General features: G+C 60.0%; 55 protein-coding genes and 1 pseudogene (1 of these 56 cut by a window edge). 31 read left to right on the top strand and 25 right to left on the bottom strand.

Going from position 1 to position 56374, the window contains the following annotated elements; all coding sequences use genetic code 11:
* A protein-coding gene (locus tag K6T12_RS00280) for a sigma-54-dependent Fis family transcriptional regulator (RefSeq protein WP_222218295.1) crosses the window boundary here: on the bottom strand, positions 1-1769 show its 5' portion. The gene continues 199 nt to the left of window position 1, outside the view; the window shows 1769 of its 1968 coding nt (coding positions 1-1769); it begins with the start codon at positions 1767-1769; its stop codon lies beyond the left edge, outside the window.
* Positions 1770-2209: 440 nt separating this feature from the next.
* Here K6T12_RS00280 and K6T12_RS00275 point away from each other — a divergent pair, with 440 nt between their 5' ends.
* The 8 genes from K6T12_RS00275 (at position 2210) to K6T12_RS00240 (ending at position 9453) form a co-directional block, all read left to right on the top strand.
* The gene (locus K6T12_RS00275) at positions 2210-3196 is read left to right on the top strand and encodes a thiamine pyrophosphate-dependent dehydrogenase E1 component subunit alpha (RefSeq protein WP_222218293.1); all 987 of its coding nucleotides are present in this window, start codon (positions 2210-2212) and stop codon (positions 3194-3196) included.
* Positions 3197-3254: 58 nt separating this feature from the next.
* Positions 3255-4334, top strand: coding sequence for a 2,3-butanediol dehydrogenase (locus K6T12_RS00270; RefSeq protein WP_255611446.1), 1080 nt, complete (start codon positions 3255-3257; stop codon positions 4332-4334).
* A 37-nt stretch (positions 4335-4371) separates the two neighbouring features.
* Positions 4372-5391: an alpha-ketoacid dehydrogenase subunit beta gene (locus K6T12_RS00265; RefSeq protein ID WP_222218291.1), complete on the top strand. Its 1020-nt coding sequence runs from the start codon at positions 4372-4374 to the stop codon at positions 5389-5391.
* Position 5392: 1 nt separating this feature from the next.
* Entirely contained in the window at positions 5393-5626 is a 234-nt protein-coding gene (locus tag K6T12_RS00260; protein WP_222218289.1) for a biotin/lipoyl-containing protein, read from the top strand.
* A 61-nt stretch (positions 5627-5687) separates the two neighbouring features.
* Positions 5688-6383, top strand: a complete 696-nt coding sequence (locus tag K6T12_RS00255) for a dihydrolipoamide acetyltransferase family protein (protein ID WP_222218287.1) — start codon at positions 5688-5690, stop codon at positions 6381-6383.
* 3 nt (positions 6384-6386) lie between these two features.
* Positions 6387-7160, top strand: a complete 774-nt coding sequence (locus K6T12_RS00250) for a lipoate--protein ligase family protein (protein ID WP_222218285.1) — start codon at positions 6387-6389, stop codon at positions 7158-7160.
* Positions 7161-7204: 44 nt separating this feature from the next.
* A complete protein-coding gene (locus K6T12_RS00245; RefSeq protein ID WP_222218283.1) occupies positions 7205-7744 on the top strand; it encodes a gluconate 2-dehydrogenase subunit 3 family protein in 540 nt (179 codons plus the stop codon).
* Between the two features lie 128 nt (positions 7745-7872).
* Positions 7873-9453 (top strand): GMC family oxidoreductase, encoded by a 1581-nt coding sequence (locus K6T12_RS00240; protein WP_222218282.1) that lies wholly within the window; start codon positions 7873-7875, stop codon positions 9451-9453.
* Positions 9454-9582: 129 nt separating this feature from the next.
* On the opposite strand, the gene K6T12_RS00235 is transcribed toward K6T12_RS00240, so the two are convergent.
* From K6T12_RS00235 to K6T12_RS00215, 5 genes are all read right to left on the bottom strand, one after another.
* Entirely contained in the window at positions 9583-11367 is a 1785-nt protein-coding gene (locus K6T12_RS00235; protein WP_222218280.1) for a SulP family inorganic anion transporter, read from the bottom strand.
* A 766-nt stretch (positions 11368-12133) separates the two neighbouring features.
* On the bottom strand, positions 12134-13483 hold the full coding sequence (gene nhaA, locus K6T12_RS00230; protein WP_222218278.1) for a Na+/H+ antiporter NhaA: 1350 nt from the start codon (positions 13481-13483) through the stop codon (positions 12134-12136).
* 98 nt (positions 13484-13581) lie between these two features.
* Complete coding sequence (locus K6T12_RS00225) at positions 13582-14319, bottom strand: Crp/Fnr family transcriptional regulator (RefSeq protein ID WP_222218276.1); 738 nt, start codon at positions 14317-14319, stop codon at positions 13582-13584.
* Positions 14320-14589: 270 nt separating this feature from the next.
* The gene (locus K6T12_RS00220; protein WP_222218274.1) at positions 14590-14754 is read right to left on the bottom strand and encodes a DUF1328 domain-containing protein; all 165 of its coding nucleotides are present in this window, start codon (positions 14752-14754) and stop codon (positions 14590-14592) included.
* A gap of 157 nt (positions 14755-14911) precedes the next feature.
* The gene (locus K6T12_RS00215; RefSeq protein ID WP_222218272.1) at positions 14912-15628 is read right to left on the bottom strand and encodes a Crp/Fnr family transcriptional regulator; all 717 of its coding nucleotides are present in this window, start codon (positions 15626-15628) and stop codon (positions 14912-14914) included.
* Between the two features lie 471 nt (positions 15629-16099).
* Between K6T12_RS00215 and K6T12_RS00210 the strand changes: the two genes are divergently transcribed.
* The 5 genes from K6T12_RS00210 to K6T12_RS00190 all read left to right on the top strand — a co-directional run bounded on the left by K6T12_RS00210 (position 16100) and on the right by K6T12_RS00190 (position 19699).
* On the top strand, positions 16100-16600 hold the full coding sequence (locus tag K6T12_RS00210; protein WP_222218270.1) for a glycine zipper 2TM domain-containing protein: 501 nt from the start codon (positions 16100-16102) through the stop codon (positions 16598-16600).
* Between the two features lie 135 nt (positions 16601-16735).
* Complete coding sequence (locus tag K6T12_RS00205; RefSeq protein ID WP_222218268.1) at positions 16736-16963, top strand: hypothetical protein; 228 nt, start codon at positions 16736-16738, stop codon at positions 16961-16963.
* 34 nt (positions 16964-16997) lie between these two features.
* On the top strand, positions 16998-18281 hold the full coding sequence (locus K6T12_RS00200) for a DUF2254 domain-containing protein (protein ID WP_222218267.1): 1284 nt from the start codon (positions 16998-17000) through the stop codon (positions 18279-18281).
* Positions 18282-18737: 456 nt separating this feature from the next.
* Positions 18738-19136: a hypothetical protein gene (locus K6T12_RS21715; protein ID WP_315853541.1), complete on the top strand. Its 399-nt coding sequence runs from the start codon at positions 18738-18740 to the stop codon at positions 19134-19136.
* Entirely contained in the window at positions 19109-19699 is a 591-nt protein-coding gene (locus K6T12_RS00190; protein WP_222218265.1) for a hypothetical protein, read from the top strand. The genes K6T12_RS21715 and K6T12_RS00190 overlap by 28 nt, the downstream gene beginning before the upstream one ends.
* A gap of 337 nt (positions 19700-20036) precedes the next feature.
* On the opposite strand, the gene K6T12_RS00185 is transcribed toward K6T12_RS00190, so the two are convergent.
* The 4 genes and pseudogenes from K6T12_RS00185 to K6T12_RS00170 form a co-directional block, all read right to left on the bottom strand.
* Positions 20037-20189 (bottom strand): DUF3309 family protein, encoded by a 153-nt coding sequence (locus tag K6T12_RS00185; protein ID WP_222218263.1) that lies wholly within the window; start codon positions 20187-20189, stop codon positions 20037-20039.
* Between the two features lie 268 nt (positions 20190-20457).
* Positions 20458-20772, bottom strand: a complete 315-nt coding sequence (locus K6T12_RS00180) for a hypothetical protein (protein ID WP_222218261.1) — start codon at positions 20770-20772, stop codon at positions 20458-20460.
* A pseudogene (locus K6T12_RS00175) lies at positions 20723-21744 on the bottom strand (DUF6600 domain-containing protein). Before K6T12_RS00175 ends, K6T12_RS00180 begins: the two are co-directional and overlap by 50 nt.
* 12 nt (positions 21745-21756) lie before the next feature.
* Positions 21757-22500, bottom strand: coding sequence for a FecR family protein (locus tag K6T12_RS00170; RefSeq protein ID WP_222218257.1), 744 nt, complete (start codon positions 22498-22500; stop codon positions 21757-21759).
* A gap of 222 nt (positions 22501-22722) precedes the next feature.
* Between K6T12_RS00170 and K6T12_RS00165 the strand changes: the two genes are divergently transcribed.
* A complete protein-coding gene (locus tag K6T12_RS00165; RefSeq protein WP_222218255.1) occupies positions 22723-22947 on the top strand; it encodes a hypothetical protein in 225 nt (74 codons plus the stop codon).
* A gap of 104 nt (positions 22948-23051) precedes the next feature.
* Here K6T12_RS00165 and K6T12_RS00160 read toward each other — a convergent pair whose 3' ends face one another.
* From K6T12_RS00160 to K6T12_RS00150, 3 genes are all read right to left on the bottom strand, one after another.
* Positions 23052-23282, bottom strand: coding sequence for a hypothetical protein (locus K6T12_RS00160; protein ID WP_222218253.1), 231 nt, complete (start codon positions 23280-23282; stop codon positions 23052-23054).
* A 138-nt stretch (positions 23283-23420) separates the two neighbouring features.
* Positions 23421-23612 (bottom strand): Thivi_2564 family membrane protein, encoded by a 192-nt coding sequence (locus K6T12_RS00155; protein WP_222218251.1) that lies wholly within the window; start codon positions 23610-23612, stop codon positions 23421-23423.
* Between the two features lie 155 nt (positions 23613-23767).
* Positions 23768-24328: a lipid-binding SYLF domain-containing protein gene (locus tag K6T12_RS00150; RefSeq protein ID WP_222218249.1), complete on the bottom strand. Its 561-nt coding sequence runs from the start codon at positions 24326-24328 to the stop codon at positions 23768-23770.
* A gap of 403 nt (positions 24329-24731) precedes the next feature.
* On the opposite strand from K6T12_RS00150, the gene K6T12_RS00145 reads away from it, so the two are divergent.
* Entirely contained in the window at positions 24732-24935 is a 204-nt protein-coding gene (locus K6T12_RS00145) for a CsbD family protein (protein ID WP_222218247.1), read from the top strand.
* Positions 24936-25140: 205 nt separating this feature from the next.
* Here K6T12_RS00145 and hflC read toward each other — a convergent pair whose 3' ends face one another.
* The 3 genes from hflC to K6T12_RS00130 form a co-directional block, all read right to left on the bottom strand.
* On the bottom strand, positions 25141-26163 hold the full coding sequence (gene hflC, locus K6T12_RS00140; RefSeq protein WP_222218245.1) for a protease modulator HflC: 1023 nt from the start codon (positions 26161-26163) through the stop codon (positions 25141-25143).
* Positions 26160-27224 (bottom strand): FtsH protease activity modulator HflK, encoded by a 1065-nt coding sequence (gene hflK / locus K6T12_RS00135; protein WP_222218243.1) that lies wholly within the window; start codon positions 27222-27224, stop codon positions 26160-26162. The genes hflC and hflK overlap by 4 nt, the downstream gene beginning before the upstream one ends.
* Positions 27225-27641: 417 nt before the next feature.
* Complete coding sequence (locus K6T12_RS00130; RefSeq protein WP_222218241.1) at positions 27642-28451, bottom strand: helix-turn-helix domain-containing protein; 810 nt, start codon at positions 28449-28451, stop codon at positions 27642-27644.
* A gap of 262 nt (positions 28452-28713) precedes the next feature.
* Here K6T12_RS00130 and dctP point away from each other — a divergent pair, with 262 nt between their 5' ends.
* The 4 genes from dctP (at position 28714) to K6T12_RS00110 (ending at position 32532) form a co-directional block, all read left to right on the top strand.
* Positions 28714-29730, top strand: a complete 1017-nt coding sequence (gene dctP / locus K6T12_RS00125; protein ID WP_222218239.1) for a TRAP transporter substrate-binding protein DctP — start codon at positions 28714-28716, stop codon at positions 29728-29730.
* Between the two features lie 82 nt (positions 29731-29812).
* On the top strand, positions 29813-30382 hold the full coding sequence (locus K6T12_RS00120; protein WP_222218237.1) for a TRAP transporter small permease: 570 nt from the start codon (positions 29813-29815) through the stop codon (positions 30380-30382).
* Positions 30379-31698 (top strand): TRAP transporter large permease, encoded by a 1320-nt coding sequence (locus tag K6T12_RS00115; protein ID WP_222218236.1) that lies wholly within the window; start codon positions 30379-30381, stop codon positions 31696-31698. Before K6T12_RS00120 ends, K6T12_RS00115 begins: the two co-directional genes overlap by 4 nt.
* 75 nt (positions 31699-31773) lie before the next feature.
* Positions 31774-32532 (top strand): gamma-glutamyl-gamma-aminobutyrate hydrolase family protein, encoded by a 759-nt coding sequence (locus K6T12_RS00110; RefSeq protein WP_222218234.1) that lies wholly within the window; start codon positions 31774-31776, stop codon positions 32530-32532.
* A gap of 127 nt (positions 32533-32659) precedes the next feature.
* Here K6T12_RS00110 and K6T12_RS00105 read toward each other — a convergent pair whose 3' ends face one another.
* Positions 32660-33232, bottom strand: a complete 573-nt coding sequence (locus tag K6T12_RS00105) for an O-methyltransferase (RefSeq protein WP_255611443.1) — start codon at positions 33230-33232, stop codon at positions 32660-32662.
* A gap of 212 nt (positions 33233-33444) precedes the next feature.
* Here K6T12_RS00105 and K6T12_RS00100 point away from each other — a divergent pair, with 212 nt between their 5' ends.
* Positions 33445-34092 (top strand): TetR family transcriptional regulator, encoded by a 648-nt coding sequence (locus tag K6T12_RS00100; RefSeq protein ID WP_315853540.1) that lies wholly within the window; start codon positions 33445-33447, stop codon positions 34090-34092.
* A 165-nt stretch (positions 34093-34257) separates the two neighbouring features.
* On the opposite strand, the gene K6T12_RS00095 is transcribed toward K6T12_RS00100, so the two are convergent.
* Complete coding sequence (locus K6T12_RS00095) at positions 34258-34617, bottom strand: nuclear transport factor 2 family protein (RefSeq protein WP_222218232.1); 360 nt, start codon at positions 34615-34617, stop codon at positions 34258-34260.
* Positions 34618-34893: 276 nt separating this feature from the next.
* On the opposite strand from K6T12_RS00095, the gene K6T12_RS00090 reads away from it, so the two are divergent.
* Positions 34894-36483, top strand: coding sequence for an ABC-F family ATPase (locus K6T12_RS00090; RefSeq protein ID WP_222218230.1), 1590 nt, complete (start codon positions 34894-34896; stop codon positions 36481-36483).
* A 139-nt stretch (positions 36484-36622) separates the two neighbouring features.
* Here K6T12_RS00090 and K6T12_RS00085 read toward each other — a convergent pair whose 3' ends face one another.
* Together K6T12_RS00085 and K6T12_RS00080 are read right to left on the bottom strand one after the other, a co-directional pair.
* Positions 36623-37894, bottom strand: a complete 1272-nt coding sequence (locus tag K6T12_RS00085; protein ID WP_222218228.1) for a HupE/UreJ family protein — start codon at positions 37892-37894, stop codon at positions 36623-36625.
* Between the two features lie 53 nt (positions 37895-37947).
* Positions 37948-38535, bottom strand: a complete 588-nt coding sequence (locus K6T12_RS00080) for a VOC family protein (protein ID WP_222218226.1) — start codon at positions 38533-38535, stop codon at positions 37948-37950.
* An 870-nt stretch (positions 38536-39405) separates the two neighbouring features.
* Between K6T12_RS00080 and nosR the strand changes: the two genes are divergently transcribed.
* From nosR to K6T12_RS00045, 7 genes are all read left to right on the top strand, one after another.
* Positions 39406-41559, top strand: coding sequence for a transcriptional regulator NosR (gene nosR / locus K6T12_RS00075; RefSeq protein WP_222218224.1), 2154 nt, complete (start codon positions 39406-39408; stop codon positions 41557-41559).
* Positions 41560-41605: 46 nt separating this feature from the next.
* The gene (gene nosZ, locus K6T12_RS00070) at positions 41606-43513 is read left to right on the top strand and encodes a TAT-dependent nitrous-oxide reductase (protein ID WP_222218222.1); all 1908 of its coding nucleotides are present in this window, start codon (positions 41606-41608) and stop codon (positions 43511-43513) included.
* Between the two features lie 102 nt (positions 43514-43615).
* Positions 43616-44974: a nitrous oxide reductase family maturation protein NosD gene (locus K6T12_RS00065; protein WP_222218220.1), complete on the top strand. Its 1359-nt coding sequence runs from the start codon at positions 43616-43618 to the stop codon at positions 44972-44974.
* Positions 44958-45869, top strand: a complete 912-nt coding sequence (locus K6T12_RS00060; protein ID WP_222218218.1) for an ABC transporter ATP-binding protein — start codon at positions 44958-44960, stop codon at positions 45867-45869. Before K6T12_RS00065 ends, K6T12_RS00060 begins: the two co-directional genes overlap by 17 nt.
* Positions 45866-46693, top strand: coding sequence for an ABC transporter permease (locus K6T12_RS00055; RefSeq protein ID WP_222218217.1), 828 nt, complete (start codon positions 45866-45868; stop codon positions 46691-46693). Before K6T12_RS00060 ends, K6T12_RS00055 begins: the two co-directional genes overlap by 4 nt.
* Positions 46693-47205 (top strand): nitrous oxide reductase accessory protein NosL, encoded by a 513-nt coding sequence (locus tag K6T12_RS00050; RefSeq protein WP_222218215.1) that lies wholly within the window; start codon positions 46693-46695, stop codon positions 47203-47205. Before K6T12_RS00055 ends, K6T12_RS00050 begins: the two co-directional genes overlap by 1 nt.
* Positions 47206-47406: 201 nt before the next feature.
* Entirely contained in the window at positions 47407-48372 is a 966-nt protein-coding gene (locus K6T12_RS00045) for a zinc metalloprotease HtpX (RefSeq protein WP_222218213.1), read from the top strand.
* Between the two features lie 20 nt (positions 48373-48392).
* Here K6T12_RS00045 and K6T12_RS00040 read toward each other — a convergent pair whose 3' ends face one another.
* Entirely contained in the window at positions 48393-48812 is a 420-nt protein-coding gene (locus tag K6T12_RS00040; RefSeq protein ID WP_222218211.1) for a DUF3775 domain-containing protein, read from the bottom strand.
* A 119-nt stretch (positions 48813-48931) separates the two neighbouring features.
* On the bottom strand, positions 48932-49303 hold the full coding sequence (locus K6T12_RS00035; protein ID WP_222218209.1) for a hypothetical protein: 372 nt from the start codon (positions 49301-49303) through the stop codon (positions 48932-48934).
* Positions 49304-49930: 627 nt separating this feature from the next.
* Here K6T12_RS00035 and fusA point away from each other — a divergent pair.
* Entirely contained in the window at positions 49931-51982 is a 2052-nt protein-coding gene (gene fusA, locus K6T12_RS00030) for an elongation factor G (RefSeq protein WP_222218207.1), read from the top strand.
* A gap of 139 nt (positions 51983-52121) precedes the next feature.
* Here fusA and K6T12_RS00025 read toward each other — a convergent pair whose 3' ends face one another.
* The 3 genes from K6T12_RS00025 to K6T12_RS00015 all read right to left on the bottom strand — a co-directional run bounded on the left by K6T12_RS00025 (position 52122) and on the right by K6T12_RS00015 (position 54445).
* Positions 52122-52613 carry an MOSC domain-containing protein gene (locus tag K6T12_RS00025; protein WP_222218205.1) on the bottom strand — a complete coding sequence of 164 codons (492 nt, stop codon included), beginning with the start codon at positions 52611-52613 and terminating at the stop codon, positions 52122-52124.
* Positions 52614-52643: 30 nt separating this feature from the next.
* On the bottom strand, positions 52644-53726 hold the full coding sequence (locus K6T12_RS00020; protein ID WP_222218203.1) for a hypothetical protein: 1083 nt from the start codon (positions 53724-53726) through the stop codon (positions 52644-52646).
* A gap of 161 nt (positions 53727-53887) precedes the next feature.
* The gene (locus tag K6T12_RS00015; RefSeq protein ID WP_222218201.1) at positions 53888-54445 is read right to left on the bottom strand and encodes a hemerythrin domain-containing protein; all 558 of its coding nucleotides are present in this window, start codon (positions 54443-54445) and stop codon (positions 53888-53890) included.
* Positions 54446-54605: 160 nt separating this feature from the next.
* Here K6T12_RS00015 and K6T12_RS00010 point away from each other — a divergent pair, with 160 nt between their 5' ends.
* Complete coding sequence (locus K6T12_RS00010; protein ID WP_222218199.1) at positions 54606-55538, top strand: ADP-ribosylglycohydrolase family protein; 933 nt, start codon at positions 54606-54608, stop codon at positions 55536-55538.
* A gap of 147 nt (positions 55539-55685) precedes the next feature.
* Entirely contained in the window at positions 55686-56150 is a 465-nt protein-coding gene (locus K6T12_RS00005) for a ferritin-like domain-containing protein (RefSeq protein ID WP_222218197.1), read from the top strand.
* Positions 56151-56374 lie beyond the last annotated feature (224 nt).

Raw genomic sequence — 56374 nt, 5'->3', positions numbered from 1 at the left:
CTGACCGGTTCGGTTGGTGCGGTCATTTCTCCCGGCGCGGGTGGGAATACCTCGTCCGGCAGGTCGGTGATGCGGATACGCTGGCTATCGCACATGCAGAGCGCGAACTGCAGGGCATTTTTCAGCTGACGGATATTGCCCGGCCAGTGGTATTGGTTGAGCACCTGCAGCGCCTGCGGGTCGATGCTGACCGGATGTTCCTTTTCATTCAACTGGTCATTCAGCTCGCTCAGCTGCAGCAGCAGTTTGTCGATCAGCTCGTTGCGGTCCTGGCGCTCGCGCAAGGCCGGCAGTGCCACCCGCACGCCGCTGATCCGGTAGTAGAGGTCTTCACGGAACTCGCCGCGTTCGACCCGCTCGGTCAGGTCGCGGTGGGTGGCGCAGATTACGTGCAGATCGACCTTGACCGGCTGTACCTGGCCCAGCGGCGTGATCTCGCGCTCGGCCAGTACCCGCAGCAACCGTGCCTGCAGCGCCAGCGGCATATCGCCGATCTCGTCCAGGAACAGGGTACCGCCGTTACTGGCTTCGATCTTGCCGGCCTTGCCGCCCTTGAGGCCGCCGGTAAAGGTGCCGGCGCTGTAGCCGAACAGCTCGCTCTCGATCAACGACTCGGGGATCGCGGCACAGTTCAATGTCACGAACGGTTTTTCGCGACGGCTGCTGCTGTCGTGCAGCGCCTGAGCCCACACCTCCTTGCCGGTGCCGGTCTCGCCCTGCAGCAGGATGCTGATATCACGTTCCAGTACCCGGTGGCAGATATCGGCGTTGCGCAATAGCTGCGGGTCCCGGCCAGCGGCCCGGTAGAGCGGCGAGTCCAGCCGGCGCGGAGCGGGTGAAGGGGCGTTTGTGGTTGTCGGTTTATCGGTTGTGGTGAGCTGTCCGCTCAGGCGTACCAGCCAGCAACCGGGGCTGCCGGCATCGGTCAACGCAACGGGGCCGCGGTGCAGCTCCTCGACGGTGGCGCCGGTCAACGCCGCCAGCCCCTGACCGACGATCAGATTACGCTCGCTGACCCCCAGTTGCAGCAGTGCCGGCGACGTGGCGCCCAGAATCCAGCCGGAGTCGTTGACCGCCAGCAGCGCGTTGGCCTGGCCGGCATCGGCCATCGGCGAGCCGACCAGCGCCAGTAGGTGGTGGCGGGCATAGGCATGACGGAACATCGCCGCTTCGATCTGGTCGGCGGTATCGCACACCAGATTCAATGCCAAGCCTTGGCCGATCTTGTCGCCCTGGGCGTAGGTGGAGATATCGAGCGCGCCGATCATCTCGCCATCCGGCGCAATTAGCGGCGCGGTAGAGCAGCTGAAGCGCTGCAGTTCGCGGCCGAAATGCTCGTCGGCATAGACGGTCAGCGCCTCGCCGCTGGCCAGGCAGGTACCCAGGCCGTTGGTGCCGACCAGTTCTTCGTTCCAGACGGTGCCGACCGTCAGCCCCTTGTCGGCCAGTTCCTGGCCGCGCTGGGTATCGATGTACTGGCGCAGCACGATGCCATTGGCATCGGTCACCAGCACGCAGTAGCCGGAGTTGCCGCCCAGCTGGCGCAGCCGTTCGAATACTGGATCGGCGGAATAGAGCAGGTTGTCGAGCTGTTCGCGGGCATTGCGGATCTCCGCTTCGCCGAGGCGTGGGGCACGCAGGTCCCGACCCGGCTCCAGATGGTATTGCTCGATACAGCGCCGCCAGGAGCCCTCGATCTCGGGCGTGACGATGCGTTCTGTCCGTCCGCTTGCCGGCGGACGGTTGTGGGATGGGTTGCGAACAGCCATGGCAGCTTCGAAATTCACGCAATGTTGTTGTTATTGTCCTGTCATCTTATGCCCCGGCCGTTGGGGCTGTCCACCGGGGTTCCCTTTGGCCTTTCGTTGAATACGGTGGTCTTGCGCGCCGATTAACACCTGTTTTCCGGCGCGATTACGGCCTGCCAATCGCCGGATTGCCGGACCACGCGAGGTGCGCCTCCTACTCCAAGGTGAATGTTGGAAAAGGGGCGGCATCGATATCTGGCGCAGCCCTGCGACACTCTGTCGCAACGGCTGCGACACTCTGTCAGGGCTGCTCCTGTCCGTCATCCCTGTTCTCAAAATAAACCTATAAAAAACAAATAGATATATTTTTGGTACGGGCCTTGCTCTATCCGCTGAGAGCCACCGGCGCCGGCCCGTCAGTGGTGACCTGAAACAGCAAAAATAACAAAGGAGTGGTTTCCATGAAGCCAAGTAGAGAACAACAGCTGTGGATGTATGAGCAGATGCTCGTCAGCCGCTACTTCGAGGAATCCATCGAGAAGATCTACATGGAGGGCAAGTCGCCGGCCTTCAACATGGCCAATGGCCCGATTCCCGGCGAGATGCACCTGTCCAACGGCCAGGAACCCTGTGCGGTCGGCGTCTGTGCCCACCTCGATGCCGACGATGTGGTGACCTCCACCCACCGCCCGCACCATGTGGCGATCGCCAAGGGCGTCGACCTGGACCGGATGACCGCCGAGATCTTCGGCAAGAAGACCGGCCTGTCCGGTGGCCGCGGCGGCCATATGCATATTTTCGATGCTGACGTGAACTTCTCCTGCTCCGGCATCATCGCCCAGGGGATGGGCCCGGCGGTGGGTGCCGCGCTGTCGCGCCAGCTGCAGCGCAAGGGCGGTGTGGCGGTGGCGTTCCTTGGTGAGGGGGCCGCCAACCAGGGCGCCTTTCACGAGTCGCTGAACCTGGCGGCGGTCTGGAAGCTGCCGGTGGTGTTCGTTATCGAGGACAACGCCTGGGGGATCTCGGTCGCCAAGAGTGCCTCCACCGCCATCGAGCGCAATGACCAGCGTGCCGCCGCCTACGGTATGCCGGGTCATTTCATTCCAGGCAACGACCCGCTGGCGATCTTCGAGGTGGCCGGTGAAGCGATCGCCCGGGCCCGCCGGGGTGAAGGCCCGACCCTGATCGAGATCGAAACCTACCGCCTGGCCGGCCACTTCATGGGCGACGCCGAGGGCTACCGGCCCGAAGGCGAAAAGGATGCGCTGTTCGCCAAGGACCCGATCCCCAAATTCCGTAACCACCTGAAAGCCAGCATCGGCTGGACCGATGCGGACGACGCCGAACTGGTCGCGCGCGCCCACGGCCTGGTCGATGGTGCCATCGCCTTCGCCCGCGACAGTGCATATCCCGAGCCCGAAGAGGCGCTGGAGAAGGTCTTCGTATAACCGCATGGCTGTGCGCCCCCTTATTGATGGGGCTTAACAGGGATAAGAGGGATATGTGATGAACCAAGCGATAACGATGAAAGCCGCCGTCTGGCACGGCCGGCGCGATATTCGACTGGAACAGGTGGCGCTGCCGGATGAGCCGGCGGCGGGCTGGGTGCAGATCAAGGTGCACTGGTGCGGTATCTGCGGCTCCGACCTGCACGAGTACCTGGCCGGCCCGGTGTTCATTCCAGTCGACCAGCCCCATCCGCTGACCGGCCTGAAGGGCCAGTGCATCCTCGGCCACGAGTTCAGCGGCGAGATCGTCGCCCTGGGCGAAGGCGTCAGTGGCTTCGAGATCGGTGAGCGGGTCGCCGCCGACGCCTGCCAGCACTGCGGCGAGTGCCGTTACTGTCGCGACGGGATGTACAACATCTGCGAAAACCTGGCTTTCACCGGGTTGATGAACAACGGCGCTTTCGCCGAGTACGTCAACGTGCCGGCCAACTTGCTCTATAGCTTGCCGGCCGGTTTTCCGACCGAAGCCGGCGCGCTGATCGAGCCGCTGGCAGTCGGTATGCATGCGGTGAAGAAGGCCGGCAGCCTGGTCGGCGAAACCGTGGTGGTGGTCGGTGCCGGCACCATCGGTCTGTGCACCATCATGTGTGCCCGGGCGGCGGGGGCGGCGCGGGTGATCGCGCTGGAAATGTCGTCGGCCCGTAAGCAGAAGGCGCTGGAGGTAGGGGCGACCGAGGTGATCGATCCGAGCGAAGTCGATGCCGTCGAGGCGATCAAACAGCTTACCGGCGGTTACGGCGCCGATCTGTCGTTCGAATGCATCGGCCACAAGAGTACCGCCCAGCTGGCGCTGGATCTGATCCGCAAGGCCGGTCGTTGCGTGATGGTCGGCATCTTCGAAGAGCCCAGCGAGTTCAATTTCTTCGACATCGTCGCCACCGAGAAGCAGGTGATCGGTGCGCTGGCCTACAACGGCGAGTTCGCCGACGTGATCGCTTTCATCGCCGACGGCCGGCTGGATGTGACGCCGCTGATTACCGGACGGATCGAGCTGGACGACATCCTCGAGCGCGGCTTCGAGGAGCTGGTCAACAACAAGGACCAGAACGTCAAGATCATCGTACGGCCGGCGTCCTGAGCCCAATGAAAACAACAAGAACTGAAGGAGCAACGCCATGACTGTTGCCAGTAAAGAGAGAAAACTGACCATCGCCCGCGCCATGGCCGAGGCGATCGCCCAGCAGATGCGTATCGACCAACGGGTGTTCGTGATGGGCGAGGATATCGGGCCGCTCGGCGGCGTGTTCGGCAATACCCGCGGCCTGTTCGACGAGTTCGGGGCCGAGCGGGTGCGCGATACGCCGATCTCGGAAACCGCCTTCATGGGCGCGGCGGTCGGCGCTGCCTCCGACGGCATGCGGCCGATTGTCGAGCTGATGTTCGTCGATTTCTTCGGCGTCTGTTTCGACGCCATCTACAACCTGATGGCCAAGAACACCTACTTCTCCGGCGGCGAGGTTAAGGTGCCGGTGGTGCTGATGACCTCCACCGGTGGCGGCTACAGCGACGCCGGCCAGCACTCCCAGTGCCTGCACGGCACCTTCGCCCACCTGCCCGGCATGAAGGTGGTGGCGCCGTCCAACGCCTACGACGCCAAGGGGTTGATGACCGCCGCGATCCGCGACGACAACCCGGTGATCTTCATGTTCCACAAGGCTTTGCAGGGGATGGGCTGGCTCGGCACCGAGCGGGACGCCATCGTCCATGTGCCCGAGGAGGCCTACCAGCTGCCGATCGGCAAGGCGGCGGTGGTGCGCGAGGGCGCAGACGTCACCATCGTCGGCATCACCTCCGGCGTGCACCACGGTTTGAAGGCCGCGCGGGCGCTGGCCGAGCGCGGCGTCAGTGCCGAGGTGGTCGACCTGCGTTCGCTGGTGCCGCTGGACCGGCAGACGGTGATCGACTCGGTGCGCAAGACCGGCCGGCTGATCGTGGTCGACGAGGATTACCAGAGCTACGGCATGACCGGCGAGATCATCAGCTCGGTGGTCGAGCAGGGGGTGATGCTGAAAGCGCCGCCGCAACGGGTGGCGTACCCGGATATCCCGATCCCGTTCAGCCGTCCGATGGAGCAGTGGGCATTGCCCAGTGCCGACAAGATTATCGCCGCCTTTGAAACCATGGAGAACCACTGAGATGAGCACTGAAGTACGGGTACCGGAAAACCTCTGGGATGAAGACAACGAAGCGGTGATCACCGCCTGGCTGGCCAGCGATGGCGGCCAGGTGGAGCAGGGCGAGGTGATCGCCGAGCTGATGGTCGAGAAGATCCAGTACGAACTGGAAGCGCCGGCCAGCGGCACCCTGCAGATCGGCAAGGATGTCGACGAGGTGGTTGCCAAGGGGGATCTGGTCGGCCAGATCGGCTGATCAATCTGTTACGGATCAGTCAAACCGGCACTGCCAGGCGGTGCCGGTACGGAGTCTAACCATGAATACGTTGAATACCGAGATCGGCGCCGCCGAACGGGTGATTCCGCTGCGCGGGGTGCGCGGCATGATCGCCGACAATATGCGCAAGAGCCTCGACGAGGCCGCCCAGCTGACCCACCACGCCGACTGCGACGCCACGGCGCTGTTCGAAACCAAGGACCGGCTGGCGGAACAGGGGGTGAAGGTGTCGATCGAAGACCTGATCGCCCAGGCGGTGGTCGCCGCACTCGGTCGCCACCCCGAGCTGAACGGCCGGGTCGAGCAGGGCGAGATCCGGCTCAGCTCGCGGGTGCACCTGAGCATGGCGATGGCACTGCCGGGCAACCTGCTGGTGGCGCCGGCGATCTTCGACGCCTGCGAACTGCCGCTGATGGAGCGCAGTGCCGCCCGCCGCGATCTGCTGCAGCGCGCCCGCAGCGGCAAGCTGAGCGTGACCGAGATGACCGGCGGCACCTTCACGATCAGCAACCTGGGGCTGTCGCGGGTGCGTCACTTCACGCCGATCGTCAACCTGCCGCAGATCGCCATCCTCGGCATCGGCGAGACCCGCCGTAAGCCCTGGGTGATGAAGGATGGCCGCATCGCGGTGCGCCGCATCATGGGGCTGTCGTTGAGTTTCGACCACCGCGCGGTGGACGGCGCGCCGGCGGCCGCTTTCCTGAGCGACCTCTGCGAACAGATCGAGCAGGGCTGAGCCATGCATGCCCTGACGATAGAACCGCCGACTACCGTGACAGAGCTGCCGCTGCTGAACGCGGAGGAGGGGTTGCGCCGGGAGATCGCCCTGCTGGATGCGGTCGCCAACGGCGAGCAACCGGCCGGCTTCCTGATCTGGCGCTGCCGGCAGGCGCTGGTGGTGCCGCGCAGCCTGGCCCGTAAACCGAACTTTGCGGCGGTCGGCGAGCGGCTGGCGGCGCAGGGCTGGCCGCTGGTGTTGCGCCAGACCGGCGGCGACCTGACACCGCAGGCACCGGGGCTGATCAACGTGGCGCTGGTGTTCCGCCAGCGCCGTTGCGAAGGGGCGATCCGCGACAGCTACCTGCGGCTCTGCCAGCCATTGATCGACGCGCTGCAGTCGCTGGGCGTCCAAGCCTACTGCGCCTCGGTGCAGGGCGCGTTCTGCGATGGCGATTACAACCTGGTGGTTGACGGACGCAAGCTGGCCGGCACCGCCCAGCGCTGGCGCCGGCTGAGAACGGCCAGCGGTGCGGATGAGCACGCGGTGCTGGCCCAGGCGGTGATCCTGGCCGACGAGTCGCTGGCGCGGCTCTGGCAGGTCGGCAACCAGTTCTACCGGCTGTGCGAGATGCCGCAGCGGATCGATGCGGGCCGGCATACCTCGCTGGCCGAACTGCTGCCGGTTGCCGGCGAGCGGCTGATCGAGCTGGTCCGCTGGCGGCTGGAACAATCGCTGCGGAGCTGGCTGGCGCAGCAGAACTTACCCGAGACAACCGACAGGACTGACCAATAAACCACAAACGGACCTGACAAACAGGCAACCGTTGAGGAGGCAATATGAATAAAAATAACACTGCTGAATCCATCCCCAATCCGAGTCGACGCCGCTTCCTGGCTCGCAGTGGCGCGGCTGCGGTCTGCGCCGGCGCGCTCAGTGCCGGCCTGCTCAGTGCCACCGCGTGGGCCGCCAAGGCGGTTGGCGAGCAGGCCAGCGCCACGCTGCTGCGCATGGCCCGCGATATCTACCCCCACGACACCTTGGAAGACAAATACTATTCCCAGGTGTTGACCCCGCTGGCGAAAAAGGCCGAGCAGGACGCCGCCTTGCAGACACTGCTGAAAGAGGGCGTCGCCGAGCTCGACAAGCGTAGCCATCAGCGCTTTGGCAAGCCCTACCTGGAGGTTGCGGTCGAAAGCGACCGGGTACAGATCCTGCGCGCCATCGAGGATGGCGCCTTCTTCCAGCGCCTGAAGGGCGACCTGATGATGGGCATCTACAACAACCCGGAACTTTGGCCCCGCTTCGGCTACGGCGGTTCCGCCTGGCAGCACGGCGGTTATATCAACCGCGGCTATGACCAGATTGATTGGGTGTGAGTAAAAGCGAGCACTGAGTCGACAGTGTTGAGTTGACAGTAGCCGTACGCCTTGCGCTTACCGTTAGCCAGGTTCGAGCGGCGATATCTGTTAGCTGTCTACTGTCCACTGATTTGGAGAGAAAAATAATGACAACAAAATTCGATCTTAACGATGACAGCCTGGTGGTGATTATCGGTTCCGGGGCCGGCGGCGGCACCCTGGCCAACGAGCTGGCGCAGAAGGGGATTCGCTCGGTGGTGCTGGAAGCGGGCAAGCGCTTTACGCTGGACGATATCGAAAACGACGAGTGGAAGATGTTCGGCAAGATCTCCTGGCTGGACAAGCGCTACGTCGAGGGGCCGGCCCGGCTGGCGAAGGATTTCCCGAACCTGCCGGCCTGGATCGTCAAGGGTGTCGGCGGTGCCACCATGCACTGGGCCGGTGTGGCGATGCGCTTTCAGCAGCACGAGTTCAAGATGAAGAGCACCAATGGCGTGGTACCCGGCGCCAATGTGCTGGACTGGCCGATCACGCTGCAAGAGCTGGAGCCCTATTACCTCAAGGCCGAGAAAAAGATGGGGGTGTGCGGCACCGAGGCCACCGGCATGCCGTTTCACGGCAAGAGCAGCCACTACAAGGTCATTGCCGAGGGTGCCCGCCGGATCGGTGCCAAGTGCGAACAGGCGACGCTGGCGATCAATACCGAGATTCGTGACGGCCGCCCGGCCTGCCAGGTCAACGGTTTCTGCATGCAGGGCTGCAAGATCGGCGCGAAGTGGTCGACCATGTACACCGAGATCCCGAAGGCGGAAGCCACCGGCAACATGGAACTGCGGCCGCAGTCGATGGTGTTGCGTATCGAGCACGACGACAAGGGCCGGGTGACCGGCGTGCTCTACGCCGACAGGGACGGCAACCAGCAGTTGCAGAAAGCACGGGTCGTGGCGGTGGCCGGCAACTCGATCGAGTCGCCGCGTATGCTGCTGAACTCCGCTTCGTCGATGTTCCCGGACGGGCTGGCCAACTCCTCCGGCCAGGTCGGCCAGAACTACATGACCCACGTGACCGGCGGCGTCTACGCCGAGTTCGACAAGCCGGTACATATGTACAAGAGCACCGTGGTGCCGGGGGTGGTCAAGCAGTGGCAGGACAATGACCCCGAGCGGGGCCACTATGCCGGCTACGAGCTGGAGATTCTCCACCTGGGGCTGCCGTTCATGTCCGCCTTCCTGAATCCGGGCAGCAGCGGCTGGGGCCGCGAACTGGCCGAGTCGCTGGAGAACTACGACAAGATGGCCGGTTTCTGGATCTGCGGTGAGGATATGCCGGTGGAATCCAACAACATCAGCCTGCATCCGACCGAGAAAGACCAGTACGGTTTGCCGGTACCGGTGGTCTACAAGACCGACCATATCAACGATACCCGGATGCGTAACCACGCCTACGACCGTTCCACCGAGCTGTTCGAGTCGCTCGGCGCCCGCAAGGTGAACTACCTGCCGCCGTACCCGGCCAGCCACAACATGGGCACCAACCGGATGAGTGAAAAGCCGCGCGACGGGGTGGTCAACAAGTGGGGCCAGAGCCACGACATCAAGAACCTGTTCGTCTCCGACGGCAGCCAGTTCACCACCAGCGGCACCGAAAACCCGACCCTGACCATCGTCGCGCTGGCGATCCGCCAGGCGGACTATATCGCCGAGCAGATGAAGCGCCGCCAGATCTGACACAACCCCCCGCTGATCATGGCGGTTGTCCTTGGGCGGGCCGGACGGGTCCGCTCTTTTTTGTTTTCTTGCAGACCGCTCGCCACCGTGCGTCAGGTCTACGCTTAACCGCTCTCGTGACCTTGGTTGTCAGTTAGAAGTACTGGCAGGGTTGGAAATGATCTTCAGCGGTTGCGGCTCGACGACGGCGGGCGGGCATTCGGCAAAGATCCGCTTGTCGCAGTTGGCGCAGATCTGCTGATCCAGTTTGGGCACCAGCTCCTTGATGGCGATCCCTTTGCCCGGATAGATATTGTTTTCGCCGATCTCATCCAGCAGGCCGAACTGGCGGAAGCGGTCCAGCTGCCAGAAGTAGCGAATCACCAGGTGGACGTCGCCACCGGCTGCGCGTTTCTTGCGAATCAATTGCTGCAGCATATGGGCGCCCTGCATATCCAGCAGTGAGATACCCCGGCACAGCAGCACCCAATGGGGCGCGTTGACGTCACTGTTGATCAGCGCCTGGAACTGGCGGTTCAGGTACTCCACCGAGCCGAAGTAGACCGGGCCGTCCAGTCGGATAAAGTTGATCTGCGGGCAGGTCTTGATGTTGAAACGTTCGACATTGTGGAAGTAGCAGCCCTTTTCGGTGTGCAGCGGCGCCAGCACGCGCACATTGGGTTTGGCGGTTTTGTTCAGAAACAGCGCCAGCGACAGAATCACCCCGGCATAGAGGCCGAACTCCAGGCTGATCAACAAGGTGCCCAGTAATGTTGTTGCGGCGATGGCCAGCTCACTGCGGCTGGTTCGGGCGTAGTGGAGCAGCTCCTGTACGGCGATCAAGCGCCAGCCCACCAGGATAATCACGCTGGCCATGGCCGGAATCGGCAGATGGGCAAACAGCGGTGCGATGAACCACAGAATCAGGAACAGAAACGCCGAGGCGAACACCACGGCCAGTGGCGTCTGCGCACCGGACTCCACATTGAGGCCGCTGCGGGTGAAGGAACCCGAGCTCATGTAGGAGGAAAAGAAGGCGCCGCCGAGATTGGACAGCCCCTGGCCGATAAATTCCCGGTTAACGTCGATTTTCTGACCGGTTTTCAAGCTGATCGCCTGGGCGATGGAGATCGCCTCCAGTACCCCGACCAGCGCCAGCGCTACGGTGCCCGGCGCCAGTTCGCGGACCAGGCCGAAAGACAACGAGGGCATGGCCAGCGGCGGGATCACGCTTGGCAGCTCGCCGACCAGGGCCACGCCTTTGTTACCCGCATCCAGGCCGTAACCCAGCAGGGCGCCGGCCACCATCGCGATCAGATAATGGGGGGCGCCGGGCAGCCATCGCTTCAGGGACAGCGCCACCAGCAAGGTTAGTCCACTGATTGCCAGCGCATAGGGGTTGGCTTCAACCAGGGCATTTGGCAGTTGCAGGACATATTCCAGAATCTGCTCGGGCCTGGGCATGGCGACCTGCAGCGCATGGCCGATCTGGCTCAGCACGATCAGTAATGCGGCGCCGGTGATAAAGCCCACCATTACCGCATGGGAGACAAAGTTGCTCAGATTGCCCAGGCGGACCGCGCCCAGCACGATCTGCACCACACCGGCCAGCAGGGTCAAGGTGATCGCCGCCTCGATAAATGCCGCCGAACCGGGTTCGAAATGCCCTTGCAAGGTGGCGAACAGCAGCGCGGAGATCGCGGTGGTCGGGCCGCAGACCATATGCCAGGAGGAGCCGAACAGGATTGCGATGACCGGTGCCACCAGGGCGCAGTAAAAGCCGTATTGCGGTGGCAGGCCGGCAATGGCGGCAAACGCCACCCCCTGCGGAATCGCCAGCGAGGCACCGGTCAGCGCGGCAAGCATATCCGCCCGCAAGCTGCTGCCGTTAACCTGTGACAGCCAGGGTAAATAACCGAGTAAAAGTGACTTCATTACAGTTGCTCTGCCTATCCTGTTAACCGATCGATAAAGGCGATCACCGCTTCGGTTGTCTCACCTTCTTTTGCCGCACAACGAAATAGCCCAGGCCGAGTCCGTAGCCCGGATCGGCGATGGCTGTCTGAAATGGCACGATGAGGTGGCTGAGATTCATCACCGGCCCTCCGGACGACCGTTTTGAGCATCATCATGCGTTGCACCCGGACATGCTTGTGGGCGCTGGTGTAAGTTTGATTTATCTATCCTGTTAAAAGCGATCAGTTTAACGATGTTTTGTCCGGTGAATGCTTGGCTGGAGCGCATCTTCGATTAACGTAGGGTACTTTGCGAACTTCTTTTAGATATCGAACCGTACGCAAGCTGGCTTTTGCCGGCAAGACCTGTGGTGGAAGTGGCCATACAGCCTATGTCTCAATTTTCAGCCTTTCAGGCTGAGCGCGTATATGCGCAACTGAAAGGCGGTAGTCACATCGGAAGGACGGCGCCGATGATTTCCCACGCCCAAGATCGCTGCTCCCCCGTCAAATATTGCTGTCCATCTTCACCATGGACCTGCAGCCGGCTTTCGTGGAAATGGCCAACCAAGGGAGCCCGCTGGATTAGGTGATGCCGATTCAAGGTCGTAGCCTGATGCCCTCATCGGTGGGAGAGTAGGGAGATGATGAGATGATGAAATGATAGGCGAATACTTCGGTGAAAGTTCCCTTACGCCGTTACGCCGTTACGCCGTTACGCCGTTACGCCGTTACGCCGTTGCGTCTCAGCCGTGATCGGCCGGAGAGTGCCGGGTCTGCGCCGGCCGCGGTAGTAGCAGCGCGATACCCGCAATCGCGGAACCAACCGATGCCAGCAGGATGCCCAGCTTGGCGCTGTCGATCAGACTTGGGCTGAAGGCCAGGTTGGCAATGAACAGCGCCATCGTGAAACCGATCCCGGCGAGCAACGCACCGCCGGCCAGCAGCCTCCAGCTGATGTCCGGCGGCCGGGTCGCGATACCGGTGCGCACCGCCAGCCAGCTGAAGGTCAAAACGCCGACGGGTTTGCCGAGCATGAAGCCGAAGAACACGGCCGCGCTGACGGAGCCGTCCAGTTCGTCGAACGACAGCCGCAGGCCGGCGTTGGCGAAAGCGAACAGCGGCATGATGACAAAACCGACCCAGGGGTGCAGCGTCATCTCCAGTCTTTCGACCGGGGACAGCGTTTCGCGCGCGGCGATTTCCGCCGCCAGCAATGTTTGCCGGTGCCGGGTATCCCCGCTGCCCAACTCATCGGCCGGGTGCGCGACGACCTGATTCAATATGGCATACAAACGCTCGTCGCTGACCCAGCGGCGGGCCGGTGTCATCAGCCCGAGAACGACGCCGGTGATGGTGGGGTGAATACCGGACGCATCCACAAACAGCCAGACCAAGGCACCGCCCAGAAAATAAAGCGGAAAACCACGGATGCCCATGACCGCCATTGCCCGAATGGCCGCAATGCCGACCGCCGCCAGTGCCAGTGCACCCCAGGAGAGATCACCGCTGTAGCCGATCGCGACGACAACAATGGCGCCGATGTCGTCGATGATCGCCAGCGAAAGCATGAACAGGCGCAGGCTTGGAGGAATGCGCGATCCCAGCAGCGCCAGGCAACCGATGACAAAGGCAGTATCCGTCGCCATCACCGTGCCCCAGCCTGTCACCCCGGGCTGACCCCATTGCAGAGCCAGGTAGAGCGCTGCCGGCACCAGCATGCCACCTGCCGCGGCGGCGATGGACAGCGCCGCCATGCGCGGCTGGCTCAGCTCGCCCAGTATCAGTTCCCGCTTGAGTTCCAGTGCGACAATAAAAAAAAACAGCGTCATCAGGCCGTCGTTGATCCACTCCTTCAATGGGCGAGTGAACTCGAACGCGCCGACCTGAAGCCCGACCGTGGTCTCCCATAAATCCAGAAAAGGATGGGCCCAGGGGGAGTTGGACAGAACCAGCGCCGCTGCCGTGAACAGCAGCAGTACGGCGCCGCCGGCGGCCTCGATGCGTAGGAAGCGGGCCAAAGGTTTGGTCAGCCTATCGACGTAGGCCGACGGCAGTGGGGTAAACGGCGGCTCAACTTGAGGATCATCCGTCATGGGGCGCTCTCAAACAGTATGTTAACGCAGCTGCCAGCGGGCTTGTGTGTGGCCTGCTGCGCTGGCGCGCGGGAGGAAGCCGCGTCCGCGCGGCGGAATTATGCAACGCTGCTCTCCCCCAGTAGTCGGTCGTACTCATGCTTGACCACCGCATAGCATTCGCAGGCCCTAGCCTCTAGTCCGGCCCGGTCCAGGATGGTGATGTGACCGCGGTGGTAGTGGATCAGGCCGGCCGCCTGCAGTTTTCCGGCGGCTGCGGTGACACCCTCGCGGCGCACGCCGAGCATGTTGGCGATCAGTTCCTGAGTCATCAGCAGCTCGTCCGATGCTACCCGGTCGCGGCTCATCAGCAGCCAGCGGCAGAGCTGCTGGTCAAGCGTGTGATGCCTGTTGCACACTGCGGTCTGCGCCATCTGGGTCAGCAGTGCCTGGGTGTAGCGCAGCAGTAGATGTTGCAGCGCGATTGAAGCCTGGAACTCCCGCTTCACCAGTTGCCCCGGTAGCCGGTAGGCGTGGCCGGCGCTCTGTACCACGGCGCGATTGGTCATGGTTTCGCCGCCCATGAACAGGGCAATGCCGATGATGCCCTCACTGCCGACCACGGCGACTTCGGCTGAATCGCCATCGCACATGACGTACAGCAGCGAGACGATGGCGTCGGTCGGGAAATACACGTGGCGCAACACGCGTCCGGACTCGTAGAGCACGTGGCCGAGTGGCAGCGGCACCCGTTCCAGATGCGGACTGAGCCGTGCATATTCATCCGCCGGCAGGGCGGCGATCAGGTGATTCTGTCGCGGGTCATGAGGGGGCGGGGCATTATGAAGGGGCGGCACGGTCGATCTCCTGTTTCGCTCGCTCGCCACGCTCGGAGCCTCCTGGCTGACGCGGCGTCTTCAAAGAGTGATGTCCTACCAATATAGACAAATTTCCAAGGCAAGCAGTCTCGCGCGCCCCATATTATTGTATCAACGAGGGAGCATCCGCTTGCCCGGCAAAAAGCCCCCGAATTATTTAAAATTATCAGGCGCTTGTCTCCGGCCGCAGGTGCCAAGCCCCAGGCGCCGGATGGCACGCCATCGCGGGTTATTGCGGCGAGTCTGAGGTTATCGGCGACGTTTCAGCCCCACGATCAGTGACACGACAAAGAGCGCGAGGAAAACGAGGAACAGGATCCTGGCGATCTCCACGGCACCGGCTGCGATACCGGTAAAGCCCAGTAACCCGGCGACCAGCGCGACAATGAAAAATACAACGGCGTAATACAGCATGGCGTTTCCTCCTGCCTGGGGTGGACAACGGAGCAGCACGCGAGCCAGTGCCGCCACGCATCATCACTGCTAGGATTGTTCAATCCGGGGACCGCGTCTGTGCGCAAACGCACATTCCGCCGTGCTGCTGCCAATGCCGATATCGGTAGGGCAGGCTCTAACGCGTCGACTCCAGGAACTGAGCGTAGAGCGACTGGTCGAGACGCAGACAGCTGCAGGCCGATGCCTCCAGACCGCCACGGTCGAGGATCCTGATATCCCCGCGGTGGTAGCGGATCAGTTTGCGCTTTTGCAGCATGCTGGCCGCCTTGGTGATGCCGACACGACGTACGCCCAGAATCTGGGCCAGGCATTCGTGGGTGACATGAAAGTAGTCCGAGTGCGCCCGATCCTGCGCCATCAAGAACCAGCGGGCAAGACGTGCCTCCAACGGATGGAAGCGGTTGCAGGCCGAGGTCTGTGCCAGCTGGCCCATCATCACGTAGAGATAGCGTTTCAGCAGTCTTTGCCATGCGGAGCTGAGTTCGAGTTCGCGGCAAAACTGCGCGCTCTCCATGCGCAGCGCCTGGCCCGGACCCAGTACGCTGGCGTGCAGAAGAGACAGATTCAGGCCGAGTATCAGTGAGATGCCCAGCATTCCTTCATCCCCGACCAGCATCACCCCCAGGCGGGTGTGCCCGTTTATCGTTGTCGTCAGGCAAATGAAGCTTTCCGTGGGGAAGTAGACATGAAGTAGGGGGCTGCCAGGTTCAGCCAGTACCTCGCCGAAGGTCAGCGTCACCCGCTCGCAACCGGCCAGAAAGCGTTGCCGTTCCGCGCTGGGCAAGGCCGTGATCAGTCGATTGACGGCAGGGGCAGATTTCGTAGTCGGCACAATAATTTCCTAGTGTGGAAAATACAGCAAGCGGTACCGGTTGCGGTCGAAACGTCACGCCGATAGCGCCCATGACGTTGATGTATCTGCCTAAGCTTGACGTGAAGGCGGGAGGTTGTCTGGACGCTAGCGCACATATGGCCCAGTAGTTCAGCCGATGTGAAAATTTGCTTTCATAAATGGTAAGGCCGCTGCCAATCGGCCTGGCTTACCTCAACCGGTCGCCGCAATGGTGGCAGCGAGTCCACATTTTGCCGCTATGAGCGCTAGCGTACAGAAGCCCCTCCCGAAAGTGGGCGAATATAGTCATGACGATCGACCCAGGCTCCCGGTTTGACCGGTCATGCGGTACCGGGGTATGGAATCCCTGGCGGTGCCATCATCGTTACGTAGGCGAAACGGCTCGTCTGAACGACTGCAATGCCGACGTCCAGGGCTCGTATCCTCTTCACGTTACGAAGGAGACTTGTCATGAAATTGATGTACGGACTCGGTTCAGTGCTGGGTCTAATGACGGTTCTAATACTGGGTGGTTGTGAAACTATGCACAACCCGTCCAACAGATCCGATTACGGCACATCCGACTACAGGTCATCCGATTACGGCTCCGGTAATCAGACCATCTACTCGGGTTACGGTGTCGTGCAATCCATCGAACTGGTGCGACAGGAGAGCAGTGGCAGCGGTGTGGGGGTGGGCACCATCGCCGGTGCCGTTGTCGGGGGTGTGGTCGGCAGCCAGGTGGGCTCAGGCAGGGGCAGTACGGCGGCGGCGATCATCGGTGCGGCTGGCGGCGCCTATCTTGGCCATGAGCTGGAAAACCGGCAACAGACGCAGACCGCCGATATATACAGAGTCCGGGTGCGTATGGAGAACGGTCATACACAGACGCTGCTGCTTAGCAACAACAACCCCGGTTTCCGAGTGGGCGACCGGGTCAGAATCAGCGATGGCGTCATGGAACGGTACTGACCGGGCGGGTAACTGTCCAATCCGGCAGGACTCTGCCGGTCGGTATCAAGGTTCGATCCCGGTTGCCCGGCAGGGGCGACCGGGAAGGGTTCGCAGGTTCGCTGACGGAGATCGAATCAACCGGAGGTATGGATCATGAAATGGGTCAAGAATGTCGGCACTTTACTGGTCACGGGAGTGTTGCTGGCAGCATTGCCTGGCTGTGAGAAACAGGAAGGACCGGCAGAACATGCTGGCAAGGAGATCGACAAGGAGATGCAGGAGGCCGGCGAGCAAGCCGACAACACACTGGACAAGATAGGTGAGCAGATCGAACAGACCGGCGAAGATATCAAGGAAGCGGCCGAGGACGACGACAGATAAAATGATTGACGGGTGCCAGGCCATGGGGGGTGTCATGGTTGATCGACTGAAGTTCCTTCTTCATCGTACCCGGGAGCGGCTGTGGGTCCGGCCATTGATCACCGGTCTGCTGTCCGTCGCCCTCGTGTTTCTTGTAAAGACGGCGGACGATCATGACATCGGTTGGCTGGTCCCGGCGATCACCCAGGCCTCGACCGAGACGTTGTTGGCCATCATATCGGCCAGCATGCTGGTGATTGCCATCTTTGCAGTCGCGTCGATGGTCGCCGCCTATACGTCGGCCAGCAGTGTTGCCACTCCGCGCGCCTTTTCGCTGGTCATCGCCGACGACATTTCCCAGAACGCACTGTCGACCTTCATCGGCGCCTTTATCTTCAGTATTGTTGCGCTGGTGGCCTTGCAGAATAACTTTTATGACAGGGCGGGGCGGTTCATCCTGTTCGTCATCACCGTGCTGATTCTTGCCATGGTGATTATTACGTTCGTGCGCTGGGTCGACTGCATCGCGCGCCTGGGGCGGCTAGGGAGCACCCTAGAGAAGCTCGAAGCCGTAACGGCCGCGGCGCTGCGGCGACGGCGGCGCATACCGACTCTGGGAGGCGTCCCGATGGGGCGGCAGCCGCATCGGGGGCTGGCCATTTACAGCGGATCGATAGGCTATGTTCAGCGTATAGAGATCACTGCGTTGCAGGCCCACGCCGAAAAAGCGGGGTTGCATATACAGGTGGCGGCGTTGCCCGGTACGTTTTCTGCGCCGGACCGGGCTCTGGCCTATATTACCTTGGACCCGGGGGCGCCGTTGGACTTCGACCCGACCCCAATCGTGCAGGCGTTTGTGATCGGAGTACACCGTGAGTTCGATGAGGATCCCCGCTTCGGTCTCATTGTTCTCTCGGAAATTGCAAGTCGGGCGCTATCGCCCGCTGTCAACGATCCCGGCACGGCAATCGGCATTATCGGGTCCTTCGTGCGACTGCTTGCACTCTGGATTACACCGGTCGAAAGCGACGAAAGGTGCATAGTCGAATGTGATCGCGTGACGGTACCCGAACTCTCGTTGCATGACATGTTCGACGATGCGTTCATCGCGATCGCGCGTGACGGGGCGGGCACCATCGAAGTCGCATGTAAACTACAGAAGGCGTTTGCATCCCTGGCCTCCTTGGGGGATGTCGCGATGCGGGAGGCCGCGACACGGCATGCCGGCCTGGCCTTGGCCCGGTCGGAATTGGCGCTGGCACTTCCGGACGATCTGGAGATGATACGCCGGCTGGCTGCATTGGCCCTTTCGGATCAGCCGAGTCTGACTGAGGGATGAAAAGGAGTAGTCAGGTGGCAGAGAGTCGGGATCCGGAACAGAGCAGTCGCGTATCGAATGCCGGCGTGTTGGTTTCGGTGCGTGGATATACGCTTCTACCGGCATCTGCCGCCGATCTACTCGCTGCTGCGTGCCGGCGATGAGCAGCAGGTCGTGATCGAAGTGTTGGCGTAGTGCGATGCCTGTCATGTTCGCGGCATCGCCTTGACGCTGACCCAGGGGCTTGCCCGCGGGATGACCGTACATGACACCGGCAGGCCGCTGCAAGCGCCGGTGGGCAAAGGCATTGTTTCGATGTGTTTTGCAATACCATCGACTACGAAGGGGCTTTGTCTGATTGATCCACAACATGATCGGGCACCAGGAGGGCATCAGCATCTTCTGTGATATTGGCGAACGCTGTCGCGAAGGTGAGGAACTCTACCGAGAGATGAAGTAGGCGGGGGGCTGAAGAATATGGTGATGATCTTCGGCCAGATGAACGAGCCTCCGGGTAGCCGTTTTCGCGTGGGCCATGCTGCACTGACCATGGCCGAGTATTTCCGCGATGACGAACACCGCGACGTGTTGCTGCTCATCGATAACATCTTTCGTTTCATCCAGGCGGGCATGGAGGTGCCCGGCTTGATGGGACAGATGCCCTCGCGCCTGGGGTATCAGCCGACCATGGGCACCAAACTTTCGCAACTGGAGGAGCGTATCGCCAATACCGACTCCGGTGCGATCACCTCGATCCAGGCGGTGTATGTGCCGGCGGACGATTTCACCGATCCGGCTGCCGTAAATACATTTTCCCACCTGTCCTCCTCCATCGTACTGTCGCGCAAATGGGCGAGTTCGATCGTCAGAAAATGACGAGCACCTTTCAGTTGTTGCGCTTCCGCGATCTCATCTGGTCGCGCATGATCGACAATTACCTGCTGGGAAAGCGCACGCCGCCAAACGATTTGATGGCATGGAATGCCGACGCGACGCGCATGCCCTTTAAAATGCACAGCGAGTATCTGCGTGAGCTGTTCCTGAATAACGACCTCGCGGAAGGGCATTTTCTGGTTGGCGGCAAGCCTGTCGCGCTGACCGATATCCGCGTGCCCATCTTTGCCGTCGGCACGCAACGGGATCACGTCGCGCCCTGGCGTTCCGTATACAAGATCAACCTGCTGACCGACACGGATGTGACTTTCCTGCTGACCAGCGGCGGCCATAATGCCGGGATTATCAGCGAGCCGAACCTATCAGGTCGCGACCCTGAACAGCATGGACACATTCGTTTCGCCCGAAGAGTGGCGTGCCCGCACACCGTCCCGGGAGGGGGCCTGGTGGCCGGAATGGAATGCGTGGCTGACCAAACATTCAGACGGGAAATCGAAACCGCCAGCAACCGGCGCCCCCCGCAAGGGTTACCCCATCCTGCGTGATGCGCCGGGCGAGTATGTGCTGGTGAAATCGCCGGTGAAGGGGCAGGCCGGGTGAGAGCGGCTAAGCCCGACAGACTCAGGCGCCGTCAGTTGCCCTAAGGTTCCTGGCGACGCCGTCGTCCACCACGACAACCGTCGAACCGACCCCGACCTCCCAGCCGTTCGATGTTTCGAGATCATCACGGCGTTGTCGCTCACTCCTATCCGATAGCTGCACAACCTGCAAAAACAACCTTCAGGGCTTTCCTTCCCGAATACCGTTGTTGACAACGCAACAAGTCGAATATCGACTTCCTTGAGACGGCGCCGGACGGCTACATCGGCAGATCGTCCGCGACTACAGCTTGCCCAGCAGCAGCAGAATCAAGACCACCAACAATATCAGGCCAATCCCCCCGCTCGGGGCATATCCCCATGAACGGCTATGGGGCCATGTTGGAATGGCGCCGATCAGCAATAGAATCAGAATTATCAGCAGAATGGTTCCCATCTCGTTATATCTCCGAACGTAAGCCTTGATACCAATCCGATGGCCGTTCCTGGCCCGTCAGATTCCAAATGAAAGCGCCTCTTTGTACGAAATCGTACGACTGAGTGCGACGATCCGGCCTGCCTTGTATGAATCATTTCCTCACTCATCGGGATGTTGGGTTCGCACACCGGATGCAAGTACCAGGTTAGTCGCCGGAGCAGTCGCGGTCTGTACTCTGGCGTACATAACGCCAGAACTCTCCGGGTCGAACATCACTTTATGAGGCTCATTGCAGATCCCTGCACTGGCTTGCATCCTGGTGCAGCCTGCGTGCCTCCCTCTCGCATTCCCGCTGACGCTCGCTCAGGGGCAGCTGCACGTTCTCGCTTCGACCGGCGGGCCCAGATGTCGGTGGTTGGCGTGCCTGCCCCTTTTGCTGAGCACTGTTTGCCTTGCGCTCCAGTGGCTCCTGCTGTTGATCCACCGGCCAGTCGCTGTCGGCCTTGCGTCGCTGCTGCTTTTGCTCCTGCAGCTGCTGAGCCGCCTGCCGGTCACTGTCGGCCTTGCGTTGCTGCCGTTCCTGCTGTTGAACGCCGTTCACTGTCGGCTTTGCGTCGCTCCTGTGCCTGCTGCTGCTCCTGCTGTTGAACCGCCTGTCTATCATTCCTGGTCTTGCCGGGCTCGGGTCTTCTCTTCGGCTCGACCGAGCGATCCAGCGGCTGCGGCTGAGCGGAGTCGCCGGCGGGGCCAGAGCCCGAGGCGCGGATGTCCACGGCGTCCTTTGGCTCCTCCAGCACCCGAATATTCTTCCGACGTTTGCTGGTGCTGTCTTGCACGGTTTCGACAACGGCAGGTTCCAGCGTCCGTCCAGGCTGTTTCCGCAAGAGATTTTCGCGCTGGGAAAACGGCGGCTCGGCAGGCGGTGGCGGATTGCGTGCGACGACCCGACGGTCGAACACCTCCGGTGTCGGCTGCGCCTTGGCGACCTCGCCACTGCCGATCACGCTGCGCGTGCTGGGGGCAATAGGGGCGATACGCAGGGTTTCGCCGGTTGAGATTGCCTGGCGGTCAATACGCATCGCTGCCGAACGCACCGGATGTGCATTCTCAAATACAGTGCGGGGCACCACGGTGACGGCCTGTTCCCTGTGGCGGTTGGCGTAGTCGATTGTGTCGATATTGATTGCGCCACTGGAGTAATAGTTGTTGTAGACGTTGGTGATGGTCGTGTTCTGGATCACCGTGTTGTTCACGTTGACCCGCTTGAAATAATCGCGACTGACATGATACGAGGGCACATAGACTTCTCTTGGTCCAAGCGGAAACCAGCCGATGGGGGATACGTCGCCGCCCAGCGACAGCGACAGGCTCCAGCCGCTGCCACCGATGAAGGCAACCAGCGCCGGCGCATAGACCGGACGTACCTGGCGTGGACCCGGCACCCAACCCCATCGATTGTCGACGTGGATCCATCGGCCGTAGTGCGATGGCGCGCGTTATCCACCCAGGTCCAGCCCCAGGGCTCCTGCCAGACCCAATGACCGTCGCGGTAAGGCGCCCAGTCGGTGGATATTCTGGTTGGGAACTATACGTGCCCCTGACCGCTCACGGGGCGCCAACTGCCGTATTCATCCAGATCGCTGTAGCCGGCCAGATCGTCGTCGACATAGCGCAGAGACTCGGAGCGCTGGAAACGCTGGTCTCGGTCCAGACTGTAGCGGTCAAAATCGTCCTCACGGGGCAGGCCGTACAGCTGGTAGTCGTGCAAATCCGTATCGTAGAAACGCACCGTATCGCCCGCGCGCAGGCTGAAGTGGGCGTTTTCGCCGTAGACTTCGCCCCTGCCTTCCCACACCACAATGGTGGTGTCTCCGTGTCGCGGATCGACGTCGATCCGATAGCGACCGCTGCCGTCGATGACGAATGCCAGCAGGGGGCTGTCTATCTCGACTTGCTGATCCCGGTACTGGCGCCGCACGCTTAGGCTAAGCGCGCCCTGGGTCAACTGGAGCTGCACAATGCGATCGTTCAGGTCGAGAATCTCGAGGCTGCTGTTTGCGTCGATCCGCACGGCAGAGCTGCCGACCTGAAATTCGGCGCGGGCATCGCGATCGGTCCATAGCCGATCGCCGCGAATCAACGGGCGGTTGCGCCCGACACTGAGCCACTGGTCCTCGCCGGACGGCGAATAACTCACCTGGCCATGGCTGTCGCTCAGGTAGCCCACGCGCCCGGAAGGATCGGCATTGGCGCCGCCGGCGAACAGTGCGGCGTACAGGGCAAACAGCAGCAAGCCGACCAGGGCAGGCAACCGAGATGGATTCGACATAATGTATTCCTCCTGGCTAATGCCCGAATGACCACAGGTTATTAACCCGCCGGGTTAATAATGTGCAAATAGGTAGGAAACCTATTTGCACGCCAGGGTAATAGGTATCGGCGCTGATGATCTCCGAAGAGGTGGGACGTTACTCATCCTCTGTCATTGGCGCACAGTTTTTTGCCCCCCAATGGACCAAATCTACAGCGCATGACCAGCAGGTTCTGTACGTTGACGAACAAAGGGTGTGTATTTGTTCCGTCGACCCTGGATGACGCCGCGGTGCCTGATTGTCTCGAGAGGCTTTACAACCTGGGTCGGCGCGATGGTTTCACTGAGGGGCTGTCGCTGGCAGAGTTTGAAATATTCAATGGCAACGCTTCCATGATCCAGCTTGGCCGTGAGAAGGTGACGTTTGCTGTAAACAGCAAAAACCCGGCGTCCCTGCCGGGTTAAGAAAACGGGTCTGTTCTCGTCAACCCCCGTTCACTCAGTCGCTTCATCGGTTCTATTTATTGAAGGGGGCGCATCTGGCGCATTGTGTCATACCGGCCTGGTTTTTATTTCCCCTTGCTGGGTTTTGAATCCTGACTGCGGGGTGTTTGCTGTTCCGTTGTATTGGGCTCGGTCTCAACTCCTTTGGGGGGCTCCTGTGCCCTTTCTTTGGTCCCCGGTGCTTCTTTGCGGTGCTGTTGCTGTTGAGTGCCCGCCTGTTGTTTTTCCTGTGGGCGCGGTTGGTCTTCGCGTTTTTCTGGAGCCATGCCGCCTTGTTCTTTACGGTTCGTGTCCATAATAACTATCCTCTGAGGATGCTCGTGCTTGCGAGATTGCAAACCTGCGAGGTGTATAAAGTCGCAGATTCAATATACCGTGTCGGTGCGTTGTCGCACTTAAGGTCTACGGATAATAATAAGTGCGACACCCGCCCGTCAGTTGCCTATACGTATGCTGTCAAGCGATCCCAGCACGCCGAAAACCTGCAGCAGCCATAGCACCACGACGATAACGACGACGATATTCAGGATATTCTTGATTTTTCGATCCATGGGTATGTAGGCGTTGATGAGCCAGAGCAGCACGCCAACCACGATCAGGACGATGACCAGATTAATTAGGGGCACGTGGATTCTCCTTTAGCATCATGGGGTCTCCGGCAGAGCGACCGGATCTTCGGGTATGGCTCGATGATTCATCGTCGCTGCCGTTGCACACACTCAATGTCCGAGGGCTGTTGGCGAATCGGGACAGACGCCGGTCGCGTCTGTCCCTTTCGGGTTCAGCGGTTGATTCGGGAAATCTTGGTACCCTCGATGCTGATACCCGCCATCAATCCTTGCTGACTGAAGATGAACGCATAGGCGTCATCCTTTAGTGACGAAGTCGAAAGATTCTTGGCAACGCCTTCGTCCACCACGACGACGGTTGGTCCAACGCCGATTTCCCAGCCCTTCGATGTTTCGAGATAGTTAACGGCTTTATCGCTCATCAGAAAAACGGCATAGCCGTAGGACTGGGCACCGATCTGCAGACCCCAGGATCCGGTAACCGAGTTGTAATAGTCGACGACCGTCGAGCCCTTTATCAGCGCGCCTTCACCATAGCTGCCGCCGAATACCAGACCGGCCTTGATCATATTCGGAAAAACGAGTATTGCCTTGGCGGTCTTGGACAGGGTTTGGGCAACAGGTTGTACTTGATAAAGGGTCTGCAGGGCCTGCTGCGAATCCCTGTCCAAATTCTCGGCGGTTGCCGCCTGGGCTTGATTCATCCCCCCCATTGCGACGATGGCGACCGTCGCGAGTATGAGTGCGAGGAAATGGCGTTGTATGCTGTGCATGGCAAAACTCCTCCCGTGTTGGGATCTTGTTCATACGCCGGCTGATGGAAGAGTTCATCATACGCCTTCATGTCGCAACCGATCTTCCGCTGCAGGGTATCCTGTGCAGCGACAGTCTGGAGTCATTTGATGGAACTCCGGATGTCAATATAAGGCTAATCGTCTGATGGGGCCTAGTCTGTACGCCAGCGCACACAGTGCCGTAAATGGGGCTCACCGAGGAGAGTGTACCGGCGAGCGAACCCTGATATCGGATCCTGACCCGGCGACGCCGGAGTGTCGGTGCCTTTGTGTGCGTCAGCGTACCGACGGGGGCCAGTCATTCGATTAGACTTGTATAGCTACAAATGGAGACATCGATTGGCGATTTCTCCCCTGAAATCTGGAACAGGAGGCGTTCGATATGAACTGGGATATCATTGAAGGCAGCTGGAAGCAGTTCAAAGGCAAGGTAAAAGCGCAGTGGGGCAAGCTCACCGACGATCATCTCGATGAGATTGACGGCAAGCGTGACGAGCTGGCGGGTAAGATCCAGGAGGCTTACGGCGTATCGAAAGACGAAGCCGAAGAGCAGATCAAGCAGTTTGAAGATCAAGCCAAGGATTAGTCGTACGCCGTCCTCGTAGCCCAACCGGTTTTCCAGCACGATCTTTATGGCGAAGGGCAGGTCACCCACTGAGGTGTAGCCAGCGGGTACCCTGCCGTAACGACAGGCCCGCGCTCCAACCTGCAAGGTTCGCTGGAACTGGCCGTGGCGGTTCTGTGCATTGGTCATCAATTACCCCGGGAGGAATCAGGAGGTACGCTCGCTACTATCTATCATCTTTGCTCGCTGAGGGAGCTTCAATAGCATTCGCAGCTGAGTCGGGCTCATCCGGCGAAATGCTGTTCAGGTATTTGAACAGCTCGCTGTCGGTAGACAGCACCAGAGTGGTATTTTGCGAGATGATGGATTTATAAGCCTGCAGGCTACGGGTGAACTCGTAGAATGCCACGGACTCAGGACTTCGGTTGTAGGCGCGTGCGTAAATTTCGGCGGCCTTAGCGTCGGCCAGGCCGCGTATCTCTTCCACCTGCCGGTAGGCTTCAGACTGGATCTTGTTAAGGTCACGCACCCGGTCACCCCGGATGCGTGCCGCCTCGCCGTTACCTTCCGAGAGGAAACGCTCGGCGATCTGGCGCCGTTCGCTGATCATCCGGTCGTAAATCTTGGGGCGCACGCTTTCGTTGTAGTTAATGCGCTTGAAGCGAATATCGAGCAACTCGATGCCGAACACCCGTACTTTTTCGGCCGCTGCCATGAAAATTTCGCGCTCTACCTGCTTGCGCCCTTTCTGGATCGGTACCCAGGCGCCCATATCCAACGCCCGCTCAGCCCCACTCAGTAACGCATCGCGCAGCGGCACCCGATCCTTGGTGGTGCGGATAATTTCGATCAGCTCGTGCTTGGCCACCGCGTTGCGGGTCTCGCTGCCCAGGATGTCGTCCAACCGGGATTGGGCGCTGCGCTCGTCGCGCAGTCGCAGAAAATATTGCAGGGGATCGGTGATGCGCCAACGGGCAAACAGATCAACGGAGATATAGAGCTTGTCCTTGGTGGGCATGTCCGACGGATTGCCGTCCCATTCGAGCACCCGCTTGTCGATGGCATTGACCTCTTGGATAAAGGGCAGTTTTAGCTTCAGACCGGCCTCCGTCACCGGCTCCCCCACCGGTTTGCCGAATTGGGTGATGATTACCTGCTCGACTTCGCTGACGGTATAGATCGAACTGAACAACAGGTACACGGCCAGTATCACCAGTACCAATATACTGGTCCATTTTTTGCGGTTCATGGCCGCTCTCCACTGGGGGGTCCCAGATTAAGCAGGGGTAAAATACTGCCTACCTGATTATCGACGATTACCTTGATTTCTATGCCGGGCAGTACCTCCTGCAGGGTCTCTATATAGATACGCCGCCGGGTAACCTCCGGTGCCTTGCGGTACTCCTCCAGCAATGCGCTGAATCGTGCCACATCGCCTTCGGCTTCATTAATACGTTTGAGACGGTAGCCGTCGGCTTCGCGAATCCGCTGATCTTTTTCACCTTCGGCCAGAGGGATCACCTTGTTGTAGTCTCGTCGCGCCTCGTTAATCAGTTTTTCCTTCTCCTGTTGAGCCTGGTTGACCTCATTAAACGAGTCTTGCACCGGCCGCGGAGGGTTAATGTTTTTCAACTGCACCTGATCAATGCTGATTCCCATCACGTATTTGCTGGAGAGCTTCTGCATCTTGGCCAAGGCTTCGATCTCGATATCTTGGCGCCCTACCGTGATCACCTCGTCGACCGTACGATCGCCCACCACTTCGCGCATTACCGATTCGGACACGTAGCGCAGGGTCTCTGCGGGTTCGCGCACCTCGAACAGAAACTTAAAAGGATCGGCGATGCGGTATTGAACGACCCATTCCACCAGCGCGGCGTTGAGGTCGCCGGTGACCATCTGCGTTTCACGCTTTTGGTCACGGGGCCGGGGACTCTGGTAGGGATCGGTGGCGCCGGGCGTTGCAAAACCAAACTCCTGCTTTAACTGACGCTTAACCGGGACGATGGTGGCGATATCCATACCCAGCGGTAGTTTGAAATGTAGCCCTGGTGGCACCTCATACAGGTATTTTCCGAAGCGTTGTACCACCGCCACCGAATCGCTCGGCACGGTATAGTAGGCCGTCCATAAACCCAGGCCGGATAACACCAACACCACCAGTACGACGATACCGGTGAGGCCGCCGCCCGGTGGGGCACGGCGGTAGCCCCCCAGCCATTTGCCTAGCAGTCGATTTAGGTTGAAATCGGGATTATTCCTGCCATTCCAGGGATCTTTCTGATCACTGTCGCTGCTTTGGGTAGACATAGCACATACCGCTCCTGATACGGGATGACTTTAGAATAGCAGAGACGGGAACGCCGCCTTTTACCTACCCTTGATTAATCACTACAGGGTGACATGAAAGTCGTCTTATCGTCTTTGTAGGATGACGAGTCTGCGCTGTGACAGGCTCAGACTATGCGCTGCGCCTGAACGCGTCTGTACGCTGCGTTCTGTTTTTGCGGGCGTGTTTAATGGACTTCCGATGAACGTCAAGGAACAGTGCTGCATAAATACGTGGTTTCGCTTTTGGGACGATGACTTTCGAGCGACGTTCAGGGATGAAAAAAGTCCATCTCTGATCACCCGGAAGGCCCAGACCGCCGTGTGTAATCTACACCATACGATCGCCGCCAATTATGCCGCTGGATGCCGTGATCGCTGGATTCTGAGTTCGGGAAATTACTCGCCGATCGCGATAAACAGCGGATTGTCACGCTCCTGCTGATTATCGATACAGTCTTTGATATCGGCATCCAGTTCATCCGGTTGGTAGAGACCGCAGTGCCGGAACTGCTTCCTGAAGTCGATGGTTTCCCCCAGGAACTGGTACATCACCCGGGTACACGCGGGTTCACGGTGGCTTTTCGAGGATACGCCGATTTTGACGCCAAACAGGCGGGTCAGTTGGCTCTTGTAGGATGGGAACAGCACCGTCTGGGTGATCTCGTTGACAGTCAGGGTTTCATAATCCATCAGGAAGATTCGATCACAGAGGTTGATCGCGATGCCCTGGTAGTGGCAGTGGGTCACCTTCCGTCCCTTCGATGCCACCGGGATCAGCCGCTCGTAACGGGAAAAGCCGATTCCGTCCTGCCGGGGCGCGATCTCGATCAGCGAGCAGAAGATCCGTCCGGGGAAGCCGAGCGAGTAATAGTATTCGTAGTACCAGCCGACGTAGCGGCCCAGGCCGATCTTGGACTGGTCGTAGAGCTCCATCATCTTGCTGAAATAGGCGGGCAGGGCGGGATGCTGCTGGGCCAGTGTATGTTCAGGCATCACCTCCTGCCTGAACTTGTCATGGGGCATCAGTATTTCAAACTCTTCGACGCCGAAAAAATCGCAGATGATCTTCAAATTGGCTTTGGATGGCTGAACCTGGCCGCTGAGGTATTTGTTGAACTGCGTTCGGTTGACGCCCATCTTGCGGCATACCTCGGCAGTGGAATCGTAAAAACTGCACAGCAACTTCAGGTTCTGAACGAAATCCATCGAAATGACTTCCTAATTTGCGACGGGGCGTCTGGCTCTAACTGGAAAGCACAAGCTTAGCGGGCTTGCCGGGGCAAGCCAATCAATCCGGCCGGCTGCGCTTGCCGGCCCGTTGCTGGGATGCACCGGGTGCGTCAGGCCTGATGCACTTGAAGCATCCCGGTGTGCCATATGCAAAATTGGCGAGCCCCTCGCGACTCTCTACATTCGGCGTGTAGCGGAACACCGCTGATCCAAAACAAGAATAATTAGGAAGCACGCCATGAAACTGTTAAACCGTTTTAAAACCATGACCTCGCTGGCGCTGGCCGCGTCCATTCTCTCCACCGCCGTACCGGCTGTTGCCGGCGAAACGCTACGCTTGTCCGCCATCGAGCCGCCGCAGTCCACGGTGGTGGAGTTTGCCAACGAGTTCGCCGCCCGGGTGGGCCGTTACAGCGATAAGCAACTGGAGGTTAAGGTCTTTCCCGCCAGCCAGTTGGGCGATTGGGTCGAGGTGCATGAGCAGGTGATGGAAGGCACCATCGATCTGGCCATCCAGCCGCTGTCGAATACCTTTAACGAGGTACTCGCCCTGCAATGGTTCCCCTATGCGGCGCTCGATTTCGAGTCCGGCCGTAAAGCGTTCTCCGAGGGCGGGGTGGTGTTCGACATCATCAACCAGGCGCTGGCCGACCAGGATATCCAGATCCTCGGCGCATTCGTCTCCGGCATGGGCGGCATCGTCTATACCAAGCCGGCACCGCATCCACGTGACCCCGATGCCGAGCAGGGCCTGAAGATCCGGGTCTGGCCGGGCGGCACCACCCATCAGGCGCTGCTGGACCGGCTGGGTTACAAGACCGCGCCGATCCCCTGGTCGGACCTTTACACGGCGATGCAGACCGGAGTGGTCGACGGAGCGATCGGCGCCACGCCTGAGCTGACCATGAACAACTTCGCCGATATCGCCAAGATGTGGGTGCAGAACAACGATCACTTCGAAGTGTCGTTCATCGCCGTCAACAAACCCCGTTTCGATGAGCTGCCGGCGGCGCAGCGTAACGCCCTGAAAAAAGCCGCCGCCGAACTCTCGGCCGAGCGTTTCAACGTCGCCGAACAGGAGCACCAGAAGTTTCTGCAGCAGATGCGCGACAAGGGTATCGAGGTTGTCGAGCTCAGCAAAGAGGAGCTTGAACGGACCGCCGCCGCTGTCCGCAGCGATGTCTGGCCGCAGATCGAGGGCGAAATCGGTGCGGAAAACCTGGCCCGTCTGAAGGTTGCACTGGGCATTCGGTAACCGCCCGTCCCGGCGGTTCCGCCGTGTCGGAACCGCAACATCCTGCCTTTCCAACGCAAAACTACCAGACACAGGTGAATGAATGAACGCAGGTATCTGGACCAGACTGCACCACGGCCTGTTGCTGTCTCAGAAAATCATTATGGGGGCGGCAATGGTTGCCTTTTCCTCCCTGGTTTTTGTTCAGGTGGTTATCCGCTACCTGTTTGATCTGCCGCTCTTTGGCGTGGAGGAGATTGCCGTATATCTTGCCGTATGGCTGTATTTTACCGGTGCGGGTTATGGCACCTATCGTGGCAACCACATTTGCGCCGGCGTGATCGATCTAATGCTGGAATCTCCACGCAAAAAAGATTTTTACCATATCCTGGTCAGCCTGATCTCGCTGGTTATCGTGGCCTGTATTCTCTGGATATGTGTCGATTATTTTCAGTGGAGCGTGCGGCGCGCGCCTAAATCGCCGGAGCTTCGTTTTCCGCTCTATTACGTCCACTTTGCGATGGTGTTCGGCCTGCTGTTGATGCAGCTCTATTCAACTTTGGAGTTTGTCGGGCGGGTGATCTGCTTTGTAAAACAGGAACGCTACCAGTCTCTCGCCGAGCTGGATGACAAAAAGAAAAATTACACGACAGAAGAGACGGCCCCCTTATGAGCATCGAAGTGATTGTTGACGCCATTATATTGATCGGGTTGCTGTTCCTGGGCGTCCCGGCCCCGTTGTGCTTCGCGGCGGCGGCCCTGTTCATGTTCTTTATGGGAGATTTTTCCAACAGCAATTTCCTGGTGTCGTCGGGATTCAGCAAACTGTCGTCGCTGATTCTGCTGGCGATCCCACTGTATATCTTCGCCGGCGGCCTGATGACCAGCGGAGGGATTGCCCATCGTCTGATCGACCTGGCGGAAAGCCTGATGGCGCGGGTCAAAGGCGGGTTGGGCGTGGTGGTGGTTTTTTCGACCGCGATCTTCGGTGCCATTTCCGGTATGTCGACCGCCGCGGTGGCCGCCATCGGCTCCATCATGATCCCGAAGATGGTGGAGCGCGGGTACGACCGGGGCTACGCCACGGCGCTGGTCGCGGCATCCTCGGTGCTGGCGCTGCTGATACCGCCGAGTTCATCGATGATCCTGTACGGCTGGGTCACCAATACTTCGATTACCGCCATGTTCCTGGCACCGATCATTCCGGCGCTGCTGCTGATCAGCTGCCTGTCGGTGATCAACTATCTGCTGACCCGCAAGATGCCGGTTATCGAACCGCCGGCGCAGTCGTTTCGGGAAAGCCGGCTGGATGTCTGGTGCAAGACCAAGCGGGCGGCGTTCGGACTGGCCATGCCGGTGATCATCCTGGGCTGCATTTACGGCGGCATCACCACGCCGACGGAAGCGGCCGCCATTGCCGTGGTCTATTCGATACCGGTGGCCCTGTACATCTACCGCGGACTGTCGTTCCGCTCGTTTTCCGATGTGGCCTGGAAGACCGGCCAGATCGCGGCGGTGCTGATGATACTGGTGTTCTTCTCGTCGATGCTGGCCCGTATCTGGACGCTGGAAAACGTCCCTCAGGCGGTGCTGGAGTTCATGCTCGGCATCAGCGACAACAAGCTGGTGTTGCTGATGCTGATCAATCTGTTCCTGCTGCTGGTGGGGATGTTTCTGGATGACATCAGCGGCGTGCTGCTGGCATCGCCGATGCTGCTGCCCGTCGCCCAGAGCCTGGGCGTCGATCCGGTTCACTTTGGCGCGATTGTCGGTGTAAATCTCGGTATGGGGCTTATCACGCCGCCTACCGCGCCGATTCTCTATTTTGCGGGCTTGATCGGTAATTCCTCATTGCCTCGTATGATCGGCTATTCACTGGCCTTTATTTTATTCGGTTACTTTCCGGTGCTGGTTGCCACTACGTTTATTCCAGAACTGTCGCTGCTATTGCCGGAACTCATTTTGGATTATCAGTCGCTGTCAAATTAATGCTTGCTGCATCTTTACGTTAATACGCTGCTACTGGCGCGTTCATTCAATATATTTTGTTTTTAGGAACCACACATGAGTCGCTCAATTTACATTGGTATTACGCTGGATATCGAATATCAGTCCACCTATGCCAGAGAGCCCTGGTATGCGTTGCGGGAAAACTACTGCACCGCAATCCAGAATGCCGGCGGTACGCCGGTGTGCCTGCCCCATGACGTCGATCAGATAGATGCCTACCTGGACCTGGTTGACGGATTGGTGATCAGCGGCGGCATGTACGATATCAAGCCCGAGCTTTACGGCGAGACGGATATCAAGGGCGGGCTGGTCACCAAGGAGGGCCGAACCGAGTTCGAACGCCGCTTGGTGCTCGGGGCGTTGCAGCGGGATCTGCCGATGATCGGCATCTGCGGCGGTATGCAGCTGATCGCGGTCGCCCATGGCGCCAAGCTGATTCAGGACATCCCGACCGGCGTCAAAGCGCCGCTGGAGCATATGCAGCCGGAACCCCACGATGTCGCCAGCCACAGCGTCAGTTTTACGCCGGGCACCTGTATCTCCCGGTTGTTCGGTGCAGGCCGTGTCGAGGTTAACAGCGTTCACCACCAGTCGGTGAAGGATATCCCGCCGGAGATCCTGGTCAGTGCGGTCTCCGCCGACCGGGTCATAGAGGCGATCGAGATTCCCGGCCAAAGCTTCTGCCTCGGCTTCCAGTGGCATCCGGAGTACCAGATCAATGAAGGGGAGGGACGGGTCTTTCGGGCACTGATCGAGGCTGCTGCCGACTATGCAGAGAGAGCCGCAATGGGTTGCCAGTCGGCAGTGATATAGAGGAGTAAGGCAAAGGGCAGGGGACGTTGGCGCAGGCGATGCTGTGTGTATATCGACAGCACCTCGCAACGTCTCCTGCGTTTTATTAAAAATTATCGCTGATCACGCGATTTAACGGTCCCTCAGGCTAGACGGCGAGCCTCATCGACAGCTCCACATCCTGAACGAAGGGTACGGACAGGTACCGTCCACTGGATGAACGGACCTGCGCCAGGTACTCCGGACTGGCGTCTGCGTTGTCCGCCACGATCAGCGCACCGGGCCGCAAGCGGTCTGCCAGCAGAGCCAGGATCTTCGGATAGAGGCTCTTGGCGCCATCCAGAAACACAAGATCGATGGTATCCGGCAGATCCCGCGCCAGCGTTTCCATGGCATCGCCGGCGCGAATCTCGACCAGGTCGGACAGGCCTGCGGCGGCGATATTCTGCTGTGCCCGGGCGACTTTCGAAGGTTCGAATTCGGTACTGATCAGATGCCCGCCGCCGTTGTCCCTGAGCGCGGCGGCCAGGTGCAGCGTCGAGATACCGAACGAGGTGCCAAACTCGATGATCGTGCGGGCCCGGCAGGCACGGCCGAGCATGTACAACAGCGTGCCGGTCTGGCGTGAGATCGCCATATGGAAAGCTTTGGCGCGGGTGTACAAGGTCAGATAGTCACTGCTCATCAGCGAGCTTTTCTGCTCTGGCGAGAGCTGATTCATTTCCCTCTCCATCGCCTGTCGGGAGGCATCGGCGTCGGTAAAAAGCCGCGCCAACAGGGTGGATAGTGGGGGACTCGTCAGTGTCGGCAATTGCGGGGTGGTCATAGAAATCTCCTGGGGCTAATAGCGCCTCGTTAAGCACCCGAATAGAATACGAATGGTTCGTCGCATTCTCTATTCGCATTCTCTATTTGCATTGGGAGACGCCCTTTGTGAGCCGCCGTACGTTTGTGAACCCCGCTAAAAGCCCCGACATTGCAGCCAGGAAGCAGCCACAACAGAAGCGCTCGGAGCGCCTGGTCGCCGATATCCTGCAGGCGGCAACTCGCGTTTTAACCCATGAAGGTGCGCAATGTTTTACCACCGCGCGTGTCGCCGAAGTTGCCGGCGTCAGTGTGGGATCGCTTTATCAGTACTTTCCAAACAAGGAAGCGATCCTGTTCCGCCTGCAAACGGACGAATGGCAACAGACCGGCGAGCTGCTCGAAGGTATTCTTGTCGATTCAACTATCGAGCCTTTCGAGCGACTGCGGCTGGTGACCCGCGCCTTCTTTCGTTCCGAATGCGAAGAGGCGGCTTTTCGGGTCGCGTTGAGTGATGCTGCGCCGCTTTACCGTGACGCTGTCGAGACAATTGAACAACGCGCGTCCACCGCGCGCCTCGTAATGCGGTTTATGGCAGAGGTATTACCGGATGCCTCATTGACTGAACGTGAGATGGCCGCCGATGTTGTCCGGACAACCCTGGCCGCTGTAGGTAAACAGGTTTCCGAGGAGGGACGTTCCCAGACCGAGGTGGACAATCTGGCTGAGTCTGTGGCGGAGATGCTCTGCGGCTATCTGCAGCGTTTAAGGGAGTAAAGTTGCTTTGTGTATTCGGCTGCCCGACAGTAAAACGTCTAGCATCTCGGGCCAGCGTCCTGATAGGCGAGTGTGTTGATCATCCGCGCCCCGTGATGGATGGTCTTACTCCGCATCGTGCCGCTGCCGTATTTCAAACCCGATATGCATATGAGAATGGCGAGTTCAGAAAGCGCTCTTCCATTGCTCGGTATCGACGAACCAGCGCTCCTGGTAGATCTTGTCACCGGTGAACTTGAACAGCACGGCCAGTTGGGAGCCTGCCACCTTTTCGGATCTCCACGCAACGATAGATACGACCTCATCGTCCCCTTCGATCTGACGCAGCTCTGTGATCTCAAAACCTGGCGGGAGAATCTCTCCGAGGCCATCCAACGCCGCACGAAATGCCTGTTTACCCTCAAGGATGTCGGTCTGCCCCGGCATAATGAATGTCATCTCCTCCACGTAGTCGGCTACCAGGGTATCGAAATCTCCGCTGCCGACTGCCTGCCAGCCTCTCTGTACGATATCTGCTAATCGCATGGGTTTGTCCTCCTCGATTAATTTGAACGTTCGAGCTATGCGCTCACCCCGAAGCAGCACCTAAAAAGGGGGGCGCCGTTTGGCAGTTGAATAAAGCATAGGTGGTAGCAAGAGCGATGCTGTTTCGAATACGCAAGCCACGGTCATTTTTAACCGGTGCCGCATTGGTACAATGGCCCTGCTATGGCATAATGCCGGCCGTTTTTCCGCACTTTGCAGATCGTTCTCCAGTCCGATCTGTCATCATTTCACGCTCAATCTATTCGGTAAAAATCATTGCTGACCACTGCGAACATCACCATGCAGTTCGGCGCCAAGCCGCTGTTTGAAAACGTCTCCGTCAAGTTCGGCGACGGCAACCGCTACGGCCTGATCGGCGCCAACGGCTGTGGCAAGTCGACCTTCATGAAAATCCTCGGCGGCGATCTCGAGCCGTCCGCAGGCAACGTTTCCAAGGATCCGAACGAACGTATCGGCAAGTTGCGCCAGGACCAGTTCGCCTACGAGCAGTACAGCGTGGTCGATACCGTGATCATGGGCCACGACGAACTGTGGAAGGTGAAGGCCGAACGCGACGCGATCTACGCAAAACCGGACATGACCGAGGAGGATGGCATCCGTGCCGCCGAGCTGGAAGCGGAGTTTGCTGAGATGGACGGCTACACCGCCGAGTCCCGTGCCGGCGAGCTGCTGTTGGGCGTTGGCATTCCGGTGGAGCAGCACTTCGGTCCGATGAGTGAAGTGGCACCGGGCTGGAAGCTGCGTGTGTTGCTGGCGCAGGTGCTGTTTTCGGACCCAGACATCATGTTGCTCGACGAGCCGACCAACAACCTGGATATCCACACTATCCGTTGGCTCGAAGGCGTGCTCAACGAGCGCAACTGCACCATGATCATCATCTCCCACGATCGCCACTTCCTGAACAGTGTCTGCACTCATATGGCGGATGTGGATTACGGCGAAGTTCGCATCTACCACGGCAACTACGATGAGTACATGACCGCCGCAACCCAGGCGCGCGAGCGCATGCAGGCCGACAATGCCAAGAAGAAGGCACAGATCGCCGAACTGCGCACCTTCGTCAGCCGCTTCTCGGCCAACGCCTCGAAATCGAAGCAGGCCACCTCCCGCGCCAAGCAGATCGATAAGATCAAGCTCGACGAGATCAAGCCGTCAAGCCGCCAGAGCCCGTTTATCCGCTTTGAGCAGGACAAGAAACTGCACCGTACCGCGCTGGAGGTCGAAGGCCTGGCTAAGCGCTTCGACGAACAACTGTTCTCCGGCTTCAACCTGCACATCGGTGTCGGTGAGCGCATTGCCATTATTGGCCCCAACGGTATCGGCAAGTCGACGCTACTGAAGTGCCTGGTCGGCGATCTCGAGCCCAGTGACGGCACGATTAAATGGTCCGAGAACAGCAATATCGGCTACTACGCCCAGGACCATGCCCACGAGTTCGAACAGGAGTCGAACCTCTACGACTGGATGTCGCAGTGGGGCCAGGAGGGCGATGACGAGCAGGTGATCCGCGGTACCCTCGGCCGCCTGCTGTTCTCGCAGAAGGAGATCGACAAGTCGGTGAAGGTGATCTCCGGTGGCGAGCAGGGCCGCATGCTGTTCGGCAAGTTGATGTTGCAGCGCCCCAATATCCTGGTGATGGACGAGCCGACCAACCATATGGATATGGAGTCGATCGAGTCGCTCAACCTGGCGCTGGAAAACTACGAGGGCACGCTGCTGTTCGTCAGCCATGACCGCGAGTTCGTGTCGTCGCTGGCGACCCGTATCATCGAGCTGACACCGACCGGTATCGTCGACTTCCACGGTACCTACGAAGACTACCTGCGCAGCCAGGAAGCCGCCTGATTCTATTGATCCCCGCATGGCCAGCGGTGGCGGACCATCGCTGGTCAACGAAGCAGGAGAGGCCGATACAGTTGGTTGGGTATAACTTATAGTCAATAGCCCAACCAACCGTAGTCCTGCATTGAGGTGTCAGTGATCGTCAGGTCGATATCCAGCCCAAAGCCCCGGCCAAATCGAAACCACGCTCCAGGGTCCAGAACGTGGCTATCAACAAGCAAGGCAGCGCCAACGCTGGTTGCGGGCCAAATCGTTCCAGCGGCCAATATTGCCTTATCAAAAACAGTAGCGGGGTGGCGGCGAGATAGATGGACAGCTGACCCAGCTCTATTCCCAGATTGAAGCAGAACCAAACCATTAACAGGTCGCCGGGTGCGCTGCCGCTGGCCTGTTGCAGCACGAAGGCGAAACCGCACCCGTGCAGCAGGCCGATCAGGAATACCCGGCCCGCCAGCAGGCGATCGCCTTTGCCGAGCAGCAGGAGGACACCGCTGTAAAGGATAGTCAGTGCGATGGCGGTTTCGATCATTGAAACAAACCAGCCAGATGCCGCAATCCAGCCTGCAGTGCCTAGCGCCAGGGTCAGCGAGTGGCCCAGGGTAAAGGCGAGCGAACTGCGCAGGAAGCTGCGCCAGTGCTGTGCCGCCAGCATCAGGGTCAGCATGAACAAGACATGATCCAGGCCGATCAACACGTGGTGAAAGCCTACGCGAATCTGACTGAGTAGCGATACCCGTGTGGATACGGTTTGCAACTCGGCGTACAGCGGCCCCTGCGAACTCTGGCGTTGGCGACCTTCGGGGCGGTGTAGCGTCAGGATATTGATCGAGCGGGCGGCGATATCCGGCCACTCATGTCGGCTGCTGGTAACGGACTTGATATTGTCGAATGTCAGCCCCGGGTAAAAAGCGCGGTAATCGATCACGGCATCGGCCACTAGCAGCGGTTGTACCGGGAGGGATAGCGGTTCGGTCAGTTGTGCGCGGATCTGTGGTAGATGACTGAAAGGGCTACGCTCGCTGATCGGTTCGATACGAATAGCTTTAATCTGCGGGGCTGGGGAGGCAAGCTCCAGATCTGATTCCAGCAGTAATGCCTGGCCTAAGCGCTCACGCAGTAGTATTGGGTCTCTGACCAGTGCCCGTCTATCGAGCAGCAAGGTGTCAGGACGCCCGGTCTGATCAGTGTCTACGTTGAGGATGCTGTAGGGTACCGGATCGCCAGGTTGCCAGTTTTCCGGTAGTAACACGGCGGCCAATGGCAGGCGGGCATAGAGCCAGCTGCCGCTGTCGGCGGGTTCGATATGGACAATCCGGGCGAGGTGGTTCTGAAAATGGGCGCTGGCGGTGCCGCTGGTCGCCAGGGCAATGGCGACCAGCAACCAGCACAGCCAGCGGTACGGTTTGCTGTGCATGGCGGTACCTGCAGCGGCGGCGGACCGCCGCTGTCGTTCGGATGAAGGGAAGGTTAGTCGCGCGGATCCCACAGGCGGGAGGCGGTGGTTTTCTCATAACCCTTTCCGTTTGGTGCAGAAACCAGCTCCATCTGCATCCCCCAGGGTGACATGAAATAGATCCAGGTCAGCCCTTCCAGCGGACCATCGGTAAACGGATGCGGTTTGCCGAGGAAGCGTACGCCACGCTGTTTCATATAGGCGATGGAGGCATTCAGATCGTCGACGTAGAAGGCGATATGGTGGCCGCCGATGTCACTGTTTTTTGGCTGAGCCCGGCGCTGGTCGGGTGACTTGTATTCGAAAACCTCAAAATTGGTGCCGTTGCCGCAACGTACCAAGTGCGCTACCGGGATCTCGGCGCGTGGATTCACATCAAGGTTTTCCTTCATCCAATCGTCTTCAAAGGGACCAAACGGACCGATAGTGAAGAAGGCTTGGCAGCCCATCACCTCGACAAAGAAATCCACGGCCTGATCGGCATCCGGCACGGTAAAGCCGAAATGGTCGGTGCCTCGCATACCGGGCGTGGCTGCGTTGGCCAGGGGGCATAGAATGGCGAGCAGCAGTATGCAAAGCCTATTGGGTAGTTGTTGCATCATCTAAGACATCCTTTTTGTTTTTTTACTAGCTTTTCGGAGTAGTTGAACTACCGGCGGAATTCAGCAAAAGGGATGCCAGAGTTTCGCAACGGCATAAAACAGAGTTGGTCGTCGGCGGAAAGCCGCTGACCATGCGGTTTTCATAGAGGCGATTCAGTCGGTCTGAGGGAGGAGCGGTGACAGCAGTCCGTTGCATTGATACAGACAGTCGCAGCAGCGAGCGCGACAAAGTGTGTCAGCCAGCTCCACAAAAAATCGTCGTGCCCCTCGAACTTGGTGTTCAGGTATTAACGGAATTTATCGGCAACCGTTTCGAGCACTGGACATGAGTCTACATCGGTCTGCTCCTGTAGGGCGTCGATAAGACACATCGAAAGCGTCACGTCGATGCCGACGTTCTTCGCTGCTTAACTCGACATTGATACACCCTGCCGTGGCCTAAAATCGTCAGCACGTGGCTTCCGGCAACTGTCTCCGGTCGGGTTGTCATCAGATCGACGCATGGGTCGTTCAGTATGGGCCCGGTTGAGGCTTCATCGACCTTGGTCTCAGCAGTCGTTGTTGGTTAAACGTGCATTGTTGTCTAAGCTGAACGGCTTGATAGGAAGCAAAACGGACTGTCGGTCGGTCTTGAGTGACGGACCATGGCGTCAGCAGACCAGGCAGTATCAAACACAGGGAGGTGAACCAGATGACCGGTATATCCAGATCGGTTTCTATCCTTTCTCATTGGCCTTCAGGGCCTGCTACCTCTGAAGAGGTGGCTCTTTACCTGCGACAATTTGACGCATGTCATTACTCTTTAAGGGCAGGGAGCCTATGCTGGCCAATATAAAGTTGTACTTAGATTACATTTTTGTGGGGCCCAGCATGATCTCCTTTGTTGTCGGCCGTTTGCTTACGGTCGTATTGCTGCTTCTTTTGGGGTTGTCCAACTCCTTTGCCATGGTGCCGGTGCCTGAATCCTCCCAGCTGGAGGCGCTGCGTCAGGCGTTTCCCGATGCGGACCGAATCGGCGAGAAAGCGCCGGTTGGCGATAGCGAAATGCTGGTCCGCCAGCTGTTCGATGGCGAGGAACTGATCGGTTACGCCTTCGAAAGCGACGATGTGGTCGATATCGCCGCCTATTCCGGCAAACCGATCAATATGCTGGTGGCCTTCGATACCGAGGGTAACTTCCGTCACAGCCAGGTGCTCGAGCACCATGAGCCGATTCTGCTGGTGGGTATTCCCGAACAGAAGCTGTTCGACTTCGCCGATCAGTACCGGCAGTTGAAGATCACCGATAAGGTGCGGGTCGGTGCCGCCAACAGCGAAGACGTGATCAGCGTCGATGCGGTATCCGGCGCCACCGTCACCGTGATGGTGGTCAACGAGACCATCATGCGTGCCGCCCGCAAAGTGGCGATGGAGCTCGGCATCGCCGGGCTGTCCAAGACTGCCAAAACCCCGCCTGCTACCGTCAAAACCGATCTCCACCGCCAGGCGAGCTGGTCGGAGCTGACCGGCGATGGCTCTATTCGCCGGTTGTACCTGACCCGCGGCGATATCGACGAAGCGTTCAAGGGCACAGCGGCCGAAGGACCCGGGCATGGCGAACAGAAGCGCCAGCAGCCGTTTATCGAGCTGTACTACGCGCCGGTGAACATTCCGACCATCGGCCGCAACCTGCTGGGCGACAGCCAGTACAACTGGTTGATGGGCGAAATCAAGCCGGGCGATCAGGTGATCGCGGTGATGGGCGAGGGGCGTTACTCGTTCAAGGGTAACGGCTATGTCCGTGGCGGTATCTTCGACCGTACCCAGCTGCGCCAGGACGGTAAGGTGATCAGCTTCCACGACACCGATTACTACCGGCTGGACGATGTCTTCATCGACGGTTTTCCGGGCTTCATGGAGATGGCGTTGTTCATTGTCCGCAACCAGTATGAGTTCGACCTCGGCAAGCCCTGGCAACTGGAGCTGCTGGTACGGCGTCAGGTCGGCGCATTGGATAGCGTGTTCACCAGCTTCTTCGGCGATTACAGCACCCCGGAGCAGTATATCGAGCGGCCACAGCCGGTGGTGGCGGAGCCGGAAGCCGAGCCGGAGCCGCTGTGGGTCTCGGTTTGGCGTGACCGGGCATTCCAGATCGGCGTGCTCAGCGTCAGTCTGGTGCTGCTGACCGCGGTGATCTTCCTGCAGGACTGGGCGGTGCGCTATCCGAAGTACCTGCATCTGTTCCGGCGGCTGTTCCTGGTCTACACCGTGGTGTTCATCGGTTGGTATACCCTCGGCCAGCTGTCGATCGTCAATGTGTTCACCTTCGTGCATGCGCTGATGGGCAGGTTCCAGTGGGAAGTGTTCCTGCTCGATCCGATGCTGTTCATCCTGTGGGGTTTCGTCGCCATGACCCTGTTGCTCTGGGGACGCGGCATCTTCTGCGGCTGGTTGTGCCCGTTCGGCGCACTGCAGGAGCTGATCAACGAACTGGCCCGCAAGCTGAAGATCAAGCAGTTCGAACCGCCGTTCGGGCTTCATGAACGGCTCTGGGCGGTGAAGTACATCATTCTGCTGGTGCTGTTCGCGATCTCGCTGGAGTCGCTTAGTGAAGCCGAGCGTTATGCCGAGGTGGAGCCGTTCAAGACCGCCATCATGCTGAAGTTCCAGCGTGAATGGGGCTATGTGCTGTACGCCGGCGGCCTGCTGTTCGTATCGATCTTCACCCGCAAAGTCTACTGCCGTTACTTCTGTCCGTTGGGTGCCGCGTTGGCGATTCCCGCCAAGATCCGGCTGTTCGACTGGCTGAAACGGCGCAAGGAGTGCGGCCAACCCTGCCGTATCTGCGCCAACGAGTGTGAAATCCAGGCGATCCACCCGGATGGCAAGATCAACGCCAACGAGTGCCACTACTGCCTGGATTGCCAGATGACCTACTACAACCACGACAAATGCCCGCCGCTGGTGCAGAAGAAGCGCAAGGCGCTGAAGCAGGCGGAGGCGAAACGAATTCCCACCGTGGATGTCAGCGAGCCGGTCAGCTGAATGCCGACCGACGTACTGGGATCGCAATCAAAACTGGAGACCTACCATGATTAATCCGAAGGACAAGCATCTTCCCAAGATCGACACCGAAGACGCTCAGGCCAGTGAACATGTGAAGATGAGCCGGCGTCTGTTCCTGGGCGGTTCGGCAGCCCTGATGGGTGCGGCGGGAGCCGGTGTCGGCGCGTCGCTGTTGCCGGCCACGGCGCAGGCGGCTAAGGGGGGGCCCGCATCGGCACATGTCGGGCCGGGTGAGCTGGATGAATACTACGGTTTCTGGAGCGGCGGCCACTCCGGCGAGGTGCGCGTCCTCGGTCTGCCGTCGATGCGCGAGCTGATGCGCATCCCGGTATTCAATACCGATAGCGCCACCGGCTGGGGTATTACCAACGAGAGTAAGGAAGTACTGGGTAACACCGGGCACCTGAACGGTGACTGCCATCACCCGCATATGAGCATGACGGACGGGCATTACGACGGTAAGTACATCTTCATCAACGACAAGGCCAACAGTCGTGTTGCCCGTATCCGCGGCGACATCATGAAGACCGACAAGATCACCACCATCCCGAACGTCCAGGCGATCCATGGTCTGCGAGTGCAGAAGGTGCCGCATACCAAGTATGTGTTCGCCAACGCGGAATTCCGCATGCCGCATCCGAATGACGGCAGTGAAATGGATGCGATCGACAAGTACTTCACCATGTTCTCGGCGGTCAATGCCGAAACCATGGAGGTGGATTGGCAGGTGATCGTGGACGGCAACCTGGACAACACCGATGCCGACTACACCGGCAAGTACGCCTTCTCCACCTGCTACAACTCCGAAGGGGCGGTCGATCTGGCCGGCTCGATGCGTGCCGAGCGCGACCACCTGGTGATTTTCAATATCGAGCGGATCGAAGCGGCGGTCAAAGCCGGCAAGTTTACTACCCTGGGTGATTCCAAGGTGCCGGTGCTGGACGGTCGCAAGGGCTCCGAGCTGACCGCCTACGTGCCGGTGCCGAAGAACCCGCACGGCATCAACACCGCGCCGGGTGGCAAATACGCGGTGGCCAACGGTAAGCTGTCGCCGACCGTGACTGTATTCCAACTGGATAAGTTTGACGCGCTGTTCGAAGGCAAGATCAAGCCGCGCGATACCGTGGTGGCCGAAGTGGAGCTGGGCCTGGGGCCGTTGCACACTGCCTTCGATGGCCGCGGCAACGCCTACACTACATTGTTTATCGACAGCCAGGTCTGCAAGTGGGATGTCGAGAAGGCGATCAAGGCATACAACGGCGAGAAGGTTAACTACATCGTCCAGAAGCTGGATGTGCACTACCAGCCGGGCCACAACCACACCACCATGGGCGAGACCCGCGACGCCGATGGCAAGTACCTGATCTCGCTGCAGAAGTTCTCAAAAGACCGGTTCCTGCAGTGTGGTCCGTTGCATGCCGAGAACGACCAGCTGATCGATATCTCCGGCGACGAGATGGTGTTGATCCACGATGGCCCGACCTATGCCGAGCCGCATGACTGCATGATCGTGCACCGCAGCAAGGTGAAAACCCGCAAGCTGTATGACCGTAAGGACCCGACCTTCGCCTCCACCGTGGCGATGGCCAAGGCCGACGGCGTCAATCTGGAAACCGACAACAAGGTGATCCGCGACGGCAACAAGGTACGGGTCTACATGACCTCGGTGGCGCCGAGCTACGGCATGGACAAGTTCACCGTCAAGCAGGGCGATGAGGTCACCGTGGTGGTGACCAACCTCGACCAGATCGAGGACGTGACCCACGGCTTCTGTATGGTCAACCATGGCGTGCAGATGGAGATCAGCCCGCAGCAGACCGCCTCGGTGACCTTCGTGGCCGACCAGCCGGGGGTTCACTGGTACTACTGCAACTGGTTCTGTCACGCACTGCATATGGAGATGCGCGGACGTATGCTGGTTGAAAAGGCCTGATCGGCCGGATAGTGAGTCAGCCGGGCTGAACCTCTGTTCAGCCTGGCAGCCTCCGAGCCCGGCATCCTTGGGTGCCGGGCCTTCTGCTCTTTGGAGATGTCGATGAAGTTACTGGGTTACTCCATCGTTGCGTTGACTGGCTGGCTGATGTTGGATTCGGCGCAGGCGGCGACCTGGACGGTCACGCCGGATCAGAATCTGCAGCAGCAACTGGACCAGGCGGATGCAGGCGATCTGCTGTTGCTCAAGCCCGGTGCCTACCTTGGCAATTTTGTCATTACCCGACCGTTGACCCTGCGTGGTGAAGCCGGCGTGGTGCTTGATGGCATGGGACGCAAGCACGCCCTCGAGATTCAGGCCCCCGATGTGACGGTGGAGCAGCTGGAGATCCGCAACTGGGGCGATGATCTGACCACTCTGGATTCCGGTATCTTTGTCGCAAGACAGGCGACCGGTGCGCGTATTGCACGCAACTATCTGCATGGCGATACCTTTGGCATCTGGGTGGACGCGACCGCCGATGTGCGGATCAGCCATAACCGGGTGAAGGGTAATACCGCCGTGCGTTCGGCGGACCGTGGCAACGGCATTCATCTGTTCAACGTGACCGGTGCGCGGATCGAGCACAACGAGGTCTGGCACACCCGGGACGGTATCTATATCGATACCAGCAACAAAAACGAATTGATTGGCAATTACCTGCACGACCTGCGTTACGGCGTGCACTACATGTATTCCTACCATAACCGGGTCAGCGGCAATCACACCCGCAATACCCGCACCGGTTATGCCTTGATGCAATCCAAGTTTCTGACTGTGACCAATAACCGGTCGGAGAACGATGCCAACTACGGCATCCTGATGAACTACATCACCAATTCGACGATTCGCAACAACCTGATCAGCGGTGTGCAGAACAGCCGCAATCCGATGATGCAGCAGGTATCGACCCGGCCGGAAGGCAAGGCGCTGTTCATCTACAACTCGCTGTACAACAAGATTATCGGCAACCACTTCAGCCATAGCGATATGGGAGTGCACCTGACCGCCGGGTCCGAAAACAATATTCTCAGCGGCAACGCCTTTATCGACAACCGCGAGCAGGTCAAATATGTCGCTACCCGCCATCAGGACTGGTCCCACGAGGGGGCCGGCAATTACTGGAGTGATTATCTGGGCTGGGATATGAACGCCGATGGTATCGGCGATACCCATTATGAGCCCACCGATGGCGTCGACCGGTTGCTGTGGAAATTTCCCGCCGCCAAGGTGCTGTTGAACAGCCCGGCGGTGGAAACACTACGCTGGGTACAACGGCAGTTCCCGGTACTGAAATCGCAAGGGGTGGTGGACAGCCATCCGTTGATGAGTATTCCCGCGCTGGTCCCCGACGAAGCCCATGCCGAAGGCGGCGAGGGGGACGGCAACGATGCGGAGTCTGAACATGACAAACATAGTTGAATTGAACAACGCCCAGAAACGCTATCAGGGCGTCGATGCGCTGAAGGGCCTGGATCTGGAACTGAAGCAGGGTGAACTGCTGGGGTTGTTCGGCCATAACGGCGCCGGCAAGACTACCACTATCAAGTTGATTCTCGGCCTGATCAAGGCCAGCGGTGGTGAGGTGCGGGTATTCGGCGAGGACCCGACCCTGGCATCGGCCCGCCGTCAGCGTCGCCAGCTGGGTTTTTTGCAGGAGAACGTCAGTTTCTACGAGCAGCTGACCGGCTTGGAGGTACTGCGCTATTTCGCCAACCTCAAGGGGGTGACGCGTAGCGAGTGCGATCGGTTGCTGGCGCAGGTCGGCCTGGCCGACGCCGCCCGTCGGCGGGTGAAAACCTACTCCAAGGGGATGCGCCAGCGGCTCGGTCTGGCCCAGGCGCTGCTCGGCGAACCCAAGCTGTTGCTACTGGATGAACCGACCGTCGGTCTGGACCCGATCGCCACCCAAGATTTTTACCATCGGATCGCCCAGCTCAAGGAGCAGGGCTGTACCGTGGTGCTCTGCTCTCATGTACTGCCCGGCGTTGAGAAATATATCGATCGGGCGCTGATTCTCGGCCAGGGCCAGCTACTGGCCGAAGGCAGCCTGGAGCAGCTGCGCCAGCAGGCCCGGTTGCCGGTCACGCTGAATCTGCAGGGTAGCGATATCCGCCTGCCGGAATCCCTGCAGCGGCAGGCAACCCGTCACGGCGACGGGTTGCGTCTGCAGGTAGCGCTGGCTGACAAGATGCCGGTGATGCGCCAGCTGCTGGCTGTGTCCGGCGTCAGTGATCTGGAACTGCACCTGCCGTCGCTGGAGGACCTTTACAGCCACTTTATCGGCAACCATCAACTGCAGGAGGAGTCGCAATGAACGCCATTGTCACCGTTGCCCGCAAAGAGTTCCGCGATGGCCTGCGCAACCGCTGGGTGGTGTCGATCGCGGCGATCTTTGCCATCCTGGCGACCGGGCTGGCCTATTTCGGCTCCGCCGCCGCCGGCCAGGTCGGATTTACCTCACTGTCGACCACCATCGTCAGCCTGGCCAGCCTGGCGGTGTTCATCATTCCGCTGATTGCGCTGATGCTGGCCTATGACGGGCTGGTGGGCGAGGAGGAGAGCGGCACCCTGCTGCTGTTGCTGACCTATCCGCTGGCGCGCTGGCAACTGCTGCTCGGCAAGCTGTGCGGCCATGGCGCCATCATGGCCTTCTCGACGCTGGTCGGTTTCGGTTCGGCGGCGATCATCATGGGGCTGTTTGCCGACACCGTCAGTTGGGCGGAGATGTTAGTTCCCTATGGCCTGTTCATCCTGTCGGCGGTGCTGCTGGGCTGGATCTTCGTGGCCTTCGCCTATCTGATCAGCGCACTGGTCGGCGAAAAGTCCAAGGCGGCGGGGCTGGCGTTGATCGTCTGGTTCCTGTTCGTGCTGGTGTTCGACCTCGGCTTGCTGGGGCTGCTGGTTGCGACCCAGGGCGATGTCGATGCCCAACTGTTCCCCTACCTGCTGCTGCTGAACCCGACCGATATATTCCGTCTGGTCAATATCAGCTATTTCGCCGACCAGCAGCTCAGTGGCCTGATGGCTATTGCCGAGCATGTACGGCTGTCCACCGCCGCGTTGCTGGGCAGTCTGCTGGTGTGGCTGCTGCTGCCGGTGACGGCAACCCTGGCAATCTTTAACCGGAGATCACTGTGATGCGTGTGTTAAACAAAGGACTGGTGGGCGCACTTTTTCTATCGCTGGCGGCGCTGCTAAGCGGATGCAATGAGCAATCTGCTGAGCAGCAGACGGTGCAGCGAGCGATGGCGATCGAGAGTGGTGAGGAGTGCCACCTGTGCGGCATGCTTATCGGCAACTTCCCCGGGCCCAAGGGGCAGTTGTATGAGCGGGGCCACCAGGGCAGCAAGAAATTCTGTTCAACCCGTGACCTGTTCGCCTACCTGCTGGACCCGGAGCACACCCACAATGTTCAATCGGTGTTCGTGCACGATATGGCGGTGACGCCCTGGGATCACCCGGACGACGAAACCTTCATCGATGGCCGCCAGGCCTGGTATGTGCTCGGTTCCTCCCGCAAGGGGGCGATGGGACCGACCCTCGCCAGCTTCAAGCACAAGACGGACGCCGAAGCCTTTGCCAGCCAGTACGGCGGTAAGCTGGCCAGTTTCTCCGAGGTGACCTTGGAACGGTTGTCGCATGGGCATTGAGGGTGGTTGGCAACCTCTCGAATTGTTACGGGGCTGCTACGAAGCACGGAGCCCTGTAGCAGCGGGCTCCGACCGCGAGAAGGTTGGCTCAGTCTGCGGGCGTCTTGCATCTTGGGCGCTGTGTAGTCGGGTATACTTCCGTTAGAGTGCAACAGGCTCTCACCCCATTGAGAGCCGGCGCTAACGCGGAATTTCCTGGCCATGCTGAATCCCAAGCTCGTTGCCAAGCGCAAACGGATAAACCTGCTGCAGACCATCCTGCTGATCGGTGCGATGGCGTTGATTCTGGCGATCTGCGCAGAGCTGATATTCGGCGGCGGGGTCTGGCTGGCGGTGTTCGTCGGGGTAGCCCTGTCGCTTCTGCTACTTCCGGCGGTTTCGCCCCGCTGGGTGCTACATGCCTATCGGGCCCGCCGGCTGACGCCGACCGATGCGGGCCAACTGTACGCGGTTACCTCGCAGTTGGCCCAGCGGGCCGGGCTGAGTGCCGTGCCGGAGCTCTATTGGATACCGAGCACTGCCTTGAACTCCTTTGCCGTTGGCAGCCCGGGCAGGGCGGCTATCGCCGTCACCAGCGGACTGCTGGAACGGTTGAATCTACGCGAGGTGGCAGGCGTATTGGCCCATGAAACCAGCCATATCGCCGGCAACGATATGCGGATCATGGCGCTGGCCGATACCGTCAGTCGACTGACCCACTTCATGTCGCTGATCGGATTGCTGTTGGTGTTGGTGTCTTTGCCGCTATTGCTGTTAGGAGAAGGCTTCATATCGCCACTGCTGATCGGCTTGTTGTTCGTAGCACCGATGCTCAGCGCACTTTTACAGATGGCATTGTCTCGCACCCGGGAGTTTTCCGCCGATCTGGAAGCGGTCCGCTTGACCGGTGATCCTGATGGTCTGATGTCCGCACTCTACAAGCTGGACCGTCAGGAGATGAGCTATTGGCGAAGGTTGCTTGACTCGGGATACCGCAACCCCAACCCCTCGCTGTTACGTAGCCATCCGGATACCGAAGAGCGGGTGCGCCGGTTGCACGCCTTGAAGACCCCCGGGACCCTGACGTCGGCCCTGAACGAACAGTCAAATCCGTTCTGGGTAAGGCCAACCGGTTTTGATCACCAGGGACGGCCCCGTTACCGGATCTTCCACGATATCTGGCGCTAAGCGATGCTGCGCCGGCGGACTCAAAGCCGCATGCCGAAGTTGTCGAACTCGATCTCCTGCTGGCAGCTGATGCCCATCTGGTTCAGTGCTTCATCCAGATAGCTTGCCAGCAGCGGTTTGGCCAGCAGGTATTCGGCGATGTATTCGCTATGGGAGTCCTCCGCATCCTTGAGAATGCTCTGCCAGTCGCTGAGTTCATAGTCGCCGCGCCCCAGCCACATCAGGGCCACCAGTTCGAGCTGCTGGTCCGGTTCAAGGTCGTCAATCAGACTTTTAACTTCCTGGTAGGTCAGGTCGCTGCTATGGTCGGCCAGTGTCTGGCGTGCCCAGTCTTCGGCCGGGCTGTCCGGTTCCTCCGGAATGACCACCTCTTCCTTGGCGTGAAACTCGCGCGCTTTCTCGATCAGCAGGCAGACCGTTTCGGAATTCAGGTTCAACATGGTGCTACCCCTATGGTTATGGGTGGCGACCGTCGGATGCAGCCAGGCTGCAGGCCTATACGCTCGGTGCCTACTTTCCTGATAGTACAAAGAACCGCCTGTTTCAAAGGGCTAATTGTTCAACCGTCGGACGTCAGGGTTTTGATATGGTCCGTAGGGTCCTGTCCGACGATGCGGACGCTGATGGCACAATGCAGCTGCTGAAAGGAATAGAAAAACTCGGCTTGTAACAGCGCCGCCAGTTTGTCGGCCAGCTCTATCTTGTTGCGTTGATCGAGCGGGCTGGGAGTACGGACAGTCAGTTGAATAAAGGCGTTTTCTTCGTCTCCGTTGCCGATGAGGTACCGGTTGAACACCTGCGCGCGGCCCTGGATCTCCTCTTGGCGAATCCCCAGCGTCTGGCACAGCAGACTGTGGAGGGAATAGAACAGCTCCTGGTTGGTGAAGCGCTCCTGAATATTATCCGAATACTCGAGCAGGCAGTCGTACATTCTGACCCTCCTTCTGCGCTTTATCCTAAGCGTAGCTTGCGCAGGTGGGGGAGATGGCAAAGCTGATCAGATATCGGCACGCTTGGACAGCACTTCGCCGCGCACGGCTCCCGGGCGGAACAGAGTACAGCCTTTAAGCCCAATCTATAGGCCTTCTCAAACAGCTGATTTACCTGTTGGTCCTCGGTATTGCCCATCACGAAACAGTTTATCAGCGACACTCGCCGCTCGGTGCCGGCACCGGCCAGGATCCGCCCGCCGGGCAGGAATTTGAATCCCTTCAGGATGGCGAGGAACTGCGCGGCCCAGTCGTCGCGATTCTTGGCTTGGCGGCAGCGGCAGCCCGGGCAACCCGAAGCCAGCTGTCGACGATCGATTTTTCAGCCATGCCATCGTGGCGGTCACGATAGCGGGAGTCCCAGATCTGTCTGGAGAGCGGATTGCTGAAGATGCTGGTCATGGTCAGGGTTGGACTGGGCTGGGTGCCTGTGTGGCCTTTGGTTTTCGTTTAGCCGGCTGTTCCCGCCAAGCCGGGCACAGTGGACTACTCTCAAAAAAGATATCGGTTGCTTGCGGCGTCTGGCGTCGCCGGTGAAACACGGGATGGTTGGTGCTGGGAGGTGCAGCATGCCAAGGTTTCAAACGGAAAATATCCGCAATATCGCGCTGGTGGGCCATGCGGGGGCGGGCAAGACCACGTTGGCCGAGAGCCTGTTGCATCGCGCCGGTGCGATCAACACGCCCGGCACGATCGAGCGTGGCAACACGGTGTGCGATTTCACGGAACAGGAGAAGCTGTTGCAGCATTCGCTGGAGGTGGCGCTGTGCAGTTTCGACCACGGTGGCGGTCATGTGAATCTGCTTGATACGCCGGGCTACCCGGATTTTATCGGCCGCTCGATCAGTGTGCTGCCGGCTGCTGACAGCGTGGCGGTGGTGGTCAACGCCCAGTTGGGCATCGAACAGGTGACCCAGCGGATGCTGGAAATCAGCGCTCGGCGCGGACTCTGCCGGATGATCGTGATCAACAAGATCGATGCCGCGGACAGCGAGCTGGCCGCTCTACTGGAGCAGATTCAGCAGCAGTTCGGCGCCGAATGTCTGCCGCTGAACCTGCCGGCTGCCTCGGGCGACGCGGTGGTCGACTGCTTTTTCGAGCACGGTGACACGCCGACCCTGTTTTCCTCGGTGGCCAAGGCGCATGATGCGATCGTCGACCAGGTGGTCGAAGTCGACGAGGAGCTGATGCAGCTCTATCTGGAGCAGGGCGAGGAGCTCAGTCCCGAGCAGCTACACGCGCCGTTCGAGCAGGCGTTGCGCGAGGGGCACCTGATCCCGGTCTGTTTCGTGTCGGCCCGCACCGGTGCCGGTATCGACGAGCTGTTGCAGATCTTCGCCCGGCTGATGCCCAATCCGCTGGAGGCCAATCCGCCGCCTTTCCTGAAGGGCGAGGGTGAGGAGGCTCAGCCGGTTGATGTGACTGCGGACCCGGATCAGCATGTGGTCGCCCATGTGTTCAAGGTGATGGTCGACCCCTACATGGGGCGGCTCGGCCTGTTCCGCATCCACCAGGGCACGGTCACCCCCAACAGCCAGCTGTTTATCGGCGATGGCCGCAAGCCGTTCAAGGTTGCCCACCTGCTGAAACTGCAGGGCAAGCAGCATGAGGAGGTCGCCGAGGCCTGCCCCGGCGATATCTGCGCGGTGGCCAAGGTCGACGATATCCACTTCGACGCGGTGCTGCACGATTCCCACGATGAGGATCATTTCCATCTGAAAACGCTGGAGCTGCATCCGCCGATGTGCGGTGTAGCGATCAAGCCGACCCGGCGCGGCGACGAGCAGAAACTGTCCGATGCGCTGCATAAGCTGGTGGCGGAAGACCCCAGCCTGCGCATAGAGCACCGTGCATCGCTGAATGAGACCGTGCTTTACGGTGCCGGCGATCTGCACCTGCGGGTGGTGCTGGAACGGATGCGCGAGCAGTACAACGTCGATGTCGATACCCAGCCGCCCAGCATCGCCTATCGAGAAACCGTCACCATGCCGGCCGAGGGGCACTACCGTCACAAAAAACAGACCGGCGGCGCAGGCCAGTTCGGCGAAGTGTTTCTACGTATATTGCCGCTGGAGCGGGGCGAGGGGTTCCGCTTCGTCAACCGGGTGGTCGGCGGCGCGATCCCGTCGCAGTTCATCCCCGCCGTCGAGAAGGGTGTGCACCAGGTGCTGGAATCCGGCGCCATCGCTGGCTATCCGTTGCAGGATATCGAAGTGACGGTCTACGACGGCAAGCACCACTCGGTCGATTCCAAGGAAGTGGCCTTCGTCGCTGCCGGCAAGAAGGCGTTCCTGGATGCGATCAACCAGGCCAAACCGATCCTGCTGGAGCCGATCGTCGATGCGGTGATCCTCACCCCGGCCGACAGCGTCGGCGATATAACCGGCGATATCTCCTCTAAGCGAGGCCTGATCAACGGTACCTCGGTGCTGCCGCAGAACCGGGTACAGATCTCCGCCCAGCTGCCGTTGTCGGAGATGGATGGCTATCAGTCGAAACTAAAATCGCTGACCGGTGGCGAGGGCAGCTTCACGATGGAGTTCAGCCATTACGAGGCGGTGCCGACCAAGGTGCAGCAGGAGCTGATGGCCGCCTACCGGCCCGGTGCAGACACCGATTGAGTTTTTAATATTTCCGGGCACGCTGCTAATGGAGTGTCGGGGATGCCGGGTGATCGCCGGATTGTCGGACCACGCGGGCGCGCCTTCCACCGGTTCTCTCCAGTGTAGGAAGCGCGCCCTTGCGGCGATTGCTGCTTTTTTACAGCTTTTCGAGCCGGTCACCCAGTGTGATTCGGCCGCTGCGGACCACCTTGGCGCAGATGCCGCCGTGGCCGATCATCGCCGCCACGGCACCCTTGCCGAGCGCCTGTTCCATCCGCGAGCAGGGGTGACAGTAGGCGGTCGCTTCGAACTCGGCATCGCCGATGCGAAAGCGCTGGTGGCGCAGCGCGTGCAGGTTGATACCGGACACCACCAGGTTGCGTCGCAACAGCTCCGGCGCGATCCGCTCAAGGCCCAGATAACGGGCGATCAGTTCGATCTCCTCCAGCGCGATCAGGGTGACCTGGCGGCTTGAGCCGGCCGTGCCGCGGCTGCGGTGATCGCCGGCCAGCCCCTGCTCTGCGATTGCTTCGGCCTGCTCGACGATCTGCATCTCGCCGCGCCGCTGCGGGCGCAGCCCGATCCACTCCAGCCGGCCCGGCGGCAGTTTTTCCGTATAACGGCTGAGCAGCCGAGCTGCTGATTTCATCGTTACTTCCCGAGACCGGTGAACAGGTAATTAAAAAACCGGGATGATCTCCGCCGGGTCGAAGGCGACCGTCTTGCCGTCGATGCCGATCTCCGGAATCGCCGGGAAGGCGATACCGTGCGGTTCGACCAGCCCCTTCATGCGCAGCAGTGCCTGGCGCCAGTTCTCGCGGCGCTCATCCAGCGACAGGATGCCCAGGCCGGCGTCGGCGGCCTGCCGCTCCAGCAGCTGGTGGGCCGGCCGCCAGCTGTCCGGTAGCTGCCAGAACTGCTCGGGCGGTTCGTACAGGATACCGCTGAGAAATACGTAGCCGGCGCGCAGCTGTTTGCTGATCTGCTGTTTCTCGTCGTCGCCGAGCCGCGGCAGCAGCTGCTGCAGCAGCGTCAGGCAAATCCGCAGGTGGCGGGTTTCATCCTGGCCCACCTTGCCGAACGCCTCTTTCAGCGCCGCAATACGGCAGCGCTGATGCATCTGCTGGAACAGCGTGGCGGCGGCCACTTCGCCCATCAGGAAGGAGGCGAACAGGATTGCCAGCGGGTAGCGTTCGACTCCCTGCTTGAAGCCCTGCCAGTAGCGGGCGCCGTTATGGAAGTACCAGCGGATATTGTGCTGCGCCAGCTTGCCCAGCGTCGTTTCCGGAGTGTAGCCGAGCGGTCCGTTGGGGGTCAGGGTCTGGATGGCGCGCTGACAGACCTCCTCGTGGTTGACCTCGTCCCGTTCGATCAGGAAGAAGCATTTGCGTACCGGGTCCTCCTCATGCTGTTCGTAGGTGTGGATCAGCGCGCGGGCGAACACCGCCGGCCCGGAGCTGTCGAACACCGCCAGGCAGGCGAACCAGTAGGCGATCGCGTAGCGCTGGTCAGGGGTGAAATCGGCCGGCTGGAGGCGTTGCCAGGGCAGCTCGGCCGGCGTCCAGGATTGCCGGCGGGCCGATTCGTAGATCTTCAGCAGCGCTTCGGTGTCGGTATGCCACTCGATCGGGAAGATATTGCCGGCCGGTATCGCTGGCGGCTCGCTGCAACGGGCCAGCAGCTGTTCCAGATCGGCTGCGGTCTCAGGCAGATCGGGCGGCGGCTCGCTCTGTTGCAATAGCTGTTCGGGATCTTTGGCCATGGCCGGTTCTCCCGTGCGGTCTGTATATTCTGTTTATGTCAGGGGGAAACAGGTTTACGCCGGGCCGCCGCAAATGCCAACGGCCTCCTGTTCAGTGTAGGAGCTATTGAAAATGAGGAGGCGGGCCGGCCATGGCGGCCCGCCCGCAGGGGGAAATGCGATCAGATGTAGTTGGGAATGCTGACCTCGGCATGGCGCATATGCAGCGACAGGCCGAGTGAGGCGAGGCCGCGCTCGCCGAGCAGTTTGGCTGACAGCGGCAGGAACTGCTCCTCCTCGAAGCGGGCGTGGGCCAGGTACTCGTTGGCCAACTTCATTGCGGTCACCCGATCCAGCTCCACCCGTTTGCCTTTCGCGAGTTGCCTGATATCCGGTTCGATCAGCCGCCACAGGGTCTCCAGCTGGCGGTGCTCGTTGGTCAGTTGCTTGATCATCGCCTTGGCGGCCTTGCCGTCGGCACCGTTGCGGGCGCTGTCGGCCACCTCGGTGAACAGCTCCTGCTCCTCCTCGGCATGGTGTTCCAACACCACCCGATGGAAGAAGTTGTAAAGCTTGTCGGCCAGTTGGCGGATCTCGGCTTGTACCGGATCTTCGATAACCGATCCGGCCAGCTCCCTGAGTCGTTCGAAGTTGTCGATGATGCCGCTGTGGCAGTTGGAAAAGTCCGTCAATGGATTGTCCGGGCATCCTGCAGCGGAGTTGTCGGGTTTGGTGGTCATCTGCGGATTCTCCAGCTTGAGCTTACGGCTTGCGCTGCCAATTGGCGGTAGATTCCAGCTTATGCGAAGCACTGGCGGCCCGAGAATGATCGATATCAAGAAGTGCACATGACGCAAGGGGCGTTAAGCTTAGGAGACCGGTGGGGTTCGGAGGCGGACGATGATGGATCGAAACGGCGTGACGGGCAGCCTGCTTGGCTTGGCGCTGGGCGATGCCCTGGGCGCCCCATATGAGGGCGGGCCGCTGGAGCAGGGGCTCTGGTGGCTGATCGGCAAGACGCGGCCGGGCCAGCTGTGCTGGACCGACGACACCCAGATGGCACTGGACCTGGCGGAATCGCTGCTGGCCGAACAGGGCCTGCAGCCGGATGCGCTGGCCCGGCGCTTCGCCGCCAGCTACCGCTGGCATCGCGGCTACGGCCCCGGTGCGGCGCGGTTGTTGAAGCGGATCAAACGTGGTGAGGATTGGCGCCAGGCCAACCGGGCGATCTATCCGGACGGTTCCTACGGCAACGGTGCCGCGATGCGGGCGCCGGTGATCGGCCTCTACTATGTCGGGCAAACCGAGGCGTTGATCGAGGCGGCCAGGCTGTCGGCACAGATCACCCATGCTCACCCGTTGGCGATCGACGGGGCGGTGCTGATCGCCCTGGCCACCTCGCTGGCGTTGGCATCGGTCGAGCCCGAAGCGATCTGCAATCGCCTGGCGGAGCATTGTCAGACCGAGCTGTTCCAGGCGAGGCTGGCGCTGGCCGAGGGCTGGCTGCAGAGCGAGGCGGCACCTGAGCCGGCTGAGGTGGTCACCCGGTTGGGCCATGGCATCGCCGCCAGCGAATCGGTCGTGACGGCGATCTATCTCGGCTTCAGGTTTATCGATAAACCCTTTCTGGAGATGCAGCAATTCATCGTCCGCTGCGGTGGCGACGTCGATACCATCGGCGCGATGGCCGGTGCGATCTGGGGCGCGGCGCGCGGCCTGAACGCGTTGCCGGAGGAATATCTCGAACGGTTGGAGCAGCGTCAGCGGCTGGGCAGAGTGGCGGCGCAGCTGGCGGACCGGCTGGTGCCTGCCGGTTCGAAATCGACCGGCTGACTTGCCACGGACAATGTTAGGATCGCCGCCGGGGCGTCTCCCTGCCGGCTCGCGCTGCTATAGTGAGAACAGGCTTCGTTCACCGTCCCGCCCGCAGCGGTCGGAGGCCGGCGGGACCCCGCAACCGGGTGGTCGAGGAGGTCCCCGATGTTGGAACCACTGGATAACAAAGCTGAAGTTGTCGCCCAGCTGAACGAGATTCTGGAGCACGAACTGTCCGGCGTGGTCCGCTATACCCACTATTCATTCATGGTATTCGGCTTCGGCCGGATTCCGATTGTCAGCTGGTTCAGGTCCGCTGCCGATGAAACCATGCTGCACGCAATCCAGGCCGGCGAACTGGTCACCCATCTGGGCGAGCACCCTTCGCTGGGGATCGGCACCCTGCTGGAAACCCACAAGCACGATATTCGCGACATCCTGCTGGAGTCGCTGGCGTTCGAACGCACCGGCGTCGAGAAATACCACCGGCTGCTGGCATTGACCGAGGGACGTAGCGTGTTCCTGGAGGAATATTCCCGCCGGATGATTGCCGAGGAGGAGCAGCATATCGGCGATATCGACAAGATGCTGCGCCGGCCGGGCGAGGTCTCCAGCGTGGTTGAGGAGTAAAAGCGTAACGGGTGCCCGCGGCTGCGGGCTTGGTATCACCTTCGGCTGCCGACCGTGATGAGACTGGCACCGTTCGCGGATGTCGCCCTCGGAGCGGGCTGCTTGTATCTCTCGTTGATGGGTGATTAGCTACCGCCCATCGCAAGGAGCCGGTGAGCCAGGCGGGCTGCGAAGTCGAAAAGACTGCCCTGTAGATGAGGCCCCGGCTCCTATTCTCTTCGAAC

It is taken from the genome of Marinobacterium arenosum (assembly GCF_019795155.1).
GTDB classification, from domain to species: Bacteria; Pseudomonadota; Gammaproteobacteria; order Pseudomonadales; family Balneatricaceae; genus Marinobacterium_C; species Marinobacterium_C arenosum.
Note: the sequence above shows the minus strand (reverse complement) of the source record. Positions and strands in the feature narration are given on the sequence as shown.

What these genes read in the sequence shown, in the direction of transcription:
- K6T12_RS00275 (WP_222218293.1), top strand. Translation starts at nt 2,210, where the DNA reads ATGAAGCCAAGTAGAGAACAACAGCTGTGGATGTATGAGCAGATGCTC.
- K6T12_RS00270 (WP_255611446.1), top strand. Translation starts at nt 3,255, where the DNA reads ATGAACCAAGCGATAACGATGAAAGCCGCCGTCTGGCACGGCCGGCGC.
- K6T12_RS00265 (WP_222218291.1), top strand. Translation starts at nt 4,372, where the DNA reads ATGACTGTTGCCAGTAAAGAGAGAAAACTGACCATCGCCCGCGCCATG.
- K6T12_RS00260 (WP_222218289.1), top strand. Translation starts at nt 5,393, where the DNA reads ATGAGCACTGAAGTACGGGTACCGGAAAACCTCTGGGATGAAGACAAC.
- K6T12_RS00255 (WP_222218287.1), top strand. Translation starts at nt 5,688, where the DNA reads ATGAATACGTTGAATACCGAGATCGGCGCCGCCGAACGGGTGATTCCG.
- K6T12_RS00250 (WP_222218285.1), top strand. Translation starts at nt 6,387, where the DNA reads ATGCATGCCCTGACGATAGAACCGCCGACTACCGTGACAGAGCTGCCG.
- K6T12_RS00245 (WP_222218283.1), top strand. Translation starts at nt 7,205, where the DNA reads ATGAATAAAAATAACACTGCTGAATCCATCCCCAATCCGAGTCGACGC.
- K6T12_RS00240 (WP_222218282.1), top strand. Translation starts at nt 7,873, where the DNA reads ATGACAACAAAATTCGATCTTAACGATGACAGCCTGGTGGTGATTATC.
- K6T12_RS00235 (WP_222218280.1), bottom strand. Translation starts at nt 11,367, where the DNA reads ATGAAGTCACTTTTACTCGGTTATTTACCCTGGCTGTCACAGGTTAAC.
- nhaA (WP_222218278.1), bottom strand. Translation starts at nt 13,483, where the DNA reads ATGACGGATGATCCTCAAGTTGAGCCGCCGTTTACCCCACTGCCGTCG.
- K6T12_RS00220 (WP_222218274.1), bottom strand. Translation starts at nt 14,754, where the DNA reads ATGCTGTATTACGCCGTTGTATTTTTCATTGTCGCGCTGGTCGCCGGG.
- K6T12_RS00210 (WP_222218270.1), top strand. Translation starts at nt 16,100, where the DNA reads ATGAAATTGATGTACGGACTCGGTTCAGTGCTGGGTCTAATGACGGTT.
- K6T12_RS00205 (WP_222218268.1), top strand. Translation starts at nt 16,736, where the DNA reads ATGAAATGGGTCAAGAATGTCGGCACTTTACTGGTCACGGGAGTGTTG.
- K6T12_RS00200 (WP_222218267.1), top strand. Translation starts at nt 16,998, where the DNA reads ATGGTTGATCGACTGAAGTTCCTTCTTCATCGTACCCGGGAGCGGCTG.
- K6T12_RS21715 (WP_315853541.1), top strand. Translation starts at nt 18,738, where the DNA reads ATGGTGATGATCTTCGGCCAGATGAACGAGCCTCCGGGTAGCCGTTTT.
- K6T12_RS00190 (WP_222218265.1), top strand. Translation starts at nt 19,109, where the DNA reads ATGGGCGAGTTCGATCGTCAGAAAATGACGAGCACCTTTCAGTTGTTG.
- K6T12_RS00185 (WP_222218263.1), bottom strand. Translation starts at nt 20,189, where the DNA reads ATGGGAACCATTCTGCTGATAATTCTGATTCTATTGCTGATCGGCGCC.
- K6T12_RS00170 (WP_222218257.1), bottom strand. Translation starts at nt 22,500, where the DNA reads ATGTCGAATCCATCTCGGTTGCCTGCCCTGGTCGGCTTGCTGCTGTTT.
- K6T12_RS00160 (WP_222218253.1), bottom strand. Translation starts at nt 23,282, where the DNA reads ATGGACACGAACCGTAAAGAACAAGGCGGCATGGCTCCAGAAAAACGC.
- K6T12_RS00150 (WP_222218249.1), bottom strand. Translation starts at nt 24,328, where the DNA reads ATGCACAGCATACAACGCCATTTCCTCGCACTCATACTCGCGACGGTC.
- K6T12_RS00145 (WP_222218247.1), top strand. Translation starts at nt 24,732, where the DNA reads ATGAACTGGGATATCATTGAAGGCAGCTGGAAGCAGTTCAAAGGCAAG.
- hflC (WP_222218245.1), bottom strand. Translation starts at nt 26,163, where the DNA reads ATGAACCGCAAAAAATGGACCAGTATATTGGTACTGGTGATACTGGCC.
- hflK (WP_222218243.1), bottom strand. Translation starts at nt 27,224, where the DNA reads ATGTCTACCCAAAGCAGCGACAGTGATCAGAAAGATCCCTGGAATGGC.
- K6T12_RS00130 (WP_222218241.1), bottom strand. Translation starts at nt 28,451, where the DNA reads ATGGATTTCGTTCAGAACCTGAAGTTGCTGTGCAGTTTTTACGATTCC.
- dctP (WP_222218239.1), top strand. Translation starts at nt 28,714, where the DNA reads ATGAAACTGTTAAACCGTTTTAAAACCATGACCTCGCTGGCGCTGGCC.
- K6T12_RS00120 (WP_222218237.1), top strand. Translation starts at nt 29,813, where the DNA reads ATGAACGCAGGTATCTGGACCAGACTGCACCACGGCCTGTTGCTGTCT.
- K6T12_RS00115 (WP_222218236.1), top strand. Translation starts at nt 30,379, where the DNA reads ATGAGCATCGAAGTGATTGTTGACGCCATTATATTGATCGGGTTGCTG.
- K6T12_RS00110 (WP_222218234.1), top strand. Translation starts at nt 31,774, where the DNA reads ATGAGTCGCTCAATTTACATTGGTATTACGCTGGATATCGAATATCAG.
- K6T12_RS00105 (WP_255611443.1), bottom strand. Translation starts at nt 33,232, where the DNA reads ATGAATCAGCTCTCGCCAGAGCAGAAAAGCTCGCTGATGAGCAGTGAC.
- K6T12_RS00095 (WP_222218232.1), bottom strand. Translation starts at nt 34,617, where the DNA reads ATGCGATTAGCAGATATCGTACAGAGAGGCTGGCAGGCAGTCGGCAGC.
- K6T12_RS00085 (WP_222218228.1), bottom strand. Translation starts at nt 37,894, where the DNA reads ATGCACAGCAAACCGTACCGCTGGCTGTGCTGGTTGCTGGTCGCCATT.
- K6T12_RS00080 (WP_222218226.1), bottom strand. Translation starts at nt 38,535, where the DNA reads ATGATGCAACAACTACCCAATAGGCTTTGCATACTGCTGCTCGCCATT.
- nosR (WP_222218224.1), top strand. Translation starts at nt 39,406, where the DNA reads ATGATCTCCTTTGTTGTCGGCCGTTTGCTTACGGTCGTATTGCTGCTT.
- nosZ (WP_222218222.1), top strand. Translation starts at nt 41,606, where the DNA reads ATGATTAATCCGAAGGACAAGCATCTTCCCAAGATCGACACCGAAGAC.
- K6T12_RS00065 (WP_222218220.1), top strand. Translation starts at nt 43,616, where the DNA reads ATGAAGTTACTGGGTTACTCCATCGTTGCGTTGACTGGCTGGCTGATG.
- K6T12_RS00060 (WP_222218218.1), top strand. Translation starts at nt 44,958, where the DNA reads ATGACAAACATAGTTGAATTGAACAACGCCCAGAAACGCTATCAGGGC.
- K6T12_RS00055 (WP_222218217.1), top strand. Translation starts at nt 45,866, where the DNA reads ATGAACGCCATTGTCACCGTTGCCCGCAAAGAGTTCCGCGATGGCCTG.
- K6T12_RS00050 (WP_222218215.1), top strand. Translation starts at nt 46,693, where the DNA reads ATGCGTGTGTTAAACAAAGGACTGGTGGGCGCACTTTTTCTATCGCTG.
- K6T12_RS00045 (WP_222218213.1), top strand. Translation starts at nt 47,407, where the DNA reads ATGCTGAATCCCAAGCTCGTTGCCAAGCGCAAACGGATAAACCTGCTG.
- K6T12_RS00040 (WP_222218211.1), bottom strand. Translation starts at nt 48,812, where the DNA reads ATGTTGAACCTGAATTCCGAAACGGTCTGCCTGCTGATCGAGAAAGCG.
- K6T12_RS00035 (WP_222218209.1), bottom strand. Translation starts at nt 49,303, where the DNA reads ATGTACGACTGCCTGCTCGAGTATTCGGATAATATTCAGGAGCGCTTC.
- fusA (WP_222218207.1), top strand. Translation starts at nt 49,931, where the DNA reads ATGCCAAGGTTTCAAACGGAAAATATCCGCAATATCGCGCTGGTGGGC.
- K6T12_RS00025 (WP_222218205.1), bottom strand. Translation starts at nt 52,613, where the DNA reads ATGAAATCAGCAGCTCGGCTGCTCAGCCGTTATACGGAAAAACTGCCG.
- K6T12_RS00020 (WP_222218203.1), bottom strand. Translation starts at nt 53,726, where the DNA reads ATGGCCAAAGATCCCGAACAGCTATTGCAACAGAGCGAGCCGCCGCCC.
- K6T12_RS00015 (WP_222218201.1), bottom strand. Translation starts at nt 54,445, where the DNA reads ATGACCACCAAACCCGACAACTCCGCTGCAGGATGCCCGGACAATCCA.
- K6T12_RS00010 (WP_222218199.1), top strand. Translation starts at nt 54,606, where the DNA reads ATGATGGATCGAAACGGCGTGACGGGCAGCCTGCTTGGCTTGGCGCTG.
- K6T12_RS00005 (WP_222218197.1), top strand. Translation starts at nt 55,686, where the DNA reads ATGTTGGAACCACTGGATAACAAAGCTGAAGTTGTCGCCCAGCTGAAC.